Genomic DNA, 51,894 nt, shown 5'->3' with positions numbered 1-51,894 from the left:
TTCCCTCAAAGTGATCTACTATTTGGCGCAGCTATTTAGTTGACGTCTAATACATTGCAGCGTGCTGTCTTAGGAAATGGCTTAGGCATAACGTTATACCCATCAGAAAACCACAGCTTTATACTTTTGTTCATTTTAACAATAGCCGCCCTTAAGCATCAGCAAGCGTCGCGATCCTGGCTCAATGCGTTGAGTTATTGTCCTGTTGTTAATTACGCCGATACGCTTTCATTGAAAAGGCCATTTATGTCTGTCGGGGAACGTCAGGCGCTTTTCATTTGCTCAGAAGAGCGAAGACGCACATTTGGCTTGTATGCCTGGTAAAGAGAAAACGGGGGTGCGGCGCACCCCCGGAGGATTGAGGATTATTGCTGCGGCTCAGGATTTCCGGCATCGCGCGCGGCGCCCCCGTTGACAGCGTGGTTGCCGCTGGCGGTGCGTGTGTAAAGAATTTTTTGCGTGTCGTTAGCGCAGTGACCAACAACCTGTGCATCGGGCTGATTTGCCCGATCGCCAGGAACTATGCGTAGTGTAAAATTCGCTTGCGGTACGCCGTTATTGATAATGCGCTGTTCAATATCCGTTTTGACTTTTTCACATGAATTCTGCGCGCTGAGCGCCGGAACGGCTGTTGCAAGCAGTAATACGCCAGGCCAGACAGAACGTATCATTATCGTTTCCTCAGGTTGAGTATGAGAGGGAAGAATAGCAGACCGGTCAACAATATTTGTACCGGGCTCATGCCATAACGGGCTACCTTTTGTGCTATCCACTATTTTTAGCCGGGCTGAGCGTATCCGGCTGCGGGCAATGGGGCATACGTCCTCAGGAGTAACTACAACGCTACTGTGCGGTGGGTTTGAGCAGGTTGCCATCAGGCGCTTTATGCCCGGCCAGATACTGATGCTGGAAAATACACATTCTGATAGTGTTGCGATACTCGCCGTTGATAAAAAATTCATGGATCAGTTCGCCTTCCACCATAAATCCCAGTTTTTCGTAAATATGAATGGCCCGCGCATTTTCTTTATCGACAATTAAATACAGTTTGTAGAGATTAAGCACGGTAAAGCCATAATCCATTGCCAGCCGGGCGGCAGCGGTGGCTAATCCTTTACCCTGGTGCTCCGGTGAAATGATTATCTGAAACTCCGCGCGACGGTGAATGTGGTTGATTTCAACCAGCTCGACCAGCCCGGCTTTTTCTCCGTGACATTCCACTACAAAACGGCGTTCGCTTTGATCGTGGATATGCTTATCGTAAAGATCCGTCAGCTCAACAAATGCTTCATAGGGCTCTTCAAACCAGTAGCGCATGACGCTGGCGTTATTATCAAGCTGATGAACAAAGCGTAAATCTTCGCGCTCAAGCGGGCGAAGCCTGACGTGAGGAGCGGTGTACATACAAGTTTCCTTCGTGCAGAACGGCCCTGAAGGGCGGCTTCAGTTTGCTGACAAAGTGGACAAAACGCGGCGTTAACCGCTTTGTGGCTATCAGCCGTAACATAACCCCCGGCTTTCCTGATTTAACTTCCCGTTACTTCCCGTTATTTCAGGCCGAATCCGTTCGGCCCGGCGAGTGCTAATAGCCTCACGGCTCCGGGATGGCCGTGAAATTCAGGGCGCTATCGTATGTCCTGTGCGGCGGTCAAGGCAGCGCTCTGTGCCTGGTTCCCAGTAGGCATTAACATTAGCGCTTTTAAGACAGTTATCGCGCGCATCGAAAGCCGTATCTGTTTTATCCCACTCTTTTTCCGCACGGCGATTCATTTTCTGGCGTAGCGAGCGGGTATCGTTCCACTGTTCTTTATCCATTGCCGCCTGCTGGCGAGCGCTGGCGTTGTCGCCGGATTCGATTATCAGTTTATTGGTCTGCGCCTGGGTTGGTGCGCTCAGCAAAGCCGCAGCGGCAAGGGCCACCGGCAACAGCACCAGGGCCAGACGGTTACGTAATGTCGTCACAGTGATTTCCTTATTTAAGTGCGTTGTCTGTATGGGACGCCATGTTACCGCATTTATGCCGCGCCCCGCACGTTTGCATTAACTTTTTCCGCAGTGTTTGAAAGCGCGGAGCGACCGCTTTTTGCAAACATTGGTTTGGTTGCTGCTTATTCTGTGATTTAACGCTATTTTTTGTTTATTCATACTTGTATGGTAGTAAGCGGTAAGTTAATTTTTCACCATTAGAACTACGGAAAGCAAGCTGTTAAGGAAATTATTCATGAAGATCACCAGGGCTGAAGTGTTTGTTACCTGTCCGGGCCGTAATTTCGTTACGTTGAAAATCACTACCGACGATGGCCTGACCGGACTGGGGGATGCAACGCTTAACGGACGTGAGCTGTCGGTGGCGTCTTACCTGCAGGATCACCTTTGCCCACAATTGATTGGGCGCGATGCGCATCGCATTGAGGATATCTGGCAATTTTTTTATAAGGGGGCTTACTGGCGCCGTGGGCCGGTAACCATGTCGGCAATTTCGGCGATAGATACGGCGCTCTGGGATATCAAAGCGAAAGCCGCAGGTATGCCGCTCTACCAGCTTCTGGGCGGGGCTTCGCGCGATGGCGTGATGGTGTATTGCCACACAACCGGGCACAGTATTGATGATGTTCTGGAAGACTATGCGCGTCATCAGGAAATGGGGTTTAAGGCAATTCGCGTACAGTGCGGCGTGCCGGGCATGAAAACCACCTATGGCATGGCAAAGGCGAAAGGGCAGGCCTATGAGCCTGCTGTTAAAGGGCAATGGCCTGAAGAACAACTGTGGTCGACGGAAAAATATCTCGATTTTGTGCCGAAACTGTTTGATGCGGTACGTAACAGATTCGGTTTTAACGAACATCTGCTGCATGATATGCATCACCGCCTGACGCCGGTTGAAGCCGCACGCTTTGGAAAAAGTATTGAAGACTACCGTATGTTCTGGATGGAAGACCCCACCCCGGCGGAAAATCAGGCGTGTTTCCGTCTTATTCGCCAGCATACCGTCACGCCCATTGCCGTAGGCGAAGTATTCAACAGCATCTGGGACTGTAAACAGCTTATAGAAGAACAGTTGATTGACTATATCCGTACCACTATTACTCACGCAGGGGGGATCACGGGTATGCGTCGCATTGCTGATTTTGCCTCGCTTTACCAGGTGCGTACCGGCTCTCATGGCCCATCGGATTTGTCGCCTGTGTGCCATGCCGCGGCGCTGCATTTTGACCTGTGGGTACCCAATTTTGGCGTACAGGAATATATGGGCTATTCCGAGCAAATGCTGGAAGTTTTCCCTCATAGCTGGCGATTTAAAGACGGCTATATGCACCCGGGCGATAAACCGGGGCTGGGTATTGAGTTTGATGAGAAGCTGGCCTCGAAATACCCCTACGAGCCAGCCTGCCTGCCCGTCGCCCGCCTGGAGGATGGCACGCTCTGGAATTGGTAGGCTGCCAGGAAAACAGGCAACGGCGCTAAGGCGCGAGGGCGTATCGCGCCTGTTGTGAATGACATGTTTGAATCGGGCAGCGCGCATCGGAGTGATATCCGCTTTATTTATACGACCGTAGCGCTGAAGACATCAATAAAACGTTTATTGCGGCGATGCGCAAATACAGTCTGCCGTGACAGAGAATAGCTTTAAATTTTTAAGAAAATAAAACTTAACTTTTGCGGCTGGCGTAACTGGGGATTTCATCGGGAAGAAATATATATGTATTGTGAGATACACGCTTTTATTGCAGTGGTTTTGCCGCAATCAGGTGTGGGGAAGTTTCGTTAATTGTAGCGTACCGGGTTTGGGCTGCTAAACCAAAAAACGAGTGCGTGTATTACTTACTAAGCGAACAGGCGGCTGTGCTGGATTTTATTACGTTAATAGGATTGTTCGTCAACATGAGCCAAAAAATATTCATTGCCGGGCGTAAAAATCTTATATAGCGGAACTGAAATTACTGCACGCCATGCAAGCGTTTATTCACAGGAGTAGAAAATGAAAAGTATTGTCGTACAGCAACCCGAGCGCCTTGTCATAGAAGAGCGGCCGCTGCCGCAACCCGGGCCGGGCGAAGTGCGTATGCGCGTTAGCCGCGCAGGGATTTGCGGTTCAGATGTGCATATCTGGCATGGCCATAATCCCTTTGCTCGCTATCCGCGTACTATTGGTCACGAATTTTTCGGCCATATAGACGCGGTTGGTCAGGGCGTGGATGCCGCGCGGATTGGCGAACGTGTGGTGGGCGATCCGGTATTAAGCTGCGGGCACTGTTATTCATGTCAGGTAGGGCGCCCGAATGTGTGCCGCGAATTACAGGTGATCGGCGTGCATCGCGACGGCGGCTTTAGCGAATATATCACACTGCCTGCGAAAAACGCTCACCAGGTGCCGGCATCAATTGCGGATAATGAAGCGGCGATGATTGAGCCATTTACTATCGCTGCGAATATCTGTAGCCAGTTGCAGCCTGCTAAAACAGATATTGCGCTGGTTTACGGCGCAGGCCCGATGGGGTTGACTACGATACAGGCATTACGAGGCGTGTATGGCGTAAAAAGGATTATCGTTGCCGATCGTATTGATGAACGTCTGGCAATGGCGCGCGCCAACGGCGCTGACTGCACGATTAACAATGCGAAAGACGATCTCGGCGCCGCGCTGGCGCAACAGGAAGCGCGCCCCACCTTAATCGTCGATGCTGCCTGCCATCCTTCCATATTACCGCAAGCTATCGCGCTGGCATCGCCTGCGGCACGCATTGGCATTATGGGATTTTCCGCTGAACCGTGCGTCATAAGCCAGCAGGAAATTACCAGTAAAGAACTCAGCATCTTTAGCTCGCGGCTAAACAGCAATCGCTTCCCAATGGTAATTGAGTGGATGTCGCAGAAAAAAATCAACCCAACGGCATTAATTACCCATCAGTTTGCATATACCGACGTTCTGGACGCTATGGAGGTTTTTGAAAAGGATCAGAAACACTGCTGTAAGGTTTTGCTGACGTTCTGAATATCTGCCTTTATACCCGAATCTTTGCGTAATTCCAATAATGATAAATGACAGAGAGTATTTATTATGAATCATTGCGATAGTACAAATAAACCCGAGCGCGATACCTCGGACCTGGTAAAAGCGGCCGTGTCCGGCTGGCTGGGTACTGCACTGGAGTTTATGGATTTCCAGCTTTATTCGCTGGGCGCCGCGTTGGTTTTTCACCAGATATTTTTTCCGGAACAATCTGCGGCAATGGCCCTCATTTTAGCGATGGGAACCTATGGTGCAGGTTATGTAGCCCGTATTGTCGGCGCTTTTGTTTTTGGTCGCATGGGCGACACGATTGGCAGAAAAAAAGTGTTGTTCATTACCATTACCATGATGGGCTTATGCACCACGTTAATTGGTGTATTACCTACTTATGCGCAAATTGGTATTTTCGCGCCTCTGCTGCTGGTTACTCTGCGTATTATTCAGGGGCTTGGTGCAGGCGCGGAAATATCCGGAGCGGGCACGATGCTGGCGGAATATGCGCCAAAGGGAAAGCGCGGTATTGTCTCCTCACTGGTAGCAATGGGCACCAATTGCGGAACGCTGACGGCAACAGCAATTTGGGCCGTTATGTTCTTTGTGCTTGATAAAGAACAGTTGCTGGCGTGGGGCTGGCGTATTCCTTTCCTGTGCAGCGTAGTTGTGATGATTTTCGCTATCTGGTTGCGTTTAAATCTGAAGGAAAGCCCGGTATTTGAAGAGGCGCAGAGCGTTGAAAGACACGCTGGCGCTGCCCGGTCAGCAGATGACAGCTCGCTGAGCGCCATGTTACGCAGTAAATCGTTCTGGGTGGCAACCGGGTTGCGCTTTGGGCAGGCGGGTAATTCCGGGTTAATTCAAACCTTCCTGGCCGGTTATCTGGTACAGACGCTGCTGTTTGATAAGCGCATTCCTACCGATGCGCTGATGATCAGTTCTGTTATAGGTTTTTTGACCATTCCGCTACTGGGCTGGCTTTCCGATAAACTGGGGCGCCGGATGCCGTATATTGTACTGAATATTGCCGCAATTGTGCTGGCATGGCCGATGATTTCTATGCTGGTGGATAAATCTACGCCGGTAAGCGTGATTATGGCCTGTCTCATTCTTATCCATAATGTTGCTGTGCTTGGTCTGTTTGCGCTGGAAAATATCACGATGGCGGAGATCTTCGGCGCGCGTAATCGCTTCACGCGTATGGCGATTTCTAAAGAGGCGGGCGGCCTTATCGCCGTTGGCTTTGGGCCTGTGCTGGCCGGTATTTTTTGCAACATGGCGAATGCCTGGTGGCCAATTGCCGTCATGCTGATGCTGTACTCCTTAATTGGTTTGCTGTCAGCCATTGTGATGCCTGAAGTTTGCGATCGCGATCTCGGTGCGCCGGAGGATGCCATAAAGAGCGCTGAACCCCGCATTGCAGGTCAATCGGCCCGTAATCGTTACTCCTGATTATTTTGCGGCGGCAGGTATGCTGCCGCCATTCTGTCGTCGCATCCCCGAAACATGGAGGATGCGTTTTGTGCATTCAATTGAGTTAAAGCATGAATAAAATACTTAGCCATGCTCGCGCAACGCAGCCTGATTATGACCGTAATCGCCTGAAAAGCCGGATTGTTCACCTTGGCTTTGGCGCGTTTCACCGTGCGCATCAGGCTGTCTATGCCGATATTCTCGCGGCGGAACAGGGCAGCGACTGGGGATACTGCGAAGTTAATCTTATCGGTGGTGAACAACAGATTGCCGATTTAAAACGGCAGGATTTATTGTTCAGCGTGACGGAAATGTCTGATCAGGCCTGGAACAGCCGCGTGGTCGGCGTGGTGAAAGAGGCGCTGCATGCGGATGTTGACGGCATTGAGGCGGTGCTGGAAGCTATGTCGCGCCCGGAAGTCGCCATCGTTTCTCTGACGGTGACGGAAAAAGGATACTGCCATTCGCCAGCCAGCGGAGAACTTATTGCGAATCATCCGCTTATTCTGGCGGATTTGCAAAACCCGGATGCGCCGCGCTCGGCGCCCGGCGTGATTGTGGCGGCGCTGGCGCGACGCCGGACTGCCGGACTGCCGGGCTTTAGCGTTATGTCATGCGATAATATGCCGGAAAACGGCCGCGTAACGCAAAGCGTGGTGCTTGCCTACGCGAATTTGTGTGATCCGGGGCTGGCGCAGTGGATTGCGCAACATGTTACGTTCCCCTCCACAATGGTGGATCGCATTGTGCCTGCCGTTACGCCGGAGATACTGGCGAAGATAGCCAGCCAGACGGGCGTGGAGGACCCCGCTGCGGTAGCCTGCGAACCCTTCCGCCAGTGGGTGATTGAGGATAATTTCGTCGCCGGGCGTCCCTGCTGGGAAAAGGCGGGCGCCGAGCTGGTTTCTGACGTACTGCCGTTTGAGGAGATGAAGCTGCGCATGCTTAACGGCAGCCATTCATTCCTGGCATACCTTGGTTATCTTGCGGGTTACGCCTGTATCAACGATTGCATGAAGGATGATAACTTTCGACGTGCTGCGTACAGTCTAATGCTTGACGAACAGGCCCCCACGCTCAGTGTGAAGGGCGTGGATCTGATACGCTACGCTGAGTCGTTGATTGAACGCTACAGCAATCCAGCGTTGCATCACAGAACATGGCAAATTGCTATGGACGGAAGCCAGAAATTACCGCAGCGTATGCTTGATGCGATTCGCTGGCATCTGGCGCGGGATAACGCCTTCCCGCTGCTGGCATTGGGCGTGGCGGGGTGGATGCGTTACGCAGGCGGGGAGGATGAGCAAGGGGAGCGCATTGAGATCTGCGATCCGCTGCTGCCCGCCATTGAAGAGGCCGTGGCGAACAGCGCGCCGGCTGGTGAGGAGCGGGTCAGGGCGCTGCTGGCGCTGACGGCAATTTTTGGTACCGGCCTGGCGCAAAATTCGCGCGTTGTTGATGCGCTACAGGAGGCTTACAACGCGCTGCTAACGCATGGCGCGAAGGCGGCCGTGGCTGATGTGGTTTGCCGCGTGCGTTAATTTTCCGCAGCGGCGTCCGCCGTCTTCAGTTTGATGGTAAAGAGGGCAGGGTTTTGCCCTCTTTATATTGACCGGTAAACAATGCGCTGGTTTTTCAGGGCAAATTTGTCCATTCCGCCGGGAACGGCGCGCTCTCCTTATACCCTCATTCTTCATTAAACCAGTCGAGATTATCCTGACGGATGAGCAAAATCGTTTCACTAATTTCGTGTAAATGTCGTTGCATAGCGGCATCCACTGCGGCTACATCCCGCTGCTCAAGCGCATGAAAAATAGCGTAGTGTTGTTCAATCAGCCGATCCGGAGGCGATACATGTTCAAGGCTCATATAGCGAACGCGGTCAATGGTTGCCTTGATGTTTTCTATGGTATCCCACGCCAGTGAACAATCGGCTATATGGGCAAGCAACTGATGAAAGTCGTCATCCAGAGCGAAAAAGTCATCCTGCTGGCGGTGGTTGATGGCGCTACGCTGTTGTTGCAGTTTTTGTTCAAGCAACCACAATTTATCGTCATTTATCAACGTTACGGCGCGTCGAACAACCGCGCGCTCAATAGCTTCGCGTACAAAACAGCCGTTACGCACCTGGCGTATGGAGATTTTGTTAACGTAACTGCCTCGCTGTGGGCGGATCTGTATCAGCCCGTTCTCAGCCAGCTTAATAAAGGCTTCGCGCACTGGCTGGCGGGAAACGTCAAAACGCACTGACACTTCTTTTTCAGACAGTGGCGTACCGGGAGGGATCAGACACTGTACGATGTCCCTGCGCAGGATACGGTAAATTTGCTGGTTAACAGGCTGGACTGGATTAAGCGTTTCGGCGGTCATGAATTTGTCTGGATGAGGGTGGGTAACGGGTTAATTTTACCATCTTTTTCCTGAAGAACCCATCCCGCCAGGCAGGATGGGTATAACCGTTACGTTCTGTGTACGCTCAGACCAGCCCAGGTCTGGCTGACCGGCATCATTTCCAGCGTATTGATATTCACATGTGCCGGCAGCGTGGTTACCCACCAGACCGCCTCAGCGATATCTTCCGCTGTCAGCGCGTTGCTGTCTTTATAGGTTTGCGCCACTTTTTCTTCATCGCCTTTAAAGCGCACGTTTGAGAATTCAGTTCCGCCTACAAGGCCCGGTTCAATGTCGGTTACGCGCAGCGCGGTGCCGTGCAGATCGGTGCGCAGGTTGAGGCTGAACTGGCGAACAAACGCTTTGGTGGCGCCGTAAACGTTGCCACCCGCATAGGGCCAGTTGCCCGCCGTTGAACCCATATTGATGATATGACCGCGGTTACGTTCGACCATCCCCGGCAGTAGCGCGCGGGTCATAAAGACCAGGCCTTTATTATTGGTGTCTATCATTGTTTCCCAGTCATCGATATTCGCGCGCTGCGCGGGCTCCAGCCCCAGAGCCAGGCCCGCGTTATTTACCAGCACATCAATTTCGCGCCAGTCGGCGGGAAGAGACGCTATGGCCTTTTCAATGGCGGCGCGGTCACGTACATCAAGCTGTAGCGTCAGCAGATTATCGCCCAGTTCCTCTTTTAATGCCTGTAAGCGCGCCCGGCGGCGACCTGTAGCGATAACACGGTGGCCGCCGTTGACAAAGCGGCGTGCGATACATTCACCGAAGCCTGCGGTAGCGCCAGTAACCAGAATAATCATCTCACTGTTCCTCAATGTTTTTGCGAGCGCCTTACCTTACCACGCACGCTGTAGTTTGGGAGAGCCGGATGCGAAATCATTGCTCTGCATGACGGGCGCGCATAAGCTTAAGGTTTTGTGCCCGCGTTTAAGGAAAAAAATGGCTGCTGAAACTCCTTTTTCTCAAATAAGTCTACTGCCGTATCAGGCGCCGTGTTTTGACTGCATCACCATTGCGCATTATCGCCCGGCATTTAGCGAAGCAGTACAACGCAAGCGGGAAGAGCTGGCGGCTATCACCGGCGATGAAACGCCGCCCAGCTTTGACAACACCTGTCTGGCGCTGGAGCGCAGCGGGCAAATGCTGGCGCGCGTGTCCGCCGTCTTTTTTGCTATGGCGTCAGCGCATACAAATGATGAAATACAGGCGCTGGATGAAATATTCTCCGGTGAGCTGGCCGCGCTGAATGATGAAATTTATCTCAACGAGACACTGTTTTCGCGCATTGATATGCTCTGGAGCCAGCGTGATACGCTCGGGCTTGACGCAGAATCCCTGCGTCTGCTGGAGGTGATGCACCAGCGATTTGTGTTGTCCGGAGCACGGCTGAATAAGCAACAAAAGGCGCAGTTAAAAACGCTGAATAAAGAAGTTGCGCGTTTGTCCAGCCAGTTTAACAGCCGGTTGCTGGCAGCAACCAAAGCGGGCGGGTTAATATGCGACGATAGCGCCCGGCTTGACGGGTTAAGCGAGGCGGAAATCGCCGCTGCCGCAGACGCGGCCGGGCGCAAAGGTTACCGTGACCGCTGGTTGTTAAACCTGCTCAACACTACACAACAGCCGGCGTTGCGCAGCCTCACGGATCGCCAGACGCGAGAAGCGCTGTTCTGCGCGGCCTGGTCGCGCTGTGAGAAAAATGATGCCAACGATACCCGCGATATTGTCGCCCGGTTGGCGCAACTGCGGGCGCAACAGGCGCAACTGTTGGGTTTTGAAGACTATGCCAGTTGGAGCCTTGCAGATCAGATGGCAAAGACACCACAGGCGGCGCTGAGATTTATGCGCAATATCGTGCCCGCAGCTACTGCCCGTGCCCGGCATGAACTGGCGGCGATTCAACAACGGATCGATGAGCAGCAGGGCGGTTTTGACGCCCTGCCCTGGGACTGGGATTTTTATGCCGCCCAGGTGCGCAGCGTCCGTTACGAACTTGATGAAAACCAGGTGCGCCCCTACTTTTCGCTGGAAAATGTGCTCCAGCGCGGGGTGTTTTATGTCGCAAACCGGCTGTTTGGCCTGACGTTCGTTGAGCGTTTTGACATTCCTGTTTACCACGATGACGTGCGCGTGTGGGAAATTTTTGATCGGGACGGATGCGGAATAGCGCTGTTTTATGGCGATTTTTTTGCCAGAGACAGCAAAAGCGGTGGAGCATGGATGGGGAATTTTGTAGAGCAGTCCACGCTGCTGGCGCAGGCGCCGGTCATCTATAATGTTTGCAACTATGTGAAGCCGTTGCCGGGGGAACCTGCGCTGCTTTCCTGGGACGATGTCATTACGCTGTTTCATGAATTTGGCCACACTCTGCACGGGCTGTTCGCCCGACAGCGCTATGCCACCTTGTCGGGTACGAATACTCCGCGCGACTTTGTGGAATTTCCTTCGCAGCTAAACGAACACTGGGCCAGCCATCCGGAGGTCTTTGCTCACTATGCGCGCCACTATCAGAGCGATGAATCGATGCCTGAGGCGCTGCGCGAGAAACTGTTTCGTGCGGCGCGTTTTAATAAGGGCTACGACATGACCGAACTACTGGCGTCGGCGCTGTTGGATATGCGCTGGCATCGCCTGAGCGCCAGTGAACCGCCGCAGGATGTCAATGTATTTGAGGACGTAGCGTTGACGCAGGAAAATGTGAAGCTGGCTGCCGTACCGCCGCGTTATCGTAGCAGTTATTTTGCCCATATCTGGGGCGGCGGTTACGCGGCGGGCTATTACGCGTATCTGTGGACGCAAATGCTGGCCGACGATGGCTTTAAATGGTTCGAAGAACAGGGCGGATTGACGGCGCAAAACGGCGAGCGGTTCCGGGAAGCGATTTTATCACGCGGCAATAGCTGTGATTTATCAGCGCTTTATCGCGAGTGGCGCGGCCACGATCCGGCCATCGAACCGATGCTGGAAAACCGTGGGTTGACGGATGATTGATGTTTTGCAGGAGTAAAAAAGCCGGGATTCCTTCCCGGCTTTTTAGTGTGAAAATTCTTTCTCCAAAACTTCTCCAAAACCTTTCTCCAAAACGGTACAAAAAACGAGCTGTTCACAACACGATTTTTACCCATTCAGCGCCACGATTATCATGATATTTTGCGGTGGTTCGTTCGTTACGATGTCCCAGCAATAACTGAGTATCGATCCCCTGCTATGAATACAACCGTTCAGTTAGTGAACGTTGCTCATAAAAGGTGGGAGGTTTTTTAATTTTTATGCCAGCCAGTTTCACCGCTTTGGCGAACGCCTGGGAAATGCCAGAAACTCCCACTGGATCACCTATTTTTATCCGGCTGTTCGGGCGTGAGTGGTGCAACAGATACGGGCTGACCACTCTGTCCCGGCACCGTTGAATTACATCACCGAGTGATAAGCCAGAGCATCACAATAGAGCGACAACGGCAGCGCCAGCTTCATTCCAGTTTTTTCCTGCTCCACATGTAGATAATCATCCCACACCTGGCGAAACGCCGTAGACGCAATGTCGCCACATCTTTGACCGGTTAAAGCACTGATTGAATGTGGTATCAGGAACGGGCAGGGACCGCGAGATAGACCCTGTGGTGGTCCATCGTAAGCGGTGGACGTTCAGGCGTTGAAAGTCCATTTTTTGCTACGCAGTCCAGGTCAGAGAGTGGCATCTCCTCGTAGACAGCGTTATTTACGGCATCGATGGCGCGCCTTTAAATCGCAGCCCATTGTTTAGCGATTGACTCCAGGTTAGAGAGATAAGTGGTGTCATAAACCGCGTTTTTCATTGCTTTAATAGCCTCTTCGCGACGCTGTTCGTCAGAGAATTTGTACTTGTCCGCGATTTCCACAATCATCTCAATGGTCACGTCGTCGCCACACATTTTGTCGGCATTAGCCATAGCCAGTACGTCATTAAATTTGCGTGTTAGCGCGTCGGGAATATCGTTGGCGATAGTTGTTGATACGCGCGACTTGCCTTTTAACCAGCGGCGAATAGTTGAATCGTTGATTCCCAGGAGTCGCGACATGGGGGTTATCCAGTTTGGTCCGTACAGTTCCAGGCCGATTTTTTCCAGTTTTTCCAGGTTGTTCATGTTTTCCTCGATAGCCCGGACGAATCCGGGCGGATTGAATTACGCAGCCAGTGCAGCAGATTTAATTAATTCGCAAACGTTACTTACAGACAGGTGCCGGGAGTCAACTCCGCGAGTGTGAATTTTACCGGCAGTAGCTTCAAAACAGAATCTTGTAGTGATTAACATGCCGCGAATACTGGCAGCGCGGCTGTTGCTGACTAAAACCACTAACACGGTACTCCCCGCACAGCCTTGCGCGCGCGTTTGTCCCGCCAAATAGTCGGAAAACCGACCACCTGATGCCACGACACTGACGCCTCACGAACGGGAGGAATCAGCGATGGGCAGACCGAAGGAAAATATCGAAGTACCTGGACAGGCAGAGCCTGTGCTGGAATCAGAAACCGCAACGCCGGAGCCGGAGGAATTGCAGTCGGTAGTTGAGCAGGCCGAGCCTGCGCAGGAGCAGCCTGAGCCAGCCCCCTAAGCAGAATACTTATTAACCTTCGGGAGACGCCTGAACAGTAACAGGTAAGTCTCCGGGCGCCGGGCGAGAGGTTGGCGTAAAGTGACAGTGTCACTATTAAGGGTGTAAAATTATGGTATCCGTTAGCCACATTGCATTCCCGATATTGGTTTACCCCCGGTGTAAGCCGTTGGGAAGAAACAGGCTATTTTCAGGAAGAGTGGCGATTTTTTACTCATTGAAGGGGGTGACGTTTTATATCGCCAGCGCGGGAGCGAGCTGGGGGAACATAAAAAAAAACCTGTGAAGCTATAATTTGAGAAAGAAGAGTAAACGCTTTTTGTTTATACAGGAAATCTGGCGCCCTGTTTGTATATTAATCCGCGCTTTGCCTGGGCTAATTTTGCAGTAACTTACTGGCATATAGTAAAAAAAACGGCGCAGTACTGCACCGAAACAGGGTTATTACAGGGATATCTCAGGTAATCGATATTAATAGTGGCATAGACTGGAAATTTAGCCTTGTCTGAAAGCGTATTTCAGAGGTTTCCAGCTTGCGTGAAGTATTATCACCCGTAAAAAACAGGAGCAGCAAAATAGTGGCTTATGTGCAGTATTATATTGCCGCTTGTTATGAAAAACTTGCTATGCAAAAAACAAGTAATATGTGCCGGCTTAAACGTTTATCGTTTTCTCACCGTCAGAGTCTGTTACATCACCGCATTAGATTAAAAAGCTTCCAGACGATATCACTACAAAATCCGCTCTTTTTAAGCGTATTTCTGGTTGAAAAAGGTGATAAGGCAGTGAGTAATATGCAATAGTTAGTTGACGTAACTAAAAAATTCAGGCCTTATGTAAAGAAATCAGGCGTTGTGGTCATTGAACCCCCTGCGGTGAAAAGCCGGTTTTACCAGGGAGAAAGGCATTACCTTCCGCATTTACAACCCCGAAACCTGCTACGCTTAGGCAGGAAAATCATAATAACTTCGACCCGCACGGGTCATTTACCGGACGGTGCAGGCGTCAAATGTTACACCGCCATGTCTACCAGGCATAACGCAATAATCCATGCCTTTTGAACCGTCCCGATAAGTGTTAACGCTGAGGATGAATATGAAGTTAAGAAGGAAAAAGATTAAACCTATCACGCTGAGTGATGTAACAATCATTGACGATACCAAACTACGTAAAGCTATTACCGGCGCATCGCTGGGCAATGCAATGGAATGGTTTGATTTTGGCGTTTATGGCTTCGTTGCCTACGCGTTGGGTAAGGTATTTTTCCCGGGCGCCGATCCCGGCGTACAAATGATCGCGGCGCTGGCGACCTTTTCCGTTCCGTTTTTAATCCGCCCGCTCGGCGGCGTATTTTTTGGCATGCTGGGTGATAAATATGGCCGCCAGCGTATACTTGCCATGACCATTGTTATTATGTCGATAAGCACATTTTGTATCGGGCTTATCCCTTCTTATGAGTCCATTGGTATTTGGGCGCCAGTGCTTTTATTACTGTGCAAAATGGCTCAGGGCTTTTCGGTTGGAGGTGAGTATACCGGCGCATCAATATTTGTAGCCGAATATTCTCCGGACCGGAAGCGCGGTTTTATGGGAAGCTGGCTTGATTTCGGCTCTATCGCAGGCTTTGTGCTCGGCGCGGGCGTAGTGGTGTTGCTTTCCACCGTTATCGGCGAGGCGAACTTCCTGGCCTGGGGCTGGCGTATTCCGTTTTTCCTGGCGCTGCCTCTGGGCATTATCGGGCTGTATCTGCGCCATGCGCTTGAGGAGACGCCAGCCTTCCAGCAGCATGTCGACAAGCTGGAGCAGGGCGATCGCGAAGGCTTGCAGGATGGCCCGAAAGTCTCTTTTGGTGAAATTGCTACCAAACACTGGCGCAGCCTGCTGGCCTGTATCGGCCTGGTTATTGCTACTAACGTGACCTACTACATGCTGCTGACCTACATGCCAAGCTATCTGTCGCATAACCTACATTATTCTGAAGACCACGGCGTGCTTATCATTATCGCTATCATGTTAGGAATGCTGTTTGTGCAGCCGGTGATGGGGCTGCTCAGCGACCGTTTTGGTCGCCGTCCGTTTATCATTAGCGGCAGCGTGGCGCTGATACTATTTGCTGTCCCGGCATTTATGTTAATAAATAGCGACGTTATCGGCCTGATTTTTGCCGGTTTGTTGATTCTGGCCGTGATACTTAACTCATTTACCGGCGTTATGGCCGCCTCATTACCGGCAATGTTCCCGACACACATTCGCTATAGCGCACTGGCCAGCGCCTTTAATATTTCTGTGTTGATTGCGGGATTGACGCCAACCCTGGCCGCGTGGCTGGTGGAAAGTACGCAGAATCTGATGATGCCGGGCTATTATCTGATGGTCATTGGCGTGGTTGGTTTGATAACCGGTCTGTATATGAAGGAAACCGCCAATAAACCGTTAAAAGGCGCAACGCCTGCGGCTTCGGATATCCATGAAGCGCGTGAAATCCTGCGCGAGCATCATGATAATATTGAACAAAAAATTGAAGACCTGGATCGTGAAATTGCTGAGTTGGAAGAAAAACGCAAAGTGCTGGTTCAACAGCATCCGCGCATAAATGAATAATCCCATCTCTTTGCCCCGCCGACTGGCGGGGCGGCTAGCGAATTCGTTTTTCCGGAAACTTATTGTAAATCACGCCATCGTAAAATCGCCCCTTTGAGACAACGGTTAAAAACGTGTAAAACAGGCGTTCCGGCACGCCGCGATAGCGGTAAATACTGCCTTCCCTAAATGTGACTTCCAGCTCTGTGGTGGAAGGGTTATAACCGATATTGGCTATTCTTGATGACGTTACCGGGTGTCTGATCATGCGCGTCTCCTGCTGGAGGCAAAAAGGAAGCTTCTATAACCATAAACAACAGAAGCGCGCTCGCGCAATGTGAATGCACTATTACGTGCAAATTTATGGCGCCGTGTGTAATGAGTTTGTCATTGTGTAAGTAAATGGCAGGAAGAATGATTATGAGAGATTATTTGATTATCGCCATGCTGACCGTTGTGGCGGGCTGGCGCTGGAGTCTGCCTTTAATCGCATTACTGTGCGGCTGGAGCCTGTGGAGACGGCGCTTTTTGCTGGGTACCCTGTGTGCGGGGCTGTTTATCTGGACGGCGGTGGCGGCCTGGCAGTTTGAAAAATATCTGTAGTTGCCGGCGTGCTTAAGATGTGTTTGTTTTTAACGCTTCCGGAACGACGCGATCATAGCGAAGGCTGTGTGTTGTTTGTCTGCTGTTATGCAGGGAAGGGGTGAGAGAAAAAGCGCATGTTGAAAATGATGATGGTGACCGCCCGGGACAGGGCGCGGCTGACAGAAATTACTACGGTATTGTTGCGCTACGGATTGCAGGATCTCGTGCGTCTGCTGGGCTTGACTCGCCTGGTGAACCGGTTTCCCGGGCGCGACGAGACGCTGGAAAAGCAGACCATGCCGGCACGCCTGCGCCAGGCGCTGGAAGCGCTGGGGCCAACTTTTGTCAAGCTGGGGCAAATACTTGCTACGCGCACCGATTTACTCGATCCGAGCTGGACCGATGAACTGGAGAAGCTGCACAGCAATGCCGATATACTGCCATGGGGACGACTGGAAAAGCAGATTCTTAATGATTTGGGCGACAGGCCTGAAAATGTGTTTGCGCAGTTCGATCCGCAGCCGATAGCCGCCGCGTCTATGGCGCAGGTCTACCGCGCCCGGCTGCACAGTGGCGAACAGGTTGTGGTAAAGGTGCTGCGCCCGGGCCTTGAAAAGACGCTTCGCGCCGATCTGCGGCTGCTGACGTTCCTTGCTGAAGCTATCGAGGAACAGAGCGAAACGCTGGCCCGTTACCATCCGCGCCGTATGGTGCTGGCGCTGGCGACTGCGCTTAATCATGAACTTGATCTGACTCAGGAGGCCAGCAACTGTGAACAAATTGCGCGGAATTTTGCCGGGCAGCCGCAGATCAAAATACCGAAAATTTACTGGCAGTGGACATCGCCACGTTTGATGGTGCAGGAGTTTCTGCCCGGTATGTCGCCAGAAAACCCGGCGCAACTGGCGAGCGAAGGTCTTGATGGAAAGATACTGGCGCGGGAAGGGGCGAAAGCATTTATGCAGATGGTGCTGGAGCACCGGCTGTATCATGCCGATCCTCATCCGGGTAACGTTATGGCGCTGGAAGACAACCGCGTGGCGTTTATTGATTTTGGCATGGTAGGACGGCTTAGCGAGCGGCGGCGTAACCAGCTTTTGCTAATGCTCGACGCGCTCTCCCGGCGGCGGAGCGACGGTATTGTTAATGCGCTTATCGAGTGGGGCGGCGATGAAACCATTGACGTGACGCGCTTTGAGCTGGCGGCACAAAACTTCCTTGATAAACAAGGCGCTAAACCTATGATATTGGGCAAGGCGCTGGCCGATCTGCTGTCGGTGGTGCGCGAGTTTCAGCTTTCGTTGCCCACCGATCTTACGCTGTTATTTAAAGCGTTAATCACTGCAGACGGCGTATTGCATCGTCTCGATCCGGCATTTGATATTGTTGCCACGCTGCGTCCGTTGCTGCGTAATGTGCTGCTGCATCGCTACCGTCCGCTGGCATCGCGCCGACGTGCGCTGGCGCTGGGGGCGCAGTTGCTGGATGCGGGTGAGGATCTGCCGCAGACGCTGCGACTGCTGTTGTGTCGTCTGAAGCAGGGCAAATTACGCGCCGATCTGGAAATCAACAATATTACCCTGTTGAGTCGGGCGCTTGAACGAGCCGCCGTTACGCTGGCTATCGCCATTGTGACTGCGGCGTTCGCGTTGGGCATCACTCCGTGGTTAATGGCAAGCAGCCTGCGTATTCTGGGGGTTCCCGTTTTTCCGCTGCTGGGGCTAATGGCCTGCGTGGCGGGTATTTTTTTACTGGCGTTGCGCCTGCGACGTTAGCGCGGCGTACATGCCTGCAATGCGCGGTTTCTTCGTTTATCGGTATATAGATACAAAACGCTGCGGGTTAATGATGCGTCGCTGGCGAAAGGGGCAGACGACGGCGCCTCTGGGGCGCCGTCACGCTGGCGCAGGGCAGCCTGAACAGGAAGGCTTCGCCCAATGAGCTTAGCAACAACAATGCATTCTCTCTGGCATGGCTTTGTATTATTGACCTTCATACCCTTTGTATTGAGCGCGGGCATTGTTGAGCGGCATCAGATACCTGGTCTCGCCTGGCATGTTGGTCACGCGATATTTGTGTGGGGGGACCGAAAAGTAGTTTTTAAACGTGCGCGTCAGTGTCTGCTGGGATTCAAAACCGTAACGTTCCGCAAGATACAGAATAGGTTCATTGCTGTGCCTGAGCTGGCGGGCAATTTCAGTCAGTTTGCGGTTACGGATATACTGGCCCAGAGACAGGCCGGTTTCTTTTTTAAACATCCGCTGTAAGTGCCATTTCGAATAGCCTGAGCGTTCAGAGACTTTATCCAGCGACAGCGGGGATTCAAGGTTATCCTCAATCCAGTCTAAAATGCTGTGAATTGTTACTGCGTCATTATTACGTCTGGACATTGTCTACCTCATCTCATTTTTACGGCAGAACCTTCCTGAGCAGGTCTTCAAGGAGGATAATTTCTTCCGTGGTCAGATTTTTTGTTAATTCCTGGTGCAGTGACTGCCCTAACAGACAACGACAACGTTCGCACAGATCAACGCCTTCTGCGGTGAGGCGTATCAGCACGCCACGTTTATCTTTTGGGTTTGGTTGCCGCGCGACCCAGCCGCGGTCGATTAAACGATCGAGCATGCGGGTTAGCGCGCCCGAATCGACCGACAGCAATTTTCTTAGTTCAACGGGGGTAACGCATTCAGCATAGTGTATAGCGCAGAGTACCTTAAACTGGCGTGGCGTCACCTCCAGAGGAGAAATATGCTCGCTGAGCAAACGGTCTTTATGCTGATTCACCAGATGAATCAGACGTCCCAGTGGGATTATCTGGTTAAACAGATCGTTTGTGTCGGTCAATGTCGTTGCCCAGGCAAGTAGATTAATCACGTAAGATACTATTTACCATGAAAGCAACTGTCAATCAAAAACATGATGTGGATCACACAATATGCTAAAGTAACTCCCGGTTATTACTGAATATTTTCCTGGGGTATGGAGTAATATCTTGTCTGCCCGCCGGCCATATACGCCCTGTTTGTGCGGTTAACGCCGACTGGCAGTTTCCCGCCGCGCTAGTCATACCTGTCCTATCCTTTGCTCAGTCAGGACATAGGGAGGAGGGGAATCTGACCCGCTTTTTGTGTCCGGGCATCATGAATGTAGCGGCGTTAAGCGTAAGGTAGCGATGAATCCGCTACGCTATATCAATAACGGGTCAACAGTACCAGACAAAACGAAGAGCAGAGGTATCCCGTAAACACCTCTGCCGGGATTTTCAGCCCACGTTAATAACAATTTTTCCGAACGCGCCGTTATCAAGCTGCTCCAGTGCTTGCGGCAGTTCATCGAAGCGGAATGATTTGTCTGTAACCGGTTTTAATTTGATCCAGTCAACGGCACGGACCAGATCTCCAAGCGCCCGACGTTGGCCTACGCCAATGCCCTGAACAGTCGGAGATTTTAGCAGCAGCATGGCTCCCGGAGCTGACGTATCGTGCGTGTCCATCATACCAATCAGGGAGATTCGGCCATGTGAGGCCACTGCGCGAACGGAGTCTGCAAAGTTACGCCCCCCGACCGTATCCACAACGTGATCAATGCCCTGTTCGTTCGTCAGACGGTGAATGGCTTCGACCCAGTCCTCTTTTTTACGGTTAATACAGTGACTGGCGCCGAGCGCAGCCGCAGTTGCCAGCTTCGCATCGCTGGATGAGGTAATAAATACTTCGGCGCCCATAGCCCTGGCAATTTGCAGTGCAAAAAGCGCCACGCCGCCGGTTCCCTGAACAAGTACGGTTTCGCCGGCACGAAGGCCGCCGCGTTCAATCAGAGCAAACCAGGCCGTCAGTCCTGCACAGACCAGCGTGCAGGCTTCAGCGTCAGTAAGCGTCTGAGGGGCTTTGACCAGCCATTCTTCACTCATGACCACGTATTCAGCCAGCACGCCCTGGTAAGCATAACCTATCGTGTTGTAGTGCGGATTTTTGGCATTGTTATTTAGCTTTCCGTCAATCCAGCCTGCGTTAAAGGATGAGATAACGCGGTCTCCTTGGTTGAAGCGGGTTGTACCCAATCCTACAGCCTCAACTACGCCAGCCATATCAGAACCCGGCGTGAATGGCATTGGCATACCATTCCCCATTCCGCCTTCGATAATGACCTTATCACGGAAGTTGAGAGAAACATTAAAAGACCTGTCTTCAGGAAGCTGGCCCGTCTATGCCGTATGGCCGCGCACACCTCATCTGTCTTTGAAAGTCAGGCTGGCCGTGGATAAACTGGTTAGCGCATTGCCAGCTATGATGGACGCCATTTAATCGTGGGGGGAATAGTTGCTATTCCCGCAAAGTTGCCCATTTATTAACGTAGGATATTTTACGTTTATATGCTGAGCGTAGCGTATATAAGCAGGAATTAAATCGCGTTATTATAGCCAGTGACCGGTGAATCGACAGAGACAGAGCCAGGTGTAGTTACAACATGCTAATTTATATCATTACACCATACCAAACGACACAAATATGCCCAAATCGCTAAACAGCAGGCGAGGGGAGTTACACATTAAGATAACGTAGTAACAGTAATTGGTTTAAGTAGCGGAATAACAAGGAAACTGCAGACGTGACAGGGTCATTTATTTACTAACAGATATAATAAAAATATTAACACGTTTCCAGTTCCTCAAGAGATAGGCGCGTTAACACTTTGCATGTTAATATAGCGCGCTATTTCAGACGGCAGTATTAAAAATACTATTCTCCAGGAAAATTGTATAAATTTCGTAGGATAATTTATACAAGAAGGCTAAGTAAACGTAGGTTATAACTTAAGAGGTTTACATGGAATATAAGGAATTAAATATAGATGGCAGGGATATGAATACAGGGATACCTGAAGAAAAGTTTATTCGTGTCCCTGTTCCTATGGTGTCGCAGGATGGCGAACGTTTTTTTACTTATGTCTCTTTGCCAAAAGATTATAAGGAAGAAGACCATCGAAGAATGATGAATATTCTGGCATTTTACGTGAAAGAAGATAAAAAAAAATTCCTCTGATGTCAAAATCTCCAGAAAAGACGATTTTTTACCGGATTTCAACGAACTGGCTCGGGTGACTGGCGACATTGATGCTGATCTGAGGGTAAATGCCGCGCTTGATACAATTACAACTAAAAAAGAATAAAAGAGGCGTGTCAGGTTATTAAACTGGCGCTGTTAAAAATGATGCCGATGTCTGTGACGATTATCGCCCATGTCGGCATATTTCACTTATGGGGCTTTGCCCTTTAAATATACTAAGTTAGTAATCTGTATTTTGTTGAAAATGGTAGTTTAAATGGTTCCCGCTAAATTGCCGATGGCGACCGGTAACAGGCGATGAGACTGATTTCATGAAACAAAAATTCGCCGGCGCAATCAGCGCTGCCTTTCAGCGCAGTGCCGGAAGGCGATCCTGAATAACATACCGATGAAGTTCTTTGTCCGGTATCCGGGCCAGCGGGCCGACACGACCAATGGCCAGCGCCTTGAACGACGTGGAAGATTGTCTGCGGACTGGAGCCGCGCGAAGTTTCATTATGGCTTCGCGTCGCTGCCGTTCGTCAGCCCGCGAGGCTACATTTATCATTACCAGATGTTCCGGCGTAAGGCCGATTTGCCGGAAGCGTACCGGTCACGCTGGCTGGAGAGCGGCATGGATGCAGATAATGAGCCGCTGGATTTTCAGATTATCCATCACGATCTGGAGCATGGCACCGAAAAAGTGGTGTATGACTCGACAAAACAAACTAACGAACAAACTAATGAACTAACAAATTAACGGCCAGTGACACGCCGGGAACGCCAGTTCCCGCCATCCTGCCCATTGGTGCGCATAATGTGTATTATGTTAAATTGCCATTATGGCCTATAACTTCTCAGACCTCCTGCAAACCACACCGGCCATGTCGGTTCGCGGTTAAATCCCTGATCAAGTGCTCCTGCGATTCAAGCAGATGAATACCCCCTGTGACTGTCTACTGGCGTGCGGACAGGACTCCACCGGATAGTTCAAAAATGCACTTATCGTACGGTTGGGCTTCAAGCCCCGTTATCTGCTTTTTAATATTGATGTCTGGTTGCGGTTCGTTATCTCGATATCCACCAGTACACCCCGCCGCTGCCAGAATAGCTCATCATACCCGCCTGCCCGAGTGTACAATCAGATCCACTGGTTACCATCGTCTGTTATCATTTTTTTATTAAACAAAACTTCCGACGTACCGCCGGAAGTTCTGCTCTTATCGGAAAATTTATCAGACAGCTTTCCATCCTTGCTGGACTTCACTTTTATCTTTATTCAGTATCACGTTATTGCCTTCAACTTTTTCAACCCAGCTCAGGGGAATAACGTGATGCTGGCCATTTGCCTCTGCGTCACTGCGTGTCAGTTTAATGCTGTCTTCACCTTCCATATGGTCGACAGTGCCGACATGGCTTCCACAACTTGCGATAACAGATGCATGTTCTTTGATGTCGTTTTTACTAACCATGACTTACTCCTAATTTTTCCTTTTTGGCAAAAATATAATGAGCAAATCAAAGAGTTATTTATAGCCCTGCCGTAAGAATATTTTTAAATATGTCATTTCTTTTAAAAACATTATTAATTTTCGGGCGAAGCGGTAAATAAAGAAGCGGTAAATAAAACAGTCGAACGCATGATTTTATTTGACGCAACAGAATATACAGCTAAAGTTAAAAACTGAACGTGAAGCATGGGTTATACCATGTTTTTATTTTAACCAACGTGAGGTCAGGCAAATGGCAGAACATCGTGGTGGTTCCAATAATTTTTCTGAGGATCGCGAGAAGGCTTCTGAAGCCGGGCGTAAAGGCGGCCAACACAGCGGCGGGAATTTTAAAAACGATCCTGAGCGCGCTTCTGAGGCGGGCAAAAAAGGTGGACAGAGCAGCGGGAAAAAATCTGACAATTCAAAGTAATTGTTTATATTCTCTGCGATAAATGAATTCAAATAGCTGCGCAATTCCCGGGAATTGCGCAGCTTTTACGGCTGTCTGAAAGGCTTGTTTTTTATACTTGCTTAAATCAGGCAACGCGATGGTATGTTCACCCTCCGTTATTGTCTGAAATTTAAAATTTGTATTCGACCTCAAAGCCAACGGAATACGCAGGCGAACTGCGCGACGCATTAACTGAAGAAGAGGCGCGTAACCGCTTTGATGGTAAAAATACGCCCGCTATGAGTTCCGTACGCAGTTTTTTTGACATCTCTACCCCCCAGATCAGATCGATGCTATTTCCCAGATTGCGTGAGGATCGCTGGTCGTAGCGCGATTTCAGCGCCGTATCGTGCGTTTTTAAATCTGCCATCTGCGTCTGGCGATAATGGTGATAGACCAGTTCCAGATCCGAATCGGGCGTAATATCCATGCCGACCGCCGCCGTTAATATCTGTAAATTTGTTAACTCCGGAGCTAATGTATTACCGTAGAAAGTAAATTTTGTCTTTCCGCCAAAGCTCCCCTCATTCGACTGTAGCCCCGTTTGATTATAGTGTTTACTGGCATATGCATAGCCCAGCGTCAGGCGTGGTCGCAGTGGCGTGTCGAAAATATAGGTTGCGCCTGCATCAAACACCCTGCCCCAGCGGCGCGACCCTTCTCTGTTGCCCGTCATCATTCCCAACTCCACCCAGTGGCGCAACCCTTCGCGCTTCTCATTATGGGAACGCAGACCATAGTGCAATTGTCGGAAACCTTCATCGTGCGTGTTTTTACTTGCGACCACATAGCCCCCTGTCTGCCAGTCTTTATCGACCTTAAAGCGCAGCAATGTTGCCAGGGTTGTCTTATTTGCGCGGCTGCGCGAGGTGCGATCCAGTAAATCACGTTGCAGATAGTTCATGCGCGCACCCAGCGCGTCAGCCTGCCATTTCCCTTTTTTCCAGCGCGCCAGCAGGCCATCCATATTTTCATCAAACAGCCATTCACGCATATCACGGTACAACCAGCGTCCGATTCGCAGGTCGGTATTTATGGCATTAATATCAACGCCAATATATCCCTGTGTTACATCAAGCCGGGTTTTCTTCTTTTCCTGTTTTCCTGTTTTGCGCGTGGTTTTATTTGTGAACTCAAGTTCAATAGCGCCGTACAGTAACCTGTTTTTAGCCACATCAACACGAAAGCGCGCCAGCGGCTCCAGTTCCAGTTCATTTTCACGCTTCTCTCCATTACGTAAATTAGCGTTACGCAGTGAATACGCTTCCATTTTTAGTGTGGTATTAAGCTGTAATAGCGGCGTCTGAGACGTTATGCTCTGCTTATTTACCCCGCCAATGGTTTCGCTGGCGATACGCGCGTCGGCCAGCAGCGGCGTAAACAGTAAACTCAGGCCGAGCGGAAAGGAAAATGTGCCGTGGCGTACTGCAAAATAACTTCCTGTCATGAAAAGGGCTCCATTAACTTTTCACAATAAATGAGCAACGCTTGCGTGGTATGCGTACGCGCGGTAAAACGGGTGCTCAGGAAAATATGACGGGCCAGGGAGAGTGCCCGGTAAGCCTGCACTTCTGCTGACGTCACCTGCGGCGATGCGTTGAGATAGGCGCGCAGAAAGGCCTTTTCATGGACGCCAAAAGCGCCAATATCCGCATATTGTCTCAGGGCTAACTCGCTAACGTGTGCAAGGTAGTTTCCGGCGTCGAGCGCCGCGGCGCCATAGCTGCACAAATCGAAATCAAGCAGCGTCAGGTGACGGGCGTCCGACGGGGAGACCAGCACCTGCTCCGGGTAAAAATCCCGATGCAATACGCTCTGGCGCGCCATTGTCAGCGGCGATGAGAGGCGTGCGCATGCAGCGAACAGAGAGGAAAGACGGCTACGCCAGTTGGGATAGCGGCTGGCAACGTGCTCAAATCCTTCGCTCAGCACCTGCAGTTCATCGCTGAACGCCCAGTGACGATTGCCTACAGCCTGTCGCAATGCGGTGCTGTGTTGAAGCGCGGCCAGCGCCAGGCCCGCCGCGCTTCCGGTATCGGCAAGCACGCCCGGCGGAGGCTTTTTAAGGAGCAGCTCGGCAAGCGTTACACCATCAACATGCCGCTGTAGCCAGATATGCTGCGCGTCCAGCACCGCCAGCGGTTCCGGTACGCTAAATCGCGCCTGCGCATGAAAACCATCGCGCCAAAGCGCCTGCTGGCAGGCGAAAGCCTTATGATCCAACCCCTTCGCCCGATATTTACCCACTATTTTCCGGTTCGACTCTGTGCCGGTAGCAAACCGCCAGGCGATGAGCGCGCGCCTTCCGGGCTTCTGACGCAATACGCAAGCCTCACGTAGCCGGGCCTGAGGCGCAAGCCCCAACGCCTGCTTTAGCGGCGCTTCCATAACGTCGGGCGAGGTAAGCTGTATCATGCGATGCTGCCAGTCAGTACTGGCATAATTTCTCAGCGCGTCATCGCACAATTGTTCCGCTCTTGTCAGCAGGGCATCCACGATTTGCGGCCAGCGCCGCGAACGTTTACGAAACGGCTCTGTTGCAAGACTTAGCAGCGCTCGCACGGTATACCAGAGCAGCCCGTCGAGCGCCAGCGAACGCGCCGAAGTATAGCCTTTTAATAGCGCCCTGCGGGCGATATCGGCCCGTTCACGGGTTAACTGTTCCTCAATAACGTCCATTTCCAGCCGGGCGATGAATGACCCCAGGTCGTTAAGCGGATGACCGCAGGCGCTGCGATCCCAGTCGATAATACGCAGGCGGCCATCCTGCGCAATGATAACCTGATCGGCAGAAAAATCGCCGTGCAGCACAACCGAAGGCGTGCTGAAGCGATCGAGATATGCTTCTAGCTGTAACAGACAGCGCGAAAACCGCGCCTGCGCCTGCGGATCGATAGTCGCGAGACTCTCCTGCTCGCGACGTACTTGACACATATCATCCTGCTGGCTGCGGCGCAGCGGCAGCGTGAACGGGGCATCGTGAATTTCCGCCAGCGCCTTACCGGCGTCTTCAACCCATACGGGCATACTGGCATGCGTCAGCAATTGATCGAGACTTTCCCCCGGCAGCCAGCGCGTAGCGGCCATGCGATAGCGCCCCTCCAGCCCCAGAATGTCGATATGTCCGAGCGCTGCGCCGGTTGCGCAACCCTGCAATATTGTGCCGTAATCTTTTGCGCTGGCGCAGCGTACTATCGCTAACGGTACCTCGCCGCAGTACAGGCCCGCCACGCAACGCCGGCCTGGTTTATAACGTAAAAATCGGCAATGGATTGTTTCGCGTTCCGCCTGCGTCGGCAGCCAGCGTTGCAGCAGGCGTAAACGAGACTGCGCATCCCACAGAAACCTCAGATGACGAAGCCCCCGATCCTGACAGGGATGCTCCAGTATGATTGCCTGTTCCTGAATCGCCATTGGCGCTTGTGGATCGTTTGTGGCTACCAGCGCCTGGCGTTTGGGATGCTGCCAGGAAACGGCGAAACGCTCCACAGTAAGCGCTCTGGCAACCCAGCATAGCGGCTGCTCATCACCGGTATCAATCTCCAGCGCCAGCACGCAACTGGTGGCGTGCTTATAGCGTAGATAGCGGGTGCGTAGCGCGCGGGCCGACGTAAACAGCGGTAGTTTGCGCAGCGCCGCCAGCAGCCGCGACTCATCCAGCAACAGCCCCAACCCCGGCAGCCGTGGGTCGGCGGCAACCAACGCACGCTCTTTATTCCATGCGGTCATGCTGCGACTCCTTTTTGAATGTTCCACAGTTCACAGTAGCGTCCCTGCTGCGCCATGAGCGTTTTGTGATTGCCCTGCTCCACAATCCGGCCACTTTCCAGCATCAGTATGCGATCGGCTTTGGCCGCCAGCGCCAGGTTATGGGTGATAATGATGCTGGTTTTGCCGCGCATCAGGCGCGCCAGCGCGTCAGTCACGGCGCGTTCGTTTTTACTGTCAAGGCCGACGCCCGGTTCGTCCAGCAGCAAAAAAGCGCTGTTGCGGATAGCCGCCCTGGCAATAGCGATGCGCTGACGCTGGCCGCCGGAAAGCGACATCCCGCGCTCGCTAAGAAGAGTGTCGTAACCCTGCGGCAATCGGAGGATGAATTCGTGGGCGTTAGCAAGCGTTGCAGCGGCAATGACCTCGCTATCGCTAACCTCTCTGCCCGCGCCGAGCGCAATATTTTCCCGAACAGTGACGCCAAACAGCAGGCTTTCCTGCGGCAGATAGCCTATCCGGCCGCGCAGGCTGTCGAGGTCATAGTCGCGCAGATCCTCGCCGCCAAGCATAATACGTCCGCTTATGGGATCGTAAAGGCGCAGCAAAAGTTGGCTCAGGGTAGATTTACCTGCCCCGGAAGGTCCGGTAATCGCCAGCGTTTGCCCGGCGGGAATATGAAAGTTAATTTCATGCAATGCAGGTTTTTCCGGCGTCTCGTAAGTGAAACAAACCCGTTCAAAAGTGATATCCTGCGCTGCCTGCGATAGCCGCAATTGCCCTTTATTTCTTTCGATGCCAACGGGGATGCGCATAAGTTCAATAATACGCTCGCCGGCGGCGCTTGCCTTTGCCAGACGACTGCTGTATTTAGCGAATTCGCGCACTGGCCGAAACGCGTTTTTCATATAAGAAATAAATACCAGTAACTCACCGGCGGACATGTTGTTGTTAAGCACGCTTTTCGCGCCAAGCACCAGCACCAGCGCTGTTACCACGGCTATCAACATATCCACCTGGCGCTCAAGCCCGGCCGCCAGCCTTTTGGCGCGGACATTTTGATGTAAACTCTGGGCGTCGCTGCCGTTGAAGTTATCCGTCGCGGCTTTTTCCAGCGACATGGCCTGAAGTGTGGCGATGCCGGTCATATACTCCGCCGCGCGGGCCGCCAGGTTTCCTTCGCGTTTGCGTTGAGTGCGGCTTACGTCGCGAATTTTGCGCCCGCTGCGCAAGGTCGCCAGCGCCAGTAACGGCATAGGCAACAGCGTTAGCAGCGTTAGCGACCAGTCGAGGAAAAACATAATGCCGAGCATCCCGGCGAAAATCACCATACTGGACAGCAGCGGCATGATGGCCGTTACCGTGGCCTCACGCATCATGCCAATATCGTTAATCAGTCGCATGGTCAGATCGCCGGTGCGGCTGCGCTGATGAAATGACAGCGGCAGACACAGCAAGTGAGCGAACAGATCGCGGCGGATTGCGCTCAGCACCCGGCTTCCCGCCAGCGCCATGCCTACGGTGCTGACGTAGCCGGCAATGGCGCGTAATGTCGCTATAACGATCACCGCGGCTGCACACAGCCAGAGCAGCGTTTGTGTCGCCAGGGTGCCTGTCGTCAGCCCGCGCAGCAACGTGTTGTCATGGATATCTCCCATCACTACATCAATAGCAAAAGCCAGCGGCCACGGCTCCAGAAGGCGGATAACGCTTGCAAGCAGCAGAAAGAGAAATGAGCAGCCAATCGTTCCCTTTTGCTGGCGAATCCAGGGCCAGAACGTGCGTAGCACTGACGCATGGGAATCAACCGCCATGTTTCGCTCCTTCAGGCAACCTCAGCCCGGCGGCCAGCCAGATGCGTTTTACCACCTGCTCCCAGCTATGATGCTGTTGCGCCCGGGCTTGCCCGGCAAGGCCCAGCCGCTGGCGCAATAGTGGATCGTCAGCAAGCGTCATCACGGCTTGCGCCAGGGCGACCGGATCCTGCGGCGCAACCAATAGCCCCGTCTCCCCGTCGCTGACCAGTTCCGCAAGATGGCCTACGCGTGACGTAATTACCGGCAGGCCGGCGGCCATGTATTCGTATATCTTGAGCGGTGAAAAGTAAAAGTTGTCGAGCTGCGGGTAAGGCGCAATGCCAATATCCATTGAGGCCAACAGCGCAGGCACCTGCTCTGGCGCGACAGCGCCATGAAACCGGGCCGAACCGGTCGCGCCGCACTGAGATAAACGCGCCTTCAACACAGCAGCCTGAGGCCCGTCGCCTACAATGGATAATGTGACAGGGTAACCTTTTTCCCGCAGCAGTATGTACGCCTCGACCAGCGTTTCCAGCCCGTGCCACGGCTTCAGCGTGCCGACAAACCCCAGCGTCAGAGGCCCATCGGCCGCAGGCGACCGTTGGCTAAAGCGCGCCGGATCGACGCCGTTTTCCACCACGCGGACTTTACCCTGCGCGCCTGAAAACGTCTCAAGCCAGCCCTTCACGCCGCGGGAAACCGCAATAATCGTATCAGCGTCGCTCACGAGGCTTTCTATCACACCAAAAGCCTCCCGCGCCCTCACCAACCTGCGGTACCTGCGCTGCTCTTGCGGCAGCGGCGCGTTTACTTCCAGCACCGTGGGGATACCCGCCTGACGGGCATAGCCTATAACAGCATGGCTCCACAGCGAGTAGCGTTCGTACACCACATCAAACGGCCCGGCCTCAATAAAACGCGTCAGCAAAGCTGCGTTAGCATCAAGCGCGGCGTCGGCGCGCGCCTCTTCGTCAACGCCCCCGACAAGGGCAGGCAGTTCAATAATGGTCAGCGAGCGAAACGCTGCGGGAGGTTCGCCGCCCAGGCGCTGTGCAAAGAGCGTTATTTCCACACCGTGGCGCAACAGCACACGCAACACCTCCTGAATGTGTATGGATGCGCCTTTTTGCCCAAATACAGGAATACCGGGATCGGCACAAATATAAGCGACTTTCATCACGCGCTCTCCCGTTGCGTCAGGGAGCGACAGGCAATCGCCGCGTTGAAAATATTGCGCAGTTTTTCGGCGTTGCTGTCGATATTAAACTCACGCTCAATTAACGCCCTCGCCGCGTGTGAATACCTGGCGCGCAGCGCGTCATCGCTAACCAGTTGCGCAATGGCGTCGGCTAACGCCTGCGGATCGTTCGGTGTGACGCAGCGCCCGGTTTCGCCGTCGATAACCAGTTCAGGAATACCGGCGACACGGGTGGAAATGACCGGCGTACCCAGCGCCATTGCTTCAAGCAGCACGGTAGGCAACCCGTCGCGATCGCCCTCTTCGCTGATGACGCACGGCGCAACAACCAGGGTTGCGCCGCGCATAGCGGCAATCACCTCCTGCTGCGGCAGGAAACCCGACAATGTGACGCAAGCCGAAAGCTTCGCCTGGTGGATCTGAGCGGCCAGTGTTGCACGCAACGGCCCGTCCCCCATTATCACGCAGCGCAGCGTATGCCCGGCATCGCGTAGCTGACGAAGCGCTTCAATCAGATGGCAAAATCCCTTTTTTTCCACCAGGCGGCCCACCGCCAGTAGTGTGGCCTGCCCGGCGCGCGCTGGCGGCAGCCAGGTAAATTTTTTCATATCAAGGCCGTTGTACAGCCGTATGACGTTAGCCGCACTGTCGCCGAAGCGCTCGCGCAGCCAGGCCAGATTATAATCCGAGACGGTGACGGCGCAGTTGGCGTCCCGCAATTTCGCATCCAGCTCAATACCCGCCTCATAGGGGTAATAGATATCTTTTGCGTGAGCGGTAAAACTGTAACTAATGCCGCTAAATTTTGCCGCCAGCCGGGCTACGGTGGTGGCGCGGGTGCCGAAATGGGCGTGCAGGTGCTCAATACCGCGCTCGCGTATCGTCAGCGCCAGTTGTAACGCCTGAGCGATTTCATGCACATTTGGGTGACGCGGCTGTGCCAGTACGGCGGCCAGTTCAGGCAGCTCGCGCCAGGCCTTATCCAGCAGCGTCCAGAAATGTTCAGCGCTGCGCTGCTTATCGCTCAGGCGCGTAACAGGCGCTTTCACCTGGGCAATGATGTCCTGAAAATGGGTCTCCTCTACATTCCCAAGCGCGAAAATATCCACCTTCAGGCCAGCCCGTTCATGGGCGAGAATTTCGTTGACGATAAACGTTTCTGAAAAGCGCGGATAGCGTTTTACCACATAGCCGATATAGCGTTGTTGCGTCATTTTATACCTCACACTGCACGCTGGGCGCTGTTTTGCTTTTTTGCGTAAGTAATGCATTCATTTTTTCGCTAAACGTAAACAGGCCATTGAGGCTCATATATCGACGGGGATTTTCCGGCTGCCATGAGGAGGTTAACCATGCCGTGATGGCCTGCGTGGTTAACCGATCCGGGTGCAGGCAGCTTACCAGATTTATTTCCGCCAGACGTGAAGCGCGAATCCATTGTTCCTGACGCGGTGAAACACGTGGAATAATTAAAGCGCGTTTGTTCAGCGATAATATTTCGATGGTCGTGTTATATCCTCCCATTGCCACTACGCTGTGCGCTTCGCGTAATAACGCCAGCGGATTTGGCACAAAGCGAATAACGCGCAAATTATCACGCCGCGCCGCAATTTTTTGCAGATTTTCATATTCTGATGCAGGCATCATGGTGCCGGTAATTAATATGCCGTTAAAGCCCGCCGGGAAATTTGCCTGCGCAAAGGTCGAAGCCAGCCGATAACCGTCCTGTCCGCCGCCCACAGTACATAAAATATAAGGCACAGATGTTTTCGTTAGCAGCGGTTCGGTAGACTGGGGCTGTCGCGCGTGTTGAGTCGCATCCAGATAGCCCATAAAGGATACTTTGTCGCTCACCGCGTTATTGAATGCGCAGGCGCGGGGTAAATTGTAAAAACTTGCATCGCCGTAGATCCATACGTCGGAATAGTAGTCTGCGATCGCTGCGGCGTTGTTGAGTTTGCGCCACTGGCGCTGCACGGCCTGCGGCTCGTCAATGATATCGCGAAGCCCAAGTATTAAATGCGTTTTTCGCGCCGCCAGCATTGGCAGCACATTATTAAGTTCGGACATGGCGCCGCGCGGCACATTATCCACCACAAAGACATCCGGACGAAATGCCTGGAGCGCGGCGTAAATAATGCTGCTGCGCAGCGTAACCAGCCGATGAAGATCGCAGCCCAGCGAATGGGGAAGATATTCCCCGGCAGGTGTTTTCAGATATGTCGGCAGCGTAACGGAATCCATTCCCTTAGGAAAATGAAATATTCCGGACTCGCGTACGCCGTTAATGAGCAAAATTTCAGTATCAGGTCGGGATTTCAGCACTGAATTTGCCAACAGCATATTGCGCCGAATATGGCCAAGCCCCATTGTATCGTGGGAATAAAATGCAAGCCGTGCGGGACGATAACCACACATATTAATAACCTCCATCCGTGGACTGGAAAATAACGTCTGAGCACACTATGTAACATATAAAAAAATAAATCACACCAGGCGAAATGGGAAAATTTATAATATTTTTCTTCTTTTTTATTTCTGTATCACATGTTCCTTAACTGATTATTAAGCGATGAGATATTATCTAATTTTTATGGGTTCAGAAAATAAAGTAAAAGTTAAAACCAAACGCAATTAATCTGATAAATAGATGGACCATTTATTCGGAAGTATCACAGTTTGTCGGATAAATATTATTAGTACACTGCCTCTGTTTGCCGGAAAAATCTGCAAGAATAGCGTCATGTTGTTCAACGCAGGCTTCTCTGAAAACAGACGCCAGGCCGCAATCGGCCCGGCGTCTGTTTGCAGCCGGTCAGATAGATGTGCGGCGATAGCTGCGATACTGCGGTAGCCAGAAGTTATCTTCAATGGCCTGCTGGAGCGCTTCGGATGAGGTTTTTACCGCCACGCCCTGCTGCTGGGCCATGCTTCCTACAGCAAATGCGATATCTTTCGACACCTGCTTAATTTTCGTCAGCGCCGGCAGTACAAGCCGGCTTTCCCCGTTCACCAGCGGAGAGTGCTGCGCCAGCGCCTGGCTGGCGGCCATCATCATTTCATCCGTCACGCGCGACGCGCCCGAAGCCACCACGCCAAGGCCGACACCGGGAAAAATATAGGCATTATTGCACTGGGCAATGGCATACGACTCACCCCTGATTGTGACCGGCTGGAACGGGCTGCCGGTGGCAACCAGCGCCGCGCCGTCTGTCCAGTTAAGGATATCGTGCGGCGTGGCCTCCACGCGTGAAGTGGGGTTAGACAGCGGCATGATAACAGGATGCGGGCAGTGCTTATGCATTTCGCGCACAATCTCCTCGGTGAACAGCCCCGTCTGGCCTGAAACGCCAATCAGGATATCCGGCTTAACGTTACGCACCACATCAAGCAACGACACGGTGTCGGATGTGATCTTCCAGTTGTTCACCTCTTCGCGCTTTTGCACCAGCTTTGCCTGAAATGGCAGCAAATTTGGCATGTTATCCATCAGCAAACCGAAGCGGTCGACCATAAAAACGCGCGCCCGCGCCGCGGCATCGCTCAGCCCTTCGGTACGCATCCAGGCAACGATCTGCTCGGCAATGCCGCATCCGGCCGATCCCGCCCCAAGAAACACAACTTTTTGCTCGCAAAGCTTGCTGCCCGCGGCGCGGCTGGCGGCAATCAGCGTGCCGAGCGTAACGGCCGCCGTTCCCTGAATGTCGTCGTTGAAGCTGCAAATCTGGTCGCGGTAGCGTTCCAGCAGCGGCATGGCATTTTTTTGCGCAAAATCCTCAAACTGCAACAGCACGTTCGGCCAGCGGTGTTTTACCGCCTGAATAAATTCATCAACAAAGGCGTAATACTCATCATCGGTGATGCGCGGGTGACGCCAGCCCATATACAGCGGATCGTTAAGCAACTGTTGATTGTTGGTGCCAACGTCCAGCACGATGGGCAGCGTGTAGGCCGGGCTAATGCCGCCGCAGGCGGTGTACAGCGATAGCTTGCCAATGGGAATGCCCATCCCGCCAATCCCCTGGTCGCCCAGACCAAGAATACGTTCGCCGTCGGTCACCACAATCACTTTAATATTATGGGTGGAGACATTTTGTAGAATGTCATCCATATTGTGGCGATTAGGGTAAGAGATAAAAACCCCCCGCGCCCGACGATAAATCTCAGAAAAGCGTTCGCAGGCTGAACCGACGGTCGGGGTATAGATTATCGGCATCATCTCATCAAGATGATTTTCCAGCAGGCGGTAAAATAACGTCTCATTGGTGTCCTGAATGTTGCGCAGATAGATGTGCTTATCAATATCGTTTTTAAAATCCTGATACTGGCGCCAGCCGCGCGCCGCCTGCTCCTCAATGGTTTCCACCACTTCCGGCAGCAGGCCGGTCAGGTTAAAATTGCTGCGCTCTTGCAGACTGAATGCGCTACCTTTGTTAAGCAGCGGAAATTCCAGCAATACCGGGCCGGCGTAAGGAATATAAAGAGAACGATGTTTTTTTTGATTATCCATATTACTCACTCTTATTGACGTCCGTGGACGTGCCGTGCGGGTTCGGACTAAGGCGCAAACATCATATAAGAAAAGCGGAAATAACGCTTCTTCTGCGCTTAATTGCGACCAGAAAGCAACAAGTTGGCTTTCCCCGCCTGGCATGCGATGATTGCCCACGGTATGAATGCCATAAGGATACAGGAATGCTGCAATCCAGAGGATGGCGCCAGGCTCTGGCACTGTTGATACTGGCCTGCGTGCTGGCAGGTTGCTCAGACCCTGAAAATAAGAGAGATTTGCCGCAAACGCCGCTTACGCAAAAAGAGCCGCCGGTGCGGGGCGTTTGGCTCACCACCGTGTACGGGCTGGACTGGCCGCCACGCGCGTCAGTCGGCGCCGTTTCTGACGCCGAGCGCATTCGCCAGCAACAGCAGGCGCTACTTGATAAGCTCGATAATATGGTTCGCACCGGCATTAACACTGTCTTTTTTCAGGTGAAACCGGATGGCGCCGCGTTGTATCGTTCCGCACTGCTGCCCTGGTCGGCAGTGCTCACCGGCACGATGGGCAAAGATCCTGGCTACGATCCGCTGGCGTTTATCATTGAACAGGCGCATATGCGCGGTATAAAGGTGCATGCCTGGCTGAACCCCTATCGCGTAACGATGGATACCTCGCCCCAAACCGTAGCGGCGCTAAACGCCACCCGACACGCCAGCCCCGCCAGCGTTTATATACAGCATCCCCGGTGGATTCGTACCGCCAGCCACCGCTTTGTGCTCGATCCTGGACTGCCAGAGGTGCGCGACTGGATAACGCAGATAGTAAGCGAACTGCTCAGCCGCTATGCGCTGGACGGTATACAGTTTGACGATTACTTCTATTATGAAACACCAGATTCCCGGCTTGATGACAGCGCAAGCTGGCGACAATACGGCGGCGGTTTCGCCAGCCGTGACGACTGGCGGCGCGACAATACTCTGCAGTTGATACGTCAGGTTTCTAACGCAATTCATACCAGTAAACCTGGCATCGCGTTTGGCGTCAGCCCTTCAGGTATCTGGCGCAACGCGGCGAGCGATGTTCGCGGCTCTGCCACCTGCGGCGGCAATACCGCCTATGACGCGGCTTTTGCCGATACGCTTCAATGGGTGCGACAGGGCATGCTGGACTATATTGCTCCACAGCTTTACTGGCCGTTTAACCGTAACGCGGCGCGTTACGATACGCTGGTCCGGTGGTGGGCAAACGCGGTGGCCGGTACGCGCACCCGTCTGTATATCGGCATAGCGTTATATAAGGTTAACCAGTCCGTGGCCAACGAACCCGACTGGGCAATTGATGGCGGCATATCCGAGCTTAAACGTCAGCTTGATCTTAACGACAATCTTCCGGACGTGAGCGGCACTATTTTGTTTCGTGAAGATTTCTTACATCAGCCGCGAACGCGGCATGCTGTGGAGTATTTACGTCAGCGCTGGGCGCCGGATAAATGAGATCGGGAAGTTAATCAAAAGGAAAAAACAGGATGGCTGAAGTATCCATTAGCGAAAGTGAAAAAAACCTTATTCGTGACAAACTCACGGCGTACTGCCGTGAAAACCTGAGCCTGGAGCTGGAGCAGTTTGATGCCGAATTTTTGTGCGATTTTGTAGTGAAATCGCTTGGCCCGGTGTTTTACAACGCCGGCGTCGAAGAAGCTATCCGCACACAGGCGGCATGGAGCGAGCGCATTCAGGAAGAGATGGATCTGAAAAAAATTTACTGAACGCCCTCAGGCGCTGGCGGATACCCGGGAAGTAAGACCGGGGGCGAAAATCTTCGCCCTCTGCCCTTTAGCCGGCTCGACGCTTTTTCGGGGTAACAGGCTGGCGTGGCGCCAGTATGCCAGATACAGGCGGCTCGTTCGCCGGCTCCGCTCTGCTTTCATTTACCGCCTGGCCCTGTCGGAATATCGCGATCGTCTGCAAACGACGCCAGTAAGTACGCCGCCGCCGCCGCGTAGGTTATATACGATATCAATATACAGCGCTTTTTTGGCACAGGATACCATAACGGAGGCAATAACGGCCTTCAGTTGCAGCCAAATGCCAGGCATAACTTCGTATAATACCGGACCATTTAACAAGGAGAAGATATGCGTCGTACTCTGCTGTTGTCCGCTTCCCCTACCCGCGCCGCCGGCGCTGAATTTACCCGCGGCTGTGTAGCCGTGCTGCCAATGCTTATCGGCATTATCCCTTTCGCTCTACTACTTGGCGCGCAGGCGGCGGCAAAAGGGATGTCGGCAGTAGAGCTGCCCCTGTTGACCGGCCTTAATTTTGCGGGCGGCTCCGAGTTTGCCGCTATCGCGCTGTGGACATCGCCGCCGCATATTTTCGCCATCATGATGGTGACGTTGCTGGTCAACAGCCGTCACCTGCTTATGGGGGCTGCGATGGCGCCGGCCCTTTCGCATTTGCCGCTGCGTAAAGCGATACCGGCGCTGTTGGTTATGTGTGATGAAAGCTGGGCGCTGGGCATGGCTGACGCCGCGCGACGACGCCAGGCCGGACTTTCGCCGGGTTTCAGCATGGCCTATTACGCTGGCGTGGCGGGTTCTCTTTGGGTCATGTGGGTTGTGTTTACCGGCCTTGGCGTACTGACAGGACCGGTGCTCGGCGATATTACGCGTTGGGGGTTTGATATGGCGTTTCCGGCAGTCTTTCTTGTCTTGCTGCGTGGCATGTGGAAAGGCGCGCGCACAGCGTTTGCATGGCTTGTGAGCCTTATTGCCGCCGCTACGACCTGGCACTATTTTCCCGGCTCGGCGTACTATGTTCCAGTGGGCGCCGGCGCGGGCATTCTGACTATTCTGATTATGAGCGCGAGGAGCCCGTCGTGACGATACTGACCATTGTGTTGATGGCAATGACCACCTGGTTTACCCGTGTGGCAGGCTTTATGCTGTTGCGTGAACGCACGCTCGGCCCGCGGGTGCGGGCGGTAATGGAAACTGCGCCGGGTTGTGTGCTGATTACCGTGATTGCACCGCATTTTGTGACGACCAACCCGGCGGATATTCTTGGGCTGGCCATTGCGCTGCTGGCAGCCATGCGTTTTTCGCTTCTGCCGACGGTCCTTATTAGCGTTATCGCTACCGCCGTGTTACGCGCGCTACTTTGACTCAGGGCAGCGGGATTTCGGTCGTCTGCTTGATTTTTTGCATCGGAATATCGGTTTTGATACTTTGCACGCCGTCAATACGCGTCAGGTGGTCAATCTGAAAGCGACGATAAGCATCCAGATCGGCGATGATAATGCGCAGCAAAAAATCGCAGTCGCCCGCCATTAAATGGCATTCCACCACTTCCGGAAGTTGCCCGACTTCTCGTGCAAAATGGTTGACCGTTGCGGCATCCTGACTCTTCAACCACATCCGTGAAAATACCGTTAACTTTAGCCCCATCGCCGCAGGATTGAGAATGGCCACGTAACGATCGATTATCCCGGCCTCTTCCAGCAGGCGCACACGCCGCAGACAAGGTGAAGGTGAAAGCCCCACTTTTTCAGCCAGAATGTTGTTGGCAATCCGCCCTTCATGCTGCAATGTTTTTAAAATACGGCGATCGATTTCATCAAATGTCCAGGCCATTGATTTTTTTTCCGTTAACTTTCCCGGCATTAGGTGATAACAGTTTACGCCAGCGCTTTGGCAGGAAGGTGAAAAATTTCACATTTTCAACGTCGGCGGAGTGCTGTAAAAATGCCAGGCCGGTGATAGTCTGCACTTCAACATTTGTTATTGAGGTTTTTATGTCAAAGGAGCTGCCATTATCCCCAATTGTACTGGTGCAACAACTTCAGGCGCTGTCGCAGACCGGCCTTACTTACGCCCGGGATGTACACGATATTAAACGTTATGAATCGCTACGCGAGATTGCGACAAACCTGATGACGCAACTGCTGGAGATGGAGCCTCACGTTGTGCTTGGCCGCGTTTATTGCGCCCAGCAGGGGTACGCCACACCAAAAATCGATGCCCGCGCCGTGATCGTTTGCGATAATAAGGTGCTGCTGGTAAAAGAAGCGGATGATGGCGGCTGGAGCCTGCCGGGAGGCTGGGTTGACGTCGGCGACAGCCCTTGCGGCGCAATACGTCGTGAAGTCTGGGAAGAGACCGGGCTTGAAGTCGTCACAAATCGGCTGATTGGCGTATGGGATCGCAACCAGCACGGTCACCCGCCCTATCCGTGGCATGTGTACAAACTGTTTTTCCATTGCACAGAAACCGGCGGTTCGCTGCAACCAGGCGAAGAGACCGCTGACATGGCCTATTTCTCGCTTGACAACCTTCCCCCGCTTTCGCTTACGCGCGTAGTGCCGGAGGAGATTTTCACCAGTATGCGAATCATTAATGAAAACGGAGAGCCCTGGTGCGACTGAATATGCCTGCAGGCCGCGCCGGCGCCGGAATCAACCCGATTGTTGCGAAGTGAATAAACCGGATGCTGCCAGTCATACTATTAAAGCGGCGCGCTGACGGCAGCTCCTCGGGTAGGGCAAACCATTTAGCGGCGATCGAGAGAATACCGCCCCGGGTCCGTTATAATCAGTAGAATAAACGCAGCGGCAATGCTGATATTTTTCCAGAAATTAATCATGTTGGGCTCCACCATATCACCGGTCATACGCCAGTACGTATGCCCTATCAGTGCAGTGCCAATGGTGTATAGCGCCAGAATCAACGCAATCGGACGGGTAAAAAAACCGATGGCGATGAGCACTGCGCCTAATACTTCCGCCAGGACCGAAATGGCAGCGGCCAGCACCGGAAGCGGAGCGCTGAGCATCGTCATGTATTGTACCGTGCCGCTGAAGTTAATGAGCTTCGGCAGTCCAAAAATAAAGTACAACGCAACCAGAGCCAGTCTTGCTATAAGTAACAGTAGCGGCGTAGCGCCGTTAAAATCGAAATACCTGAATCTGTTCATTTGCATGTCTCACCGCTTAAGCAGAACGGGTAATTTTAAAGATAATACATCCCCGTTGATTGTGTCAGATTACCCACAGCGCTTTAGCACGCTTTGTAGCTCCTGAAGGCGAATGCCGTACTGCGCATGGTCAAGGCACAGACCAAAATCCTGCTTCAGACTCCGAAAGACCTGCTCTGGCGTTAGCGTTTGTTCGGCTTCACTACCGTCCGGCGCGCGGCGAGTCAGGCGGCAATTTAACAGGCGCAACTGGCCGCCATCCGTTAACCAGCGGCTAACCATCAGGTGGCGGAGAAAGTGGGAATCCGGCCAGGTTGAAACAAAATGGTTAGCCATTAAATAGTCGCTGAAGTACGCGCGTGATTCATCAAACAGGTAGAGGCGCTGCCAGGCGTTGTGTTGGTGCGCCAAAAGCAACCAACCTTCCGGCGTGTTATCCAGCCGGTACAATCCATGCGCCGTGCGCTGCTCCTGCCCGGCGCAAAGACGTATTGGGGTGCTGAGACTGGCGCCGCCAAAGCCGACATCGGCAAGCCAGCGTTCTGCGGCAAACGTGACGCACAGCATGCGATGCGTGCGTGGCGGCATTGTGGCTGGCCCGGCCATCACAACCCGTGCCGCCAGGCTTTCCACCTCAAATCCCAGCGCCTCAAGCGCCTGCTGAAACAGGCCATTTTGCTCATAGCACCAGCCGCCGCGCCTGGCATGCACCAGTTTGGCAAACAGCGCTGTTTGATCGATATGCACCGTTCTGCCGAGCAACACGTCAAGGTTTTCAAATGGAATAGCGCAGGCGTGGCGTAAATGCAGTTCACGCAACGTCGATACACCAGGCTGCGGTACAGCATGCGGCCAGCCGATACGGGTCAGATAGTCACTCAGACTAAATTCCATGATTAGTCCACCATAATATCCGTTGCGCGCCAGCAACTCAGGCAATGCGCGCAAACGCAACACAATATCAAACAAGTTTGGCGTACTTTTATAATTATGCCTCGCCGGGCGGCTCTGCTGCCGCGCTTGTCACGCGGTTGCCTTCCAGTTCGGCTCCCTTCAGGGCGGTGTCGCACCGTAAACGGCCGTCAGCCGCGCATCCCCGCCGTTTTCAGCGCAGCGCCCGCTGCCGCCTTCGCGCGGGCAACCCCGTTCAGCGCGCTGCCCGCCATGCCAGAGAGCGCCAGCGTCAGGCCGCAGCGTTGCTGCTCAGATACTATCTGCGTGCTGTGGCTGTTTTCGGCTGCGGTGATGTTCACGTCGCTGCCGGCAAGCGCCATATCCTTACCGGCAAACAGTTTGCTGCCGTGCACGTTGAGCAGGTTTCCCGCAAAGAGCGNAAACAGTTTGCTGCCGTGCACGTTGAGCAGGTTTCCCGCAAAGAGCGCCAGACTGCCCTTTTTCACGTTGCTGTCGTCCGTCTGCGTGGTTTTCTGGCTGGCCCTGCCCACCGTGAATCCCAGCCCGCCGCTGTACACGGCGCTGGCCACCTCCTGCGTCTGCGTTTTCAGGTTGCAGGCAACGCCACAGAAGCAGATGAATAATATAGTGAAATTTCCCCCTTATAATCTGATGGTTGCGCTTATCGGCTTCTCTGAATAGCAATAAGAGCTCTATTTATGCTGTAAAAATTTATGTATTACTGGTTTTAAATTGCGCCAGCATAGCAGGCGGCAACAAAAAGCCCGCAAACGCGCGGGCCTGTGAAGAGAACAGATATTTAACCGTATTACGATGCGGCGTTATCCGCCTCTTTTAACATTTCCCAGAGCGTTTCCTTTAATTTGAGTTTTTCCTTTTTCATGGTTGCCACTTTATCGCAATATCCGCGCCCGTCCGGATGCTCAAGCTGGGCAATATCGTGATCCAACTGGTTATGCTTTTCAAACAGCGAGCGGAAACGTGGATTGCTTTCTTTCAGTACAGTGATCAATTGACGGTATTCAGGAAACATCATATCGCTCCTTGTGTTTAACATTCCTCACTCTAAAAAGGGTTAGCACTTCCACCGAAACCTGTCATATGGAATACACAAAAATGTGGCAGCGATCATAGCGCGTAAATTTTATCGTTTCGCTCTGTTTGGAGCAGGCGTATGTTTAATAAGTTAATCTCTTCCTTGCTATGTCAGAATACGTGCGACATCTCCCGGTAAGGAACCCATGACGCCACGCGTTAAATCCACCATTCCCAAATACGCCAGCAGAGATGCCGCAGGCCTGGCGCCTGACGCGTAGTTCTGGAGAAGACAAGCCTTACGTTAACAAACCTGCGCCCTGGTCCGAGGATTCACAGTATTTCGAGCGGCGACAAAAACATTACATCACGATTTTTATGCTGGCCGCAAAGCGCCTTTAGCCGCAAAAGCGCGCCGGCTGGCTATGGTGCGCTCCTTATCTCCCGCCCCCTGCTTTTACCGCTGGCAACGCCTATTGAAGAATGGGATATTGAATGGATTATGCGGCACAGATCGGGAAACAATGCGCCATAAAAACTTTTACATTTTACTTTTTAACGCGTTAAGAGGACGTTTATGGATATTACCAGGATTATTCGCTCACGTTACACCAGCAAGGCCTACACCCCTGGCCGGGGATTAACGGATGAGCAACGCGAGCAGCTTCTGGAACTGTTGCATCTTAGTCCGTCGTCAGTAAATTCGCAGCCCTGGCACTTTTTTGTCATAGAAAGCGCCGAAGCGAAGGCGCGTATACTGCCGGCATTTAACGAAGCTAATGTCGCTAAAGTGCAAAACGCCGCAATGGTGGTGGTGTTCACTATCCGCACGGAGATGAGCGAAGATCATCTGCATGCGCTGTTAGCAAAAGAGCAGCAGGATGGCCGCTTTAGCAGCGAAGAGGCAAAAGCCGGGCAGGATGCAGGCCGCCGCTATTTCGTCAAACTTAACAGCGGTTCTTTGGAACAGCAGCGCAACTGGATGGCGCGCCAGGCCTATCTGTCTCTGGGGTTCCTGCTGCTCGGCGCAGCCAGTATGGGACTTGGCGCAACCCCTGTTGAAGGCTTTACGCCGCAGGCGATGGATGAGCTACTGAACCTACACGAGCAGGGCCTGCAAAGCGTTGTAGTCGCGACAATCGGCCATCGCAGCGAGGAAGATTTTAATGCGCGCCTGCCCAAGTCGCGCCTGCCGCGTGAAAGCGTCATTACGCGGTTATAGCGCGTCTGCCAGGGCCGCAGCCCTGGCATAAGCATTATGATTTTTCCTGTTATCCTGTTTTGCCGCCCTTTTTTCGCATTATTAAACTATAAAATAACATAAAGGTAGTTTATTAAACTGATCTTTACCGTAATTTTGCGCGGGATATCGCTATTTATGTCGGATCTGCTGCGGCAGATTTTGCGTCGGATGCCGTTTACGGGTAGGATTCAACGCCAGTTTTTTCCTCACAGCAAAACAAAATCCCGGGGGCGATACCGTTTGCCAACGTGCTTTACCGTGAAAAGCAATCGTTTGTACGGGAATGCGCCGTAACGCTACCGGTTCGGACAGGAACTCAAGGAAACACCATGAAAACAAAAAAAGACATAGCAGGCGGGCATAACGATGCAAAGCGTCGCTGGCTAAATGCCCACGATTCAGGCTACACCCGGGCAATGGGCAACCGCCACGTGCAGATGATCGCGATTGGCGGCGCGATTGGTACCGGCCTTTTTCTTGGCGCCGGGGCGCGCCTGCAGGCCGCAGGCCCGGCGCTGGCATTAATTTATCTGGTTTGCGGTATTTTTTCGTTTTTTATTCTGCGCGCGCTCGGCGAACTGGTATTGCACCGCCCTTCCAGCGGCAGTTTTGTCTCTTACGCCCGTGAATTTATGGGAGAAAAGGCTTCTTACGTGGCAGGCTGGATGTATTTTGTCAACTGGGCGATGACCGGCATTGTGGACATCACCGCCGTGGCGCTCTATATGCATTACTGGGGCGCATTTGGCGACGTTCCCCAGTGGGTATTTGCCCTTGGCGCATTGGTGATTGTCGGCACGATGAATATGATTGGCGTAAAATGGTTTGCCGAAATGGAGTTTTGGTTCGCGCTAATAAAAGTGCTCGCCATTGTCATCTTCCTGGTCGTGGGGGTGGTATTTCTCGGCACAGGTAAAACTATTGACGGGCAGGCGACGGGCCTGCATTTGATTACGGATAACGGCGGCATTTTTCCGCACGGCCTGCTGCCCGCGCTGGTGCTGATTCAGGGCGTGGTGTTTGCCTTTGCCTCTATTGAGTTAGTCGGCACGGCTGCCGGAGAATGCAAAGATCCGCACAAAAACGTACCGAAGGCTATTAACAGCGTTATCTGGCGTATCGGCCTGTTCTATGTGGGATCGGTGCTGTTGTTGGTGCTGTTACTGCCGTGGAACGCCTATCAGCCAGGGCAAAGCCCGTTTGTGACCTTCTTTTCAAAGCTGGGCGTGCCTTACGTAGGCAGTATTATGAATATTGTTGTACTGACGGCTGCGCTCTCAAGCCTCAATTCCGGCCTTTATTCCACCGGCCGTATTCTGCGCTCAATGTCGATGGGCGGTTCAGCGCCGGCGTTTATGTCAAAAATGAGCAGCAACCACGTCCCCTATGCCGGAATACTGGCGACTATCGGCATTTATGTCATTGGCGTGTTTCTTAATTATCTGGTGCCGACGCATGTGTTTGAGATTGTGCTTAACGTTGCTGCGCTGGGCATTATTACAGCCTGGGCGTTTATCATTCTTTGCCAACTGCGCCTTCGTCAGGAAATTAAAAAAGGCAATTGTGCCGACGTAAGCTTTAAGCTTCCCGGCGCGCCGTTTACTTCCTGGCTAACGCTGCTGTTCCTGCTGGCGGTACTGGTGCTGATGGCGTTTGATTACCCAAACGGCACCTACACTATCGCCGCTATTCCTGTACTGGCAGTGATGCTTATTCTCGGCTGGTTTGGAGTGCGTAAACGCGTACATGCCGTTGCCAGTACCGCGCCGGAAAAGGTGACATAATGCGCTAATGTTATTAAAAAACGCGCTTTCCCGGCGCGTTTTTTATAGCGTCATACTGCCTCCGCCTGCCTCCGCCGCCCGGCACGGGATAAGGCTCATCTGACTGTTCTTTCCTGCGCCTGTAGCCGGGTTTGCGCGGCATATTGGCGCGACAACGGGCGCTGCCTGCGTGACGACAAAGAAACAGGAAGCGCTGTGATTTCCTTTCACTGGAACAGCACGCATCCGCTTATGTAACATGCACAAGCGAGATCCCCAAGGCGTACTGCTGAATTCAAAGGGAGGTCTGCTTTGATTTTAGCAAAATTCAGAAAGTATAACTTTCTCATATAGTTATTAAAAACCAAAGAGATATAGCATTTACATGGTTTTATTTAACGGGTTTGCCGCCGCTTATTTATTCTACGACGTCATCGTTAACACCATATGCGTTGGATGCGCGCTCCTGTATCCGTAACGCAGGTCAACCAGGGTACTTAATTTTCATTACGTCAAAAGTTTGTGCTGAATATCACAATAATACGCATCTTCTATCTGTACTCTTAGCGCGCATCAGCTTTTAACCAGGGGAAGACGTAACTATGAAAAAAATCGCTACCGTTGCCGCCGTTGCGCTCGGCTGTATGGCTATCAATACGCAGGCCAGCGAAACGCTGGGGGGTAATGAAATACTTGCGGTGCAAAAAGGCGGAGTTGCCAGTAAAACGTATGCAAAGGGAAAGCCGCATCTGCGAATCGCCACCTACAATATTGGCAAAAACGAAGCCGCGGATAACGTCGCTGATTTCACCGCGCTTAATTCCGCCATTAAGCGTATTAATGCCGATATTATCGCCGTTCCTGAGGTGGATAATAAAACTCAGCGTAGCCAAAAAATCGATCAGTTAAAAACTCTCGCAGAAGCCAATAAAATGCATTATGCGTTTGGTAAGGCGCTGGATTTTGATGGTGGCGAATACGGCCTGGGGCTGTTGTCAAAATATAAAATTTTGCATTCTCAGGTAGTGAAATTACCGTCCGGTGATGCCGAGCAGCGCGTCGTCCTGTTGGCGCAGGTAGACGTTCCCGGATTCGATTCCGCGCCGATAATCATGGTAACGCATCTCGACTGGCAAAAAGATCCTACTGTTCGCACAGGGCAGGCTCGCTATCTGCTCGATCTCAGCATTGGCGATGCAGGCTCTGATTTTAAAGATATCGCCTCGTCCATAAAAATCCTTGCGGGGGATTTTAACTCAACGCGTGATGAGCAACCGCTAAAGGAAATACGCTATTTCTTTAATGAAGTGGCGAAGCAGGGAACCGATACGCGCAGTTGGCCTGCGGTGAATCCTGCCATTGATATTGACCACATTTTTACCTTTAAGGGACAAAAGTGGAATGTGAAAAATTTAACCATCCCTGCTAACTCGCCGGAATTTAACTGGTCTGCGGCAAGCGACCATCTGCCGGTGATTGCCGATCTGGAGCTGACTGAGCAATAAACACTGCTCTTAACCGGCTGCGCTAAAAAGGGAACCCCGCAGGTTCCCTTAGCGGGATAACAAAGAGAAAACCGCTTTCTTACTTTGCCGCTGTCAGCACATAATTTCGCGAAACGACGCAATGACCCGCAAGCGAATAACGGCGCCAGGCGGAATTTGCCCGGCGAAATCCAGATGATAATCAACCACAGCGCCAGCGCCCGGATACCGCCGCCAGGCGGCCTGACTTAAGAAACAGTGCCGGCAGGAACCTGCCACGGCGGTGACGCGAGGCGCATCAGCGCATCGTAAGTGAACCTGTCGCTACACGGGCGGGAAGAACGTCAAATGTGACAACGTCACCTTCAGTGCGCACGTCAACCTTACCGCTCGCGCCAACAGCGCTGATAATCAGCGGCTGATGCACAAACCTGCTTATTGAATCATTTCAGCCGCCTGCGTGCTCGCCCGATTCAGGGGCGAGCGCTGCATGGCGCTACATGCCAAAGCCGCTGCCCGGCTATCCGCCGGTGTAAAACGCACTTAGCCTTCCTGCCAGGCACTGTCTGGCACATCGGTAATGAACATATATCCCGGCGCATGGCTGAGAGCGAACGGCACGCCAGAGCGCATTACCGCTGCCTGCGGCGTTACGCCACAGGCCCAGAACACCGGTATTTCGCCCGGTTCAATGCGTACCGGATCGCCAAAGTCTGGCTGCATAATATCGCGTATTCCCAACCGTGCCGGATCGCCCACGTGTACCGGCGCGCCATGTACCGCAGGAAAGCGCCCGCTAATGATCACGGCATCCGTCACGCGTTCAGCAGCAATGGGCCGCATAGAGACGACCAGTTCGCCCTGTAACCGCCCTGCCGGGCGGCACTGTTGATGCGTTCTGTACATTGGCACATTGCACCCATCGGTGATATGGCGAATCTCAATGCCAGCTTCGCGCAGCGGTGTTTCAAAAGTGAAACTACAGCCAATAAGGAATGTCACCAGATCCGGATGCTTCGCCCAGAGCGCGCTGGCATTCGTCGTTTCATCCACCAGTTGCCCCCGCTCCCATACGCGATAACGCGGGATATCGACGCGCAGATCGGCCTCCTGCGCCAGCGCGGTATGAAATCCTCCGGCCTCAATGACGTCCAGCACCGGGCAGCTTTTCGGGTTACGTTGCGCATAAAGTAGAAAATCAAATGCCCAGTCGCGCGGCAGCGAAATCATGTTGCATTGCGTCATACCCGGCGCCATACCGGCGGTAGGTTTGTTATAGCCGCTGCGAATACGCGCACGCGCCTGACGGGCAGCCTCCAGGGCTGCGGCGCTGGCCTTGATAAAGGGGTTCATTCGCCCTCCCTGGCGGCAAAAGCGCGTATAATAATGCCGTTATGTTCCAGCAGCGCACGAAGCTGGCGCGCCATATCAATCGCGCCGGGGCTGTCGCCGTGTACGCAGATGGAGTCGGCCGCGATGGGGGTAAATTTTCCTTCAATAGAGATCAGGCCACCTTCGGTGATAAGTTGCAACATGCGCAAAGCCACCTGCTGCGGATCGTGCAGCACCGAGGCGGCTTCGCGACGCGATACCAGCGTGCCATCGGCGTGATAGGCGCGGTCGGCAAAGGCTTCCGCAATAACTTTTAACCCCTGCTCACGCGCAAACGTCGCCAGCGGGGAACCGGCCAACACAACCAGCGGGAGCGCGGCATCTACGGCCTTAATGGCGTGAATCACCGCCAGCGCCTGGCGTTTATCGTGGGCAATGGTGTTGTACAGCGCGCCGTGAGGTTTGACATAGCGCACTTCGGTGCCCGCCGCCCGCGCCAGCGCCTGAAGCGCGCCAATCTGGTAGATAACGTCGGCGGTCAGTTCGTCACTGGCGATATCCATATTACGGCGCCCGAAACCAACCAGATCCGGATAAGCGACATGCGCGCCCGCTACAACGCCATTTTCCCGCGCAGCGTTGAGAGTGGCCAGAATACCGGCAGGATCGCCTGCGTGAAAACCGCAGGCGACGTTCGCACTGCTAACCACAGGCAGGATTGCGGCGTCATCGCCCATACGCCATGAACCGTAGCTTTCGCCCAGATCGCTGTTTAAATCAATCTGTTTCATTCACGCCTCACACCACTTTCAGGAAATTGAAAATCGCGCTCACCGACATGGCCCCCATATACCAGGTAAGCAGACAGATAACCAGCCCGCTCCACAATAACCAGCGGGGATAATGGTATCCGGGCATCAGATCGGCGCGCCGCCAGCCGACGTACAGGAACAGGCTCATACCGACCGGCAGCACCAGGCCGTTAAAACCGCCTGCAAACACCAGCAGCGCCGCAGGCGCAGTTCCCATCAGCAGGTAAATGACTAACGATACGGCAATAAACACAACGGTGGCGATGCTGCGCTGGCGCTCAGTCAATGTCGGACGAAACACCGTCATGAACGATACCGAGGTATAAGCCGCGCCAATTACGCTGGTGATAGCCGCAGCCCAGAGAATAAAGCCAAAAATACGCAGGCCAAATTCACCGGCGGCATACTGAAACGCCTGCGATGCAGGGTTAGCATTATGGGCAGACAGATCAATAGACGCGCCGCTGGCCACTACGCCGAAAATGGCCAGAAACAGGATATAGCGCATAACGCCCACAACCAGAATCCCCTTGGTGGCCGCTGATGAAACCTCATGAATATGATCCGGCCCCACGGCGCCTTTATCCAGCAGGCGGTGCGCGCCAGCGTAGCTGATATAACCGCCAACGGTACCGCCCACAATGGTGGTAATGGTGGCGAAGTTAATCTCGTCAGGCAGCACGCTCTGGCGCAGCGCTTCACCCAGCGGCGGCTGGGAGACAATAGCGACATACAGCGTCAGGCCAATCATAATCAGCCCAAGCACAATCATCATGCGATCGATAGCCACGCCCGCCCGTCGCGAGGAGAAAATATAAATCGCCAGCAGCGCGCTCAGCAGCCCGCCCCATTTAGGATCAAGGCCAAGCAGCGCATTAAGACCCAGCCCGGCGCCGGCAATATTGCCAATGTTGAATACCAGCCCGCCGAAGATAACCAGCACCGCCAGCAGATAGCCGCTGCCGGGCAGCGCCGTGTTGGCAAGCTCAGCGGCGCGCATACGCGTTAGCGTTACCACACGCCAGATGTTTTGCTGCACAAAGTAATCAATAACGATTGAAGCCAGGATACCGAATGCAAACGCAGCGCCCATAGTGGCGGTAAAAGTGGCCGTCTGAGTAATGAACCCTGGCCCAATGGCCGACGTCGCCATTAAAAAAATCGCCGCAATCAGCGACGAGCGGCGCGGATTGATAAACGATTTTTTGTTTTTAGCTTCCTGAGCAGACATGGACGTCTCTCCTGTTGTTGTTTTATCCGCATATGCCTTAGCAATATGCGGGCCATCGTTGTGTTAAAAAGTGTTATTTTTAAATAATCATATTTTATTGTTGAACAATAACCTATATCGACCCATCGCAGTTGGCAACCTGCGCAACTCAGTGAATCAGAAAAGCACGAAACCGATCGCTCTTACATACAACCGTATGCTCAACGCACTGAAGTAGTGCAAGCGCACAGTCCGTATCACCATTATGGTGCATGATGATGGCGATTGCCGGGCGTACAGGCGTATGTAACTATTACCGCCTGGCATAAACGGAGCGTGAAGATTGTGAAAAAAGTGGAGCCGACGCTACTGCATGAAAAAACGGCGGAGATAATTCGTCAGAAAATTGTTGGTGGCGAACTGGCTGCGGGCAGCCGCCTTTCAGAAACGGCGTTAAGCAAACAGCTTGCCATTTCACGCAATACGTTACGCGAAGTATTTCGCCTGCTAACCCAGCAGGGACTGTTACGCTATGAACCTAATCGCGGGGTATGCGTAGCCCGCCCGGATATGGCCGCCATTGTGGATATTTACCGCCTGCGCCGCCTGGTTGAGTGCAGCGCGTTGCGTAACGCCTGGCCATTGCACCCCGCTATGGAAAAGATGGCGGCAGCGGTGTCTCTGGGGCGGGAACGGAGCGCCGCACAGGACTGGACCGGCGTTGGTACGGCAAATATGCAGTTTCACAGCGCGATTGTCGATCTGGCCGACAGCGAAAGGCTAAACCGTCTCTATCGCAATATCTCCGCCGAGCTGCGGCTGGCGTTTAGCCAGCTTAATGATGCCAGGCTTCTGCATGCGCCCTACGTAGAGAAAAACGGCGCCATTCTCGCCCTGCTTACCGCCGGGCAGAATGAGCAGGCAGTACAGGCGCTGTCGGTATATCTGGAAGTATCAGAAAGGACTGTACTGGCCGCGCTGTCGCGCCGCGGTTGGTAAAGGAGAAGCGCAGGCGCCAACTGCGCCTGCGCTGCGGTGTTACTGGAGCGCGATGCGCACAATATCATCCGGCTCAGCGGCCTCTTTCTGGCGGCTTGAGGCCTGCTTCACGCTCACATACAGCGTCTGGCCGTCTGCCGACAGCAAAAGGCTGTTCGGATGAGTCGGCGTTTGAAAGGTTTTGGTTACCGTATACGTTTTGGCGTCAATTACGCTGACGCTGCCTGCCTGGCGGTGCGTAACGTACACTTCATTACGTACCGGGTTGAATAATACGGCCAGCGATGCCGGGACATCCACCTTTTTAATAATATCGCCATTGCGGGTATCCACGACCAGCAGCGCCGCGTTCTGCGAGTCTGTGATAAATGCGCGGCGCCCGGCTTTATCCAGGCTGATATTCAACAACATGCGCTGCGCATCGTCGTGAAACAATTTTTTACGCGACAGTACGCTATTGCTGGCGGTGTCGATGGTGATGAATTCACCGTCTGCATTAGTGGTGTACAGGCGGTTTATGTCGCTGTCGATGGCAAGCCCGGTATTCATTTTGCCAAGGCCGGTAAGCGTGGCACGCAGCGTCAGTGTCTCGCCATCAACCACCCAAAGCACGCTCGACTCGCCCAGCCCGCCGATGTAGAGCGTGTTAGTGTTCTCATCCACCACCAGTTCGCGCGGCGCCAGCGGGCGCACATCTTTGCTGCGTTTGCGTGCGTCCAGTATCAGACGCCCCGTCACATCGCCGGTTTTTGCATCAATCGCGGTTACCGCGCTGCTGGTTGTATTACCAAAATAGAGCACGCCGGTTTTGCGGTTAACGGCTGCCCCAAATGGCTTGAGGTCATTATGGATTATCCGGGTAACGGCCAGGGTTTGAGGATCGAGGCGATAAACCACGCCGCCCTTATCCAGTGAACGGCTCTGCGATGTTGCAACAAACAAGCCGGGCTCTACCGGGTTGAGCACCATCTCATAAGCGCCTTTACCAACCGGCTGGCGCAACATTTCCTGCGCTGCGACAGCCTTCGCAGCGCAGGACAGAAGGAGTGCGCCCATAAGTAACGCGCCGGGTCTGAATGTTGTGGATAAAGAACGTAATACCATAGTTAATCCCTTTCAGCACAAGAAGGTTAAGGCCATTTTACACTGGATACTGGCAGTAATGTGGAACAGTACTACTACACAGCCACAAATGAGAATAATAATCATTATTTTTCATTATGGAAGCGTTTTTTTCCCTGCATTAAGGCTTACCTGCTACGGACGCAAATAAATATCCTCCGGCATAGCCGGAGGTTTTTCAGAT

General features: G+C 52.9%; 46 protein-coding genes and 1 pseudogene. 21 read left to right on the top strand and 26 right to left on the bottom strand.

Annotated elements, in window-relative coordinates; all coding sequences use genetic code 11:
• Positions 1-365: 365 nt before the first annotated feature.
• From JJB97_RS13260 to JJB97_RS13250, 3 genes are all read right to left on the bottom strand, one after another.
• Entirely contained in the window at positions 366-671 is a 306-nt protein-coding gene (locus tag JJB97_RS13260) for a DUF1161 domain-containing protein (RefSeq protein WP_238714471.1), read from the bottom strand.
• Between the two features lie 172 nt (positions 672-843).
• On the bottom strand, positions 844-1,404 hold the full coding sequence (gene speG / locus JJB97_RS13255; protein WP_238714470.1) for a spermidine N1-acetyltransferase: 561 nt from the start codon (positions 1,402-1,404) through the stop codon (positions 844-846).
• Between the two features lie 213 nt (positions 1,405-1,617).
• Positions 1,618-1,962 carry a DUF1283 family protein gene (locus JJB97_RS13250; protein WP_317978176.1) on the bottom strand — a complete coding sequence of 115 codons (345 nt, stop codon included), beginning with the start codon at positions 1,960-1,962 and terminating at the stop codon, positions 1,618-1,620.
• A 259-nt stretch (positions 1,963-2,221) separates the two neighbouring features.
• Here JJB97_RS13250 and manD point away from each other — a divergent pair, with 259 nt between their 5' ends.
• The 4 genes from manD (at position 2,222) to JJB97_RS13230 (ending at position 8,019) form a co-directional block, all read left to right on the top strand.
• The gene (gene manD / locus JJB97_RS13245; RefSeq protein WP_238714469.1) at positions 2,222-3,436 is read left to right on the top strand and encodes a D-mannonate dehydratase ManD; all 1,215 of its coding nucleotides are present in this window, start codon (positions 2,222-2,224) and stop codon (positions 3,434-3,436) included.
• Between the two features lie 543 nt (positions 3,437-3,979).
• Complete coding sequence (locus JJB97_RS13240) at positions 3,980-4,993, top strand: Zn-dependent oxidoreductase (RefSeq protein WP_238714468.1); 1,014 nt, start codon at positions 3,980-3,982, stop codon at positions 4,991-4,993.
• A 66-nt stretch (positions 4,994-5,059) separates the two neighbouring features.
• Positions 5,060-6,457 carry an MFS transporter gene (locus tag JJB97_RS13235; RefSeq protein WP_238714467.1) on the top strand — a complete coding sequence of 466 codons (1,398 nt, stop codon included), beginning with the start codon at positions 5,060-5,062 and terminating at the stop codon, positions 6,455-6,457.
• Positions 6,458-6,549: 92 nt separating this feature from the next.
• The gene (locus JJB97_RS13230) at positions 6,550-8,019 is read left to right on the top strand and encodes a mannitol dehydrogenase family protein (protein ID WP_238714466.1); all 1,470 of its coding nucleotides are present in this window, start codon (positions 6,550-6,552) and stop codon (positions 8,017-8,019) included.
• 145 nt (positions 8,020-8,164) lie between these two features.
• Here the strand turns inward: JJB97_RS13230 and JJB97_RS13225 are convergent, their stop codons facing one another.
• A complete protein-coding gene (locus JJB97_RS13225; RefSeq protein WP_238714465.1) occupies positions 8,165-8,848 on the bottom strand; it encodes a GntR family transcriptional regulator in 684 nt (227 codons plus the stop codon).
• An 89-nt stretch (positions 8,849-8,937) separates the two neighbouring features.
• Positions 8,938-9,684, bottom strand: a complete 747-nt coding sequence (gene ydfG, locus JJB97_RS13220) for a bifunctional NADP-dependent 3-hydroxy acid dehydrogenase/3-hydroxypropionate dehydrogenase YdfG (protein WP_238714464.1) — start codon at positions 9,682-9,684, stop codon at positions 8,938-8,940.
• 139 nt (positions 9,685-9,823) lie between these two features.
• On the opposite strand from ydfG, the gene dcp reads away from it, so the two are divergent.
• A complete protein-coding gene (gene dcp / locus JJB97_RS13215) occupies positions 9,824-11,872 on the top strand; it encodes a peptidyl-dipeptidase Dcp (RefSeq protein WP_238714463.1) in 2,049 nt (682 codons plus the stop codon).
• A gap of 746 nt (positions 11,873-12,618) precedes the next feature.
• Here dcp and JJB97_RS13210 read toward each other — a convergent pair.
• Positions 12,619-13,002, bottom strand: coding sequence for a hypothetical protein (locus JJB97_RS13210; RefSeq protein WP_238714462.1), 384 nt, complete (start codon positions 13,000-13,002; stop codon positions 12,619-12,621).
• Between the two features lie 322 nt (positions 13,003-13,324).
• On the opposite strand from JJB97_RS13210, the gene JJB97_RS13205 reads away from it, so the two are divergent.
• Positions 13,325-13,471, top strand: coding sequence for a hypothetical protein (locus JJB97_RS13205; RefSeq protein WP_238714461.1), 147 nt, complete (start codon positions 13,325-13,327; stop codon positions 13,469-13,471).
• Positions 13,472-14,566: 1,095 nt separating this feature from the next.
• Positions 14,567-16,072, top strand: a complete 1,506-nt coding sequence (proP, locus tag JJB97_RS13200) for a glycine betaine/L-proline transporter ProP (RefSeq protein ID WP_238714460.1) — start codon at positions 14,567-14,569, stop codon at positions 16,070-16,072.
• Between the two features lie 34 nt (positions 16,073-16,106).
• Here proP and JJB97_RS13195 read toward each other — a convergent pair whose 3' ends face one another.
• Positions 16,107-16,319: a KTSC domain-containing protein gene (locus JJB97_RS13195; protein WP_238714459.1), complete on the bottom strand. Its 213-nt coding sequence runs from the start codon at positions 16,317-16,319 to the stop codon at positions 16,107-16,109.
• Positions 16,320-16,471: 152 nt separating this feature from the next.
• Here JJB97_RS13195 and JJB97_RS13190 point away from each other — a divergent pair, with 152 nt between their 5' ends.
• A complete protein-coding gene (locus JJB97_RS13190; protein WP_238714458.1) occupies positions 16,472-16,654 on the top strand; it encodes a hypothetical protein in 183 nt (60 codons plus the stop codon).
• A gap of 116 nt (positions 16,655-16,770) precedes the next feature.
• Positions 16,771-18,411 (top strand): ABC1 kinase family protein, encoded by a 1,641-nt coding sequence (locus tag JJB97_RS13185; protein WP_238714457.1) that lies wholly within the window; start codon positions 16,771-16,773, stop codon positions 18,409-18,411.
• Positions 18,412-18,618: 207 nt separating this feature from the next.
• Here the strand turns inward: JJB97_RS13185 and marA are convergent, their stop codons facing one another.
• The 3 genes and pseudogenes from marA to JJB97_RS13170 form a co-directional block, all read right to left on the bottom strand.
• Positions 18,619-19,026 (bottom strand): MDR efflux pump AcrAB transcriptional activator MarA, encoded by a 408-nt coding sequence (gene marA / locus JJB97_RS13180; RefSeq protein ID WP_238714456.1) that lies wholly within the window; start codon positions 19,024-19,026, stop codon positions 18,619-18,621.
• Between the two features lie 19 nt (positions 19,027-19,045).
• Positions 19,046-19,480, bottom strand: a complete 435-nt coding sequence (locus JJB97_RS13175) for a MarR family transcriptional regulator (RefSeq protein WP_238714474.1) — start codon at positions 19,478-19,480, stop codon at positions 19,046-19,048.
• A 418-nt stretch (positions 19,481-19,898) separates the two neighbouring features.
• Positions 19,899-20,807: pseudogene (locus JJB97_RS13170) on the bottom strand (zinc-dependent alcohol dehydrogenase family protein); the annotation flags it as partial.
• 655 nt (positions 20,808-21,462) lie between these two features.
• Between JJB97_RS13170 and JJB97_RS13160 the strand changes: the two are divergent.
• Both JJB97_RS13160 and JJB97_RS13155 read left to right on the top strand, forming a co-directional pair.
• Positions 21,463-21,678 carry a hypothetical protein gene (locus tag JJB97_RS13160; RefSeq protein WP_238714455.1) on the top strand — a complete coding sequence of 72 codons (216 nt, stop codon included), beginning with the start codon at positions 21,463-21,465 and terminating at the stop codon, positions 21,676-21,678.
• 412 nt (positions 21,679-22,090) lie between these two features.
• Positions 22,091-22,441 (top strand): hypothetical protein, encoded by a 351-nt coding sequence (locus JJB97_RS13155; protein ID WP_238714454.1) that lies wholly within the window; start codon positions 22,091-22,093, stop codon positions 22,439-22,441.
• A gap of 475 nt (positions 22,442-22,916) precedes the next feature.
• Here the strand turns inward: JJB97_RS13155 and JJB97_RS13150 are convergent, their stop codons facing one another.
• On the bottom strand, positions 22,917-23,153 hold the full coding sequence (locus JJB97_RS13150) for a DUF2171 domain-containing protein (RefSeq protein WP_238714453.1): 237 nt from the start codon (positions 23,151-23,153) through the stop codon (positions 22,917-22,919).
• 271 nt (positions 23,154-23,424) lie between these two features.
• Between JJB97_RS13150 and JJB97_RS13145 the strand changes: the two genes are divergently transcribed.
• The gene (locus JJB97_RS13145) at positions 23,425-23,604 is read left to right on the top strand and encodes a con-10 family general stress protein (protein ID WP_238714452.1); all 180 of its coding nucleotides are present in this window, start codon (positions 23,425-23,427) and stop codon (positions 23,602-23,604) included.
• A gap of 151 nt (positions 23,605-23,755) precedes the next feature.
• Here the strand turns inward: JJB97_RS13145 and JJB97_RS13140 are convergent, their stop codons facing one another.
• The 7 genes from JJB97_RS13140 to JJB97_RS13110 form a co-directional block, all read right to left on the bottom strand.
• Positions 23,756-25,072: an alginate export family protein gene (locus JJB97_RS13140; RefSeq protein ID WP_238714451.1), complete on the bottom strand. Its 1,317-nt coding sequence runs from the start codon at positions 25,070-25,072 to the stop codon at positions 23,756-23,758.
• Positions 25,069-27,354: an aminoglycoside phosphotransferase family protein gene (locus JJB97_RS13135; protein ID WP_238714450.1), complete on the bottom strand. Its 2,286-nt coding sequence runs from the start codon at positions 27,352-27,354 to the stop codon at positions 25,069-25,071. The genes JJB97_RS13140 and JJB97_RS13135 overlap by 4 nt, the downstream gene beginning before the upstream one ends.
• Positions 27,351-29,147 carry an ABC transporter ATP-binding protein gene (locus JJB97_RS13130; RefSeq protein ID WP_238714449.1) on the bottom strand — a complete coding sequence of 599 codons (1,797 nt, stop codon included), beginning with the start codon at positions 29,145-29,147 and terminating at the stop codon, positions 27,351-27,353. The genes JJB97_RS13135 and JJB97_RS13130 overlap by 4 nt, the downstream gene beginning before the upstream one ends.
• Positions 29,137-30,309, bottom strand: a complete 1,173-nt coding sequence (locus JJB97_RS13125) for a glycosyltransferase family 4 protein (RefSeq protein ID WP_238714448.1) — start codon at positions 30,307-30,309, stop codon at positions 29,137-29,139. Before JJB97_RS13125 ends, JJB97_RS13130 begins: the two co-directional genes overlap by 11 nt.
• The gene (locus JJB97_RS13120; RefSeq protein WP_238714447.1) at positions 30,309-31,544 is read right to left on the bottom strand and encodes a glycosyltransferase; all 1,236 of its coding nucleotides are present in this window, start codon (positions 31,542-31,544) and stop codon (positions 30,309-30,311) included. The genes JJB97_RS13125 and JJB97_RS13120 overlap by 1 nt, the downstream gene beginning before the upstream one ends.
• A 1-nt stretch (position 31,545) precedes the next feature.
• Positions 31,546-32,748: a glycosyltransferase family protein gene (locus JJB97_RS13115; RefSeq protein ID WP_238714446.1), complete on the bottom strand. Its 1,203-nt coding sequence runs from the start codon at positions 32,746-32,748 to the stop codon at positions 31,546-31,548.
• Between the two features lie 397 nt (positions 32,749-33,145).
• Positions 33,146-34,840, bottom strand: coding sequence for an NAD-dependent malic enzyme (locus tag JJB97_RS13110; protein WP_238714445.1), 1,695 nt, complete (start codon positions 34,838-34,840; stop codon positions 33,146-33,148).
• A 185-nt stretch (positions 34,841-35,025) separates the two neighbouring features.
• Between JJB97_RS13110 and JJB97_RS13105 the strand changes: the two genes are divergently transcribed.
• The 4 genes from JJB97_RS13105 to JJB97_RS13090 all read left to right on the top strand — a co-directional run bounded on the left by JJB97_RS13105 (position 35,026) and on the right by JJB97_RS13090 (position 37,987).
• Positions 35,026-36,318, top strand: a complete 1,293-nt coding sequence (locus JJB97_RS13105; protein WP_238714444.1) for a glycoside hydrolase family 10 protein — start codon at positions 35,026-35,028, stop codon at positions 36,316-36,318.
• A gap of 32 nt (positions 36,319-36,350) precedes the next feature.
• Positions 36,351-36,590: a DUF2164 domain-containing protein gene (locus tag JJB97_RS13100; protein ID WP_238714443.1), complete on the top strand. Its 240-nt coding sequence runs from the start codon at positions 36,351-36,353 to the stop codon at positions 36,588-36,590.
• Positions 36,591-36,959: 369 nt separating this feature from the next.
• Positions 36,960-37,706 (top strand): AzlC family ABC transporter permease, encoded by a 747-nt coding sequence (locus JJB97_RS13095; RefSeq protein ID WP_238714442.1) that lies wholly within the window; start codon positions 36,960-36,962, stop codon positions 37,704-37,706.
• Entirely contained in the window at positions 37,703-37,987 is a 285-nt protein-coding gene (locus tag JJB97_RS13090; RefSeq protein ID WP_238714441.1) for an AzlD family protein, read from the top strand. The genes JJB97_RS13095 and JJB97_RS13090 overlap by 4 nt, the downstream gene beginning before the upstream one ends.
• Position 37,988: 1 nt before the next feature.
• Here JJB97_RS13090 and JJB97_RS13085 read toward each other — a convergent pair whose 3' ends face one another.
• Positions 37,989-38,456 carry an Lrp/AsnC family transcriptional regulator gene (locus JJB97_RS13085; protein ID WP_238714440.1) on the bottom strand — a complete coding sequence of 156 codons (468 nt, stop codon included), beginning with the start codon at positions 38,454-38,456 and terminating at the stop codon, positions 37,989-37,991.
• A gap of 161 nt (positions 38,457-38,617) precedes the next feature.
• Here JJB97_RS13085 and JJB97_RS13080 point away from each other — a divergent pair, with 161 nt between their 5' ends.
• Positions 38,618-39,247, top strand: coding sequence for an NUDIX hydrolase (locus tag JJB97_RS13080; RefSeq protein WP_238714439.1), 630 nt, complete (start codon positions 38,618-38,620; stop codon positions 39,245-39,247).
• Between the two features lie 125 nt (positions 39,248-39,372).
• On the opposite strand, the gene JJB97_RS13075 is transcribed toward JJB97_RS13080, so the two are convergent.
• The 3 genes from JJB97_RS13075 to JJB97_RS13060 all read right to left on the bottom strand — a co-directional run bounded on the left by JJB97_RS13075 (position 39,373) and on the right by JJB97_RS13060 (position 41,746).
• Complete coding sequence (locus JJB97_RS13075; protein WP_238714438.1) at positions 39,373-39,795, bottom strand: DoxX family protein; 423 nt, start codon at positions 39,793-39,795, stop codon at positions 39,373-39,375.
• A 69-nt stretch (positions 39,796-39,864) separates the two neighbouring features.
• On the bottom strand, positions 39,865-40,689 hold the full coding sequence (locus JJB97_RS13070) for an arylamine N-acetyltransferase family protein (protein WP_238714437.1): 825 nt from the start codon (positions 40,687-40,689) through the stop codon (positions 39,865-39,867).
• A gap of 829 nt (positions 40,690-41,518) precedes the next feature.
• Entirely contained in the window at positions 41,519-41,746 is a 228-nt protein-coding gene (locus JJB97_RS13060; protein ID WP_399198528.1) for a DUF465 domain-containing protein, read from the bottom strand.
• Between the two features lie 576 nt (positions 41,747-42,322).
• Between JJB97_RS13060 and nfsB the strand changes: the two genes are divergently transcribed.
• The 3 genes from nfsB to JJB97_RS13045 all read left to right on the top strand — a co-directional run bounded on the left by nfsB (position 42,323) and on the right by JJB97_RS13045 (position 46,256).
• Positions 42,323-42,967, top strand: a complete 645-nt coding sequence (nfsB, locus tag JJB97_RS13055; protein ID WP_238714435.1) for an oxygen-insensitive NAD(P)H nitroreductase — start codon at positions 42,323-42,325, stop codon at positions 42,965-42,967.
• Between the two features lie 350 nt (positions 42,968-43,317).
• The gene (ansP, locus tag JJB97_RS13050) at positions 43,318-44,772 is read left to right on the top strand and encodes an L-asparagine permease (protein ID WP_238714434.1); all 1,455 of its coding nucleotides are present in this window, start codon (positions 43,318-43,320) and stop codon (positions 44,770-44,772) included.
• Between the two features lie 581 nt (positions 44,773-45,353).
• Entirely contained in the window at positions 45,354-46,256 is a 903-nt protein-coding gene (locus JJB97_RS13045) for an endonuclease/exonuclease/phosphatase family protein (RefSeq protein ID WP_238714433.1), read from the top strand.
• Positions 46,257-46,778: 522 nt separating this feature from the next.
• Here the strand turns inward: JJB97_RS13045 and JJB97_RS13040 are convergent.
• The 3 genes from JJB97_RS13040 to JJB97_RS13030 are packed head-to-tail and all read right to left on the bottom strand — an operon-like array spanning position 46,779 to position 49,610.
• Positions 46,779-47,588, bottom strand: a complete 810-nt coding sequence (locus JJB97_RS13040; protein WP_238714432.1) for a putative hydro-lyase — start codon at positions 47,586-47,588, stop codon at positions 46,779-46,781.
• On the bottom strand, positions 47,585-48,358 hold the full coding sequence (locus tag JJB97_RS13035; protein ID WP_238714431.1) for a LamB/YcsF family protein: 774 nt from the start codon (positions 48,356-48,358) through the stop codon (positions 47,585-47,587). Before JJB97_RS13035 ends, JJB97_RS13040 begins: the two co-directional genes overlap by 4 nt.
• A gap of 7 nt (positions 48,359-48,365) precedes the next feature.
• Positions 48,366-49,610 (bottom strand): NRAMP family divalent metal transporter, encoded by a 1,245-nt coding sequence (locus JJB97_RS13030; protein ID WP_238714430.1) that lies wholly within the window; start codon positions 49,608-49,610, stop codon positions 48,366-48,368.
• 321 nt (positions 49,611-49,931) lie between these two features.
• Here JJB97_RS13030 and JJB97_RS13025 point away from each other — a divergent pair, with 321 nt between their 5' ends.
• Positions 49,932-50,588, top strand: a complete 657-nt coding sequence (locus JJB97_RS13025) for a GntR family transcriptional regulator (protein ID WP_399198539.1) — start codon at positions 49,932-49,934, stop codon at positions 50,586-50,588.
• A 39-nt stretch (positions 50,589-50,627) separates the two neighbouring features.
• Here the strand turns inward: JJB97_RS13025 and yncE are convergent, their stop codons facing one another.
• Complete coding sequence (gene yncE / locus JJB97_RS13020) at positions 50,628-51,692, bottom strand: 7-bladed beta-propeller protein YncE (RefSeq protein ID WP_238714429.1); 1,065 nt, start codon at positions 51,690-51,692, stop codon at positions 50,628-50,630.
• Positions 51,693-51,894: the final 202 nt, after the last annotated feature.

The organism is Tenebrionibacter intestinalis, from assembly GCF_016632365.1.
Classification (GTDB): Bacteria; Pseudomonadota; Gammaproteobacteria; order Enterobacterales; family Enterobacteriaceae; genus Tenebrionibacter; species Tenebrionibacter intestinalis.
The sequence above is the reverse complement of the archived record's forward strand: the minus strand, read 5'-3'. Positions and strand labels throughout refer to the sequence as shown.

Coding starts and splice junctions, on each gene's coding strand:
- JJB97_RS13080 (WP_238714439.1), top strand. CDS start 38,618: ATGTCAAAGGAGCTGCCATTATCCCCAATTGTACTGGTGCAACAACTT.
- JJB97_RS13135 (WP_238714450.1), bottom strand. CDS start 27,354: ATGACCGCATGGAATAAAGAGCGTGCGTTGGTTGCCGCCGACCCACGG.
- JJB97_RS13210 (WP_238714462.1), bottom strand. CDS start 13,002: ATGAACAACCTGGAAAAACTGGAAAAAATCGGCCTGGAACTGTACGGA.
- JJB97_RS13115 (WP_238714446.1), bottom strand. CDS start 32,748: ATGTGTGGTTATCGTCCCGCACGGCTTGCATTTTATTCCCACGATACA.
- JJB97_RS13160 (WP_238714455.1), top strand. CDS start 21,463: ATGGAATATAAGGAATTAAATATAGATGGCAGGGATATGAATACAGGG.
- ydfG (WP_238714464.1), bottom strand. CDS start 9,684: ATGATTATTCTGGTTACTGGCGCTACCGCAGGCTTCGGTGAATGTATC.
- marA (WP_238714456.1), bottom strand. CDS start 19,026: ATGTCCAGACGTAATAATGACGCAGTAACAATTCACAGCATTTTAGAC.
- JJB97_RS13070 (WP_238714437.1), bottom strand. CDS start 40,689: ATGGAATTTAGTCTGAGTGACTATCTGACCCGTATCGGCTGGCCGCAT.
- speG (WP_238714470.1), bottom strand. CDS start 1,404: ATGTACACCGCTCCTCACGTCAGGCTTCGCCCGCTTGAGCGCGAAGAT.
- manD (WP_238714469.1), top strand. CDS start 2,222: ATGAAGATCACCAGGGCTGAAGTGTTTGTTACCTGTCCGGGCCGTAAT.
- JJB97_RS13095 (WP_238714442.1), top strand. CDS start 36,960: ATGCGTCGTACTCTGCTGTTGTCCGCTTCCCCTACCCGCGCCGCCGGC.
- JJB97_RS13060 (WP_399198528.1), bottom strand. CDS start 41,746: ATGATGTTTCCTGAATACCGTCAATTGATCACTGTACTGAAAGAAAGC.
- JJB97_RS13030 (WP_238714430.1), bottom strand. CDS start 49,610: ATGTCTGCTCAGGAAGCTAAAAACAAAAAATCGTTTATCAATCCGCGC.
- JJB97_RS13205 (WP_238714461.1), top strand. CDS start 13,325: ATGGGCAGACCGAAGGAAAATATCGAAGTACCTGGACAGGCAGAGCCT.
- JJB97_RS13085 (WP_238714440.1), bottom strand. CDS start 38,456: ATGGCCTGGACATTTGATGAAATCGATCGCCGTATTTTAAAAACATTG.
- JJB97_RS13190 (WP_238714458.1), top strand. CDS start 16,472: ATGAGAGATTATTTGATTATCGCCATGCTGACCGTTGTGGCGGGCTGG.
- JJB97_RS13185 (WP_238714457.1), top strand. CDS start 16,771: ATGTTGAAAATGATGATGGTGACCGCCCGGGACAGGGCGCGGCTGACA.
- JJB97_RS13120 (WP_238714447.1), bottom strand. CDS start 31,544: ATGACGCAACAACGCTATATCGGCTATGTGGTAAAACGCTATCCGCGC.
- JJB97_RS13230 (WP_238714466.1), top strand. CDS start 6,550: ATGAATAAAATACTTAGCCATGCTCGCGCAACGCAGCCTGATTATGAC.
- JJB97_RS13075 (WP_238714438.1), bottom strand. CDS start 39,795: ATGAACAGATTCAGGTATTTCGATTTTAACGGCGCTACGCCGCTACTG.
- JJB97_RS13155 (WP_238714454.1), top strand. CDS start 22,091: ATGAAGTTCTTTGTCCGGTATCCGGGCCAGCGGGCCGACACGACCAAT.
- JJB97_RS13140 (WP_238714451.1), bottom strand. CDS start 25,072: ATGACAGGAAGTTATTTTGCAGTACGCCACGGCACATTTTCCTTTCCG.
- JJB97_RS13110 (WP_238714445.1), bottom strand. CDS start 34,840: ATGGATAATCAAAAAAAACATCGTTCTCTTTATATTCCTTACGCCGGC.
- nfsB (WP_238714435.1), top strand. CDS start 42,323: ATGGATATTACCAGGATTATTCGCTCACGTTACACCAGCAAGGCCTAC.
- JJB97_RS13240 (WP_238714468.1), top strand. CDS start 3,980: ATGAAAAGTATTGTCGTACAGCAACCCGAGCGCCTTGTCATAGAAGAG.
- JJB97_RS13145 (WP_238714452.1), top strand. CDS start 23,425: ATGGCAGAACATCGTGGTGGTTCCAATAATTTTTCTGAGGATCGCGAG.
- dcp (WP_238714463.1), top strand. CDS start 9,824: ATGGCTGCTGAAACTCCTTTTTCTCAAATAAGTCTACTGCCGTATCAG.
- JJB97_RS13105 (WP_238714444.1), top strand. CDS start 35,026: ATGCTGCAATCCAGAGGATGGCGCCAGGCTCTGGCACTGTTGATACTG.
- JJB97_RS13195 (WP_238714459.1), bottom strand. CDS start 16,319: ATGATCAGACACCCGGTAACGTCATCAAGAATAGCCAATATCGGTTAT.
- JJB97_RS13260 (WP_238714471.1), bottom strand. CDS start 671: ATGATACGTTCTGTCTGGCCTGGCGTATTACTGCTTGCAACAGCCGTT.
- JJB97_RS13035 (WP_238714431.1), bottom strand. CDS start 48,358: ATGAAACAGATTGATTTAAACAGCGATCTGGGCGAAAGCTACGGTTCA.
- JJB97_RS13225 (WP_238714465.1), bottom strand. CDS start 8,848: ATGACCGCCGAAACGCTTAATCCAGTCCAGCCTGTTAACCAGCAAATT.
- JJB97_RS13150 (WP_238714453.1), bottom strand. CDS start 23,153: ATGGTTAGTAAAAACGACATCAAAGAACATGCATCTGTTATCGCAAGT.
- JJB97_RS13045 (WP_238714433.1), top strand. CDS start 45,354: ATGAAAAAAATCGCTACCGTTGCCGCCGTTGCGCTCGGCTGTATGGCT.
- JJB97_RS13130 (WP_238714449.1), bottom strand. CDS start 29,147: ATGGCGGTTGATTCCCATGCGTCAGTGCTACGCACGTTCTGGCCCTGG.
- ansP (WP_238714434.1), top strand. CDS start 43,318: ATGAAAACAAAAAAAGACATAGCAGGCGGGCATAACGATGCAAAGCGT.
- JJB97_RS13235 (WP_238714467.1), top strand. CDS start 5,060: ATGAATCATTGCGATAGTACAAATAAACCCGAGCGCGATACCTCGGAC.
- yncE (WP_238714429.1), bottom strand. CDS start 51,692: ATGGTATTACGTTCTTTATCCACAACATTCAGACCCGGCGCGTTACTT.
- proP (WP_238714460.1), top strand. CDS start 14,567: ATGAAGTTAAGAAGGAAAAAGATTAAACCTATCACGCTGAGTGATGTA.
- JJB97_RS13100 (WP_238714443.1), top strand. CDS start 36,351: ATGGCTGAAGTATCCATTAGCGAAAGTGAAAAAAACCTTATTCGTGAC.
- JJB97_RS13125 (WP_238714448.1), bottom strand. CDS start 30,309: ATGAAAGTCGCTTATATTTGTGCCGATCCCGGTATTCCTGTATTTGGG.
- JJB97_RS13040 (WP_238714432.1), bottom strand. CDS start 47,588: ATGAACCCCTTTATCAAGGCCAGCGCCGCAGCCCTGGAGGCTGCCCGT.